This window comes from Consotaella aegiceratis (genome assembly GCF_036541425.1).
In the GTDB taxonomy this organism is placed as follows: Bacteria; Pseudomonadota; Alphaproteobacteria; order Rhizobiales; family Rhizobiaceae; genus Consotaella; species Consotaella aegiceratis.
In genome coordinates this window covers 1-57,671 of the sequence record NZ_JAZHFT010000010.1, presented here as the reverse complement: position 1 = coordinate 57,671, position 57,671 = coordinate 1, and the positions used below count along the sequence as shown (strand labels likewise).

Annotated in this window: 44 protein-coding genes and 1 tRNA gene (1 of these 45 running past the window's edge); 17 read left to right on the top strand and 28 right to left on the bottom strand. The window is 65.1% G+C overall.

Annotated elements, in window-relative coordinates:
- On the bottom strand, positions 1–401 hold the start of the coding sequence (locus SMD10_RS09255; RefSeq protein WP_331685398.1) for a transporter substrate-binding domain-containing protein. It extends 415 nt beyond the left edge of the window; the window shows 401 of its 816 coding nt (coding positions 1–401); the start codon lies at positions 399–401; its stop codon lies off the left edge, out of view.
- A 152-nt stretch (positions 402–553) separates the two neighbouring features.
- Between SMD10_RS09255 and SMD10_RS09250 the strand changes: the two genes are divergently transcribed.
- Both SMD10_RS09250 and SMD10_RS09245 read left to right on the top strand, forming a co-directional pair.
- Positions 554–2,503 (top strand): glycosyltransferase family 2 protein, encoded by a 1,950-nt coding sequence (locus SMD10_RS09250; protein WP_331685397.1) that lies wholly within the window; start codon positions 554–556, stop codon positions 2,501–2,503.
- A gap of 121 nt (positions 2,504–2,624) precedes the next feature.
- Positions 2,625–3,344, top strand: a complete 720-nt coding sequence (locus SMD10_RS09245; RefSeq protein WP_331685396.1) for a hypothetical protein — start codon at positions 2,625–2,627, stop codon at positions 3,342–3,344.
- 175 nt (positions 3,345–3,519) lie between these two features.
- Here the strand turns inward: SMD10_RS09245 and SMD10_RS09240 are convergent, their stop codons facing one another.
- On the bottom strand, positions 3,520–4,266 hold the full coding sequence (locus tag SMD10_RS09240) for a pyridoxine 5'-phosphate synthase (protein ID WP_331685395.1): 747 nt from the start codon (positions 4,264–4,266) through the stop codon (positions 3,520–3,522).
- A gap of 346 nt (positions 4,267–4,612) precedes the next feature.
- Positions 4,613–5,740: an ATP-dependent DNA helicase gene (locus SMD10_RS09235; protein ID WP_331685394.1), complete on the bottom strand. Its 1,128-nt coding sequence runs from the start codon at positions 5,738–5,740 to the stop codon at positions 4,613–4,615.
- A 174-nt stretch (positions 5,741–5,914) separates the two neighbouring features.
- Here SMD10_RS09235 and SMD10_RS09230 point away from each other — a divergent pair, with 174 nt between their 5' ends.
- Positions 5,915–6,283 carry a VanZ family protein gene (locus SMD10_RS09230; RefSeq protein ID WP_331685393.1) on the top strand — a complete coding sequence of 123 codons (369 nt, stop codon included), beginning with the start codon at positions 5,915–5,917 and terminating at the stop codon, positions 6,281–6,283.
- 9 nt (positions 6,284–6,292) lie between these two features.
- Here SMD10_RS09230 and SMD10_RS09225 read toward each other — a convergent pair whose 3' ends face one another.
- The 3 genes from SMD10_RS09225 to SMD10_RS09215 form a co-directional block, all read right to left on the bottom strand.
- Entirely contained in the window at positions 6,293–6,886 is a 594-nt protein-coding gene (locus tag SMD10_RS09225; RefSeq protein WP_331685392.1) for a LysE family translocator, read from the bottom strand.
- A gap of 99 nt (positions 6,887–6,985) precedes the next feature.
- Positions 6,986–7,558: an acetolactate synthase small subunit gene (gene ilvN, locus SMD10_RS09220; RefSeq protein ID WP_331685391.1), complete on the bottom strand. Its 573-nt coding sequence runs from the start codon at positions 7,556–7,558 to the stop codon at positions 6,986–6,988.
- 91 nt (positions 7,559–7,649) lie between these two features.
- Positions 7,650–9,407, bottom strand: coding sequence for an acetolactate synthase 3 large subunit (locus tag SMD10_RS09215; RefSeq protein WP_432757216.1), 1,758 nt, complete (start codon positions 9,405–9,407; stop codon positions 7,650–7,652).
- A gap of 296 nt (positions 9,408–9,703) precedes the next feature.
- Here SMD10_RS09215 and SMD10_RS09210 point away from each other — a divergent pair, with 296 nt between their 5' ends.
- Positions 9,704–10,330 carry a methylated-DNA--[protein]-cysteine S-methyltransferase gene (locus tag SMD10_RS09210; protein WP_331685389.1) on the top strand — a complete coding sequence of 209 codons (627 nt, stop codon included), beginning with the start codon at positions 9,704–9,706 and terminating at the stop codon, positions 10,328–10,330.
- Between the two features lie 17 nt (positions 10,331–10,347).
- Here the strand turns inward: SMD10_RS09210 and SMD10_RS09205 are convergent, their stop codons facing one another.
- Complete coding sequence (locus tag SMD10_RS09205; RefSeq protein ID WP_331685482.1) at positions 10,348–10,623, bottom strand: hypothetical protein; 276 nt, start codon at positions 10,621–10,623, stop codon at positions 10,348–10,350.
- Positions 10,624–10,804: 181 nt separating this feature from the next.
- Here SMD10_RS09205 and SMD10_RS09200 point away from each other — a divergent pair.
- Positions 10,805–10,879 (top strand) — tRNA-Asn (locus SMD10_RS09200).
- Positions 10,880–11,125: 246 nt separating this feature from the next.
- The gene (locus SMD10_RS09195; protein WP_331685388.1) at positions 11,126–12,181 is read left to right on the top strand and encodes a type I restriction endonuclease; all 1,056 of its coding nucleotides are present in this window, start codon (positions 11,126–11,128) and stop codon (positions 12,179–12,181) included.
- A gap of 61 nt (positions 12,182–12,242) precedes the next feature.
- Here the strand turns inward: SMD10_RS09195 and SMD10_RS09190 are convergent, their stop codons facing one another.
- On the bottom strand, positions 12,243–13,679 hold the full coding sequence (locus tag SMD10_RS09190; RefSeq protein WP_331685387.1) for a diguanylate cyclase domain-containing protein: 1,437 nt from the start codon (positions 13,677–13,679) through the stop codon (positions 12,243–12,245).
- Positions 13,680–13,907: 228 nt separating this feature from the next.
- Positions 13,908–14,891 carry a KpsF/GutQ family sugar-phosphate isomerase gene (locus tag SMD10_RS09185; RefSeq protein WP_331685386.1) on the bottom strand — a complete coding sequence of 328 codons (984 nt, stop codon included), beginning with the start codon at positions 14,889–14,891 and terminating at the stop codon, positions 13,908–13,910.
- A gap of 220 nt (positions 14,892–15,111) precedes the next feature.
- Here SMD10_RS09185 and SMD10_RS09180 point away from each other — a divergent pair, with 220 nt between their 5' ends.
- Positions 15,112–16,812, top strand: coding sequence for an outer membrane beta-barrel protein (locus SMD10_RS09180; RefSeq protein ID WP_331685385.1), 1,701 nt, complete (start codon positions 15,112–15,114; stop codon positions 16,810–16,812).
- A 52-nt stretch (positions 16,813–16,864) separates the two neighbouring features.
- Here SMD10_RS09180 and galU read toward each other — a convergent pair whose 3' ends face one another.
- Positions 16,865–17,773: a UTP--glucose-1-phosphate uridylyltransferase GalU gene (gene galU / locus SMD10_RS09175; RefSeq protein WP_331685384.1), complete on the bottom strand. Its 909-nt coding sequence runs from the start codon at positions 17,771–17,773 to the stop codon at positions 16,865–16,867.
- 226 nt (positions 17,774–17,999) lie between these two features.
- Between galU and SMD10_RS09170 the strand changes: the two genes are divergently transcribed.
- Together SMD10_RS09170 and SMD10_RS09165 are read left to right on the top strand one after the other, a co-directional pair.
- Entirely contained in the window at positions 18,000–19,232 is a 1,233-nt protein-coding gene (locus SMD10_RS09170) for a lytic murein transglycosylase (protein ID WP_331685383.1), read from the top strand.
- A gap of 3 nt (positions 19,233–19,235) precedes the next feature.
- A complete protein-coding gene (locus SMD10_RS09165; protein WP_331685382.1) occupies positions 19,236–20,633 on the top strand; it encodes an SGNH/GDSL hydrolase family protein in 1,398 nt (465 codons plus the stop codon).
- A gap of 65 nt (positions 20,634–20,698) precedes the next feature.
- On the opposite strand, the gene SMD10_RS09160 is transcribed toward SMD10_RS09165, so the two are convergent.
- Together SMD10_RS09160 and gltB are read right to left on the bottom strand one after the other, a co-directional pair.
- Positions 20,699–22,153, bottom strand: coding sequence for a glutamate synthase subunit beta (locus tag SMD10_RS09160; RefSeq protein ID WP_331685381.1), 1,455 nt, complete (start codon positions 22,151–22,153; stop codon positions 20,699–20,701).
- Between the two features lie 159 nt (positions 22,154–22,312).
- The gene (gene gltB / locus SMD10_RS09155; protein WP_432757215.1) at positions 22,313–26,998 is read right to left on the bottom strand and encodes a glutamate synthase large subunit; all 4,686 of its coding nucleotides are present in this window, start codon (positions 26,996–26,998) and stop codon (positions 22,313–22,315) included.
- Between the two features lie 570 nt (positions 26,999–27,568).
- On the opposite strand from gltB, the gene SMD10_RS09150 reads away from it, so the two are divergent.
- Complete coding sequence (locus tag SMD10_RS09150; protein WP_331685379.1) at positions 27,569–27,913, top strand: hypothetical protein; 345 nt, start codon at positions 27,569–27,571, stop codon at positions 27,911–27,913.
- Between the two features lie 342 nt (positions 27,914–28,255).
- Complete coding sequence (locus SMD10_RS09145) at positions 28,256–29,305, top strand: threonine aldolase family protein (RefSeq protein ID WP_331685378.1); 1,050 nt, start codon at positions 28,256–28,258, stop codon at positions 29,303–29,305.
- Positions 29,306–29,447: 142 nt separating this feature from the next.
- On the opposite strand, the gene SMD10_RS09140 is transcribed toward SMD10_RS09145, so the two are convergent.
- The gene (locus tag SMD10_RS09140; RefSeq protein ID WP_331685377.1) at positions 29,448–31,886 is read right to left on the bottom strand and encodes a putative bifunctional diguanylate cyclase/phosphodiesterase; all 2,439 of its coding nucleotides are present in this window, start codon (positions 31,884–31,886) and stop codon (positions 29,448–29,450) included.
- A 294-nt stretch (positions 31,887–32,180) separates the two neighbouring features.
- Between SMD10_RS09140 and SMD10_RS09135 the strand changes: the two genes are divergently transcribed.
- Positions 32,181–33,056, top strand: coding sequence for an aldo/keto reductase (locus tag SMD10_RS09135; RefSeq protein ID WP_331685376.1), 876 nt, complete (start codon positions 32,181–32,183; stop codon positions 33,054–33,056).
- A gap of 125 nt (positions 33,057–33,181) precedes the next feature.
- The gene (locus tag SMD10_RS09130) at positions 33,182–34,774 is read left to right on the top strand and encodes an alpha-amylase family glycosyl hydrolase (protein ID WP_331685375.1); all 1,593 of its coding nucleotides are present in this window, start codon (positions 33,182–33,184) and stop codon (positions 34,772–34,774) included.
- Between the two features lie 53 nt (positions 34,775–34,827).
- Here SMD10_RS09130 and SMD10_RS09125 read toward each other — a convergent pair whose 3' ends face one another.
- Complete coding sequence (locus SMD10_RS09125) at positions 34,828–36,519, bottom strand: methyl-accepting chemotaxis protein (protein ID WP_331685374.1); 1,692 nt, start codon at positions 36,517–36,519, stop codon at positions 34,828–34,830.
- Positions 36,520–36,873: 354 nt separating this feature from the next.
- On the opposite strand from SMD10_RS09125, the gene SMD10_RS09120 reads away from it, so the two are divergent.
- The gene (locus tag SMD10_RS09120) at positions 36,874–37,608 is read left to right on the top strand and encodes a DUF4396 domain-containing protein (RefSeq protein WP_331685373.1); all 735 of its coding nucleotides are present in this window, start codon (positions 36,874–36,876) and stop codon (positions 37,606–37,608) included.
- A 20-nt stretch (positions 37,609–37,628) separates the two neighbouring features.
- On the top strand, positions 37,629–38,318 hold the full coding sequence (locus tag SMD10_RS09115) for a cytochrome c oxidase assembly protein (protein WP_331685372.1): 690 nt from the start codon (positions 37,629–37,631) through the stop codon (positions 38,316–38,318).
- Between the two features lie 66 nt (positions 38,319–38,384).
- Here the strand turns inward: SMD10_RS09115 and SMD10_RS09110 are convergent, their stop codons facing one another.
- From SMD10_RS09110 to SMD10_RS09045, 14 genes are all read right to left on the bottom strand, one after another.
- The gene (locus SMD10_RS09110) at positions 38,385–38,888 is read right to left on the bottom strand and encodes a hydrogenase maturation protease (protein ID WP_331685371.1); all 504 of its coding nucleotides are present in this window, start codon (positions 38,886–38,888) and stop codon (positions 38,385–38,387) included.
- Between the two features lie 4 nt (positions 38,889–38,892).
- Positions 38,893–40,182, bottom strand: coding sequence for a Ni/Fe hydrogenase subunit alpha (locus SMD10_RS09105; protein WP_331685370.1), 1,290 nt, complete (start codon positions 40,180–40,182; stop codon positions 38,893–38,895).
- Positions 40,172–40,948, bottom strand: coding sequence for an NADH-quinone oxidoreductase subunit B family protein (locus SMD10_RS09100; RefSeq protein ID WP_331685369.1), 777 nt, complete (start codon positions 40,946–40,948; stop codon positions 40,172–40,174). Before SMD10_RS09100 ends, SMD10_RS09105 begins: the two co-directional genes overlap by 11 nt.
- A 1-nt stretch (position 40,949) precedes the next feature.
- Positions 40,950–41,789, bottom strand: a complete 840-nt coding sequence (locus SMD10_RS09095; RefSeq protein ID WP_331685368.1) for an FAD/NAD(P)-binding protein — start codon at positions 41,787–41,789, stop codon at positions 40,950–40,952.
- 1 nt (position 41,790) lies between these two features.
- Complete coding sequence (locus tag SMD10_RS09090) at positions 41,791–42,249, bottom strand: cyclic nucleotide-binding domain-containing protein (protein WP_331685367.1); 459 nt, start codon at positions 42,247–42,249, stop codon at positions 41,791–41,793.
- Positions 42,246–43,391 carry a 4Fe-4S dicluster domain-containing protein gene (locus SMD10_RS09085; protein ID WP_331685366.1) on the bottom strand — a complete coding sequence of 382 codons (1,146 nt, stop codon included), beginning with the start codon at positions 43,389–43,391 and terminating at the stop codon, positions 42,246–42,248. The genes SMD10_RS09090 and SMD10_RS09085 overlap by 4 nt, the downstream gene beginning before the upstream one ends.
- A 501-nt stretch (positions 43,392–43,892) precedes the next feature.
- The gene (tal, locus tag SMD10_RS09080; protein ID WP_331685365.1) at positions 43,893–44,858 is read right to left on the bottom strand and encodes a transaldolase; all 966 of its coding nucleotides are present in this window, start codon (positions 44,856–44,858) and stop codon (positions 43,893–43,895) included.
- Between the two features lie 709 nt (positions 44,859–45,567).
- Complete coding sequence (locus SMD10_RS09075; RefSeq protein ID WP_331685364.1) at positions 45,568–46,776, bottom strand: multidrug effflux MFS transporter; 1,209 nt, start codon at positions 46,774–46,776, stop codon at positions 45,568–45,570.
- 72 nt (positions 46,777–46,848) lie between these two features.
- Positions 46,849–47,454 (bottom strand): TetR/AcrR family transcriptional regulator, encoded by a 606-nt coding sequence (locus SMD10_RS09070; RefSeq protein WP_331685363.1) that lies wholly within the window; start codon positions 47,452–47,454, stop codon positions 46,849–46,851.
- Between the two features lie 303 nt (positions 47,455–47,757).
- Positions 47,758–50,280: a phosphoenolpyruvate--protein phosphotransferase gene (gene ptsP / locus SMD10_RS09065; protein ID WP_331685362.1), complete on the bottom strand. Its 2,523-nt coding sequence runs from the start codon at positions 50,278–50,280 to the stop codon at positions 47,758–47,760.
- Entirely contained in the window at positions 50,277–50,915 is a 639-nt protein-coding gene (gene dhaL, locus SMD10_RS09060; protein ID WP_331685361.1) for a dihydroxyacetone kinase subunit DhaL, read from the bottom strand. The genes ptsP and dhaL overlap by 4 nt, the downstream gene beginning before the upstream one ends.
- 184 nt (positions 50,916–51,099) lie before the next feature.
- Positions 51,100–52,164, bottom strand: a complete 1,065-nt coding sequence (gene dhaK / locus SMD10_RS09055; RefSeq protein WP_331685360.1) for a dihydroxyacetone kinase subunit DhaK — start codon at positions 52,162–52,164, stop codon at positions 51,100–51,102.
- Positions 52,165–52,610: 446 nt separating this feature from the next.
- Positions 52,611–53,297, bottom strand: a complete 687-nt coding sequence (locus SMD10_RS09050) for a D-lyxose/D-mannose family sugar isomerase (protein ID WP_331685359.1) — start codon at positions 53,295–53,297, stop codon at positions 52,611–52,613.
- Positions 53,298–53,416: 119 nt separating this feature from the next.
- Positions 53,417–54,454 carry a Gfo/Idh/MocA family protein gene (locus SMD10_RS09045; protein ID WP_331685358.1) on the bottom strand — a complete coding sequence of 346 codons (1,038 nt, stop codon included), beginning with the start codon at positions 54,452–54,454 and terminating at the stop codon, positions 53,417–53,419.
- Between the two features lie 241 nt (positions 54,455–54,695).
- On the opposite strand from SMD10_RS09045, the gene ilvD reads away from it, so the two are divergent.
- Both ilvD and SMD10_RS09035 read left to right on the top strand, forming a co-directional pair.
- Positions 54,696–56,528 carry a dihydroxy-acid dehydratase gene (gene ilvD, locus SMD10_RS09040; protein WP_331685357.1) on the top strand — a complete coding sequence of 611 codons (1,833 nt, stop codon included), beginning with the start codon at positions 54,696–54,698 and terminating at the stop codon, positions 56,526–56,528.
- Between the two features lie 74 nt (positions 56,529–56,602).
- The gene (locus tag SMD10_RS09035) at positions 56,603–57,562 is read left to right on the top strand and encodes a Gfo/Idh/MocA family protein (protein WP_331685356.1); all 960 of its coding nucleotides are present in this window, start codon (positions 56,603–56,605) and stop codon (positions 57,560–57,562) included.
- The last annotated feature ends 109 nt before the right edge of the window (positions 57,563–57,671 follow it).

Sequence of the window (57,671 nt, the reverse complement as noted above, 5' to 3'; positions counted from 1 at the left end):
TTTCGCGTTACGAAGCGCGCAGGAAACCGGAAATAGGGCTCGGTGAAAGCGAAGCTGCGGCGATTGTCAGGCGTGATCGCCAAGCCGGCGATGATCGCATCGCCTTCCCGCTCCTGGATCGACGGCACGAGATCACGAAACGGCATCGCCTCGATCTGGCACCGGTCGGCAATGTCCAGTTCGGCGCAGATCGCGCGCACCAGATCGACATGGAATCCCGCCAGCCGGCCCCGCTCGTCGAGGAAGTTGAACGGCGGAAAATCGACGCTGGTCAGGAAGCGCAGGCGCGTGCGATCAGCCAGCGAGGGCGCTACACGGCGCTGATGCTGATCCCAGAAATTCGGTATCGCCACGCTCTCCGCGATCGCGGGGGGCACGGCCAGCAAGACAGAAATCGCCAAAAGGATGCATCGATACAATCTCAACGCGAGAAATTCTCCCTTTGGTTAGTTTTCCTTACCATCATTCTACCCAACGATAGATTGAAACCGGCCGGCGGACCGGAAACACCGATTGTATTCATAGGGTGTCGTGGGTGTCCGTCGATTTCTCTTTGCCCCGGTCTGACCACGCCGCGCCGTCAGGTCAAGCGGTTATCATCTCCGTCGACTTTCCCGCGCCGCCGCGAAGCCGTTCACACACCCCGCCCGGCAATGCTCTGCCCGCCGGTCCGGCCCGCCGTCCGGTCTCCATCCATGACGTTCTGACGGCTGCCCGGATTCCCCAAGCCGCGTACGACATCGCCGTCACTCTTGCCCGGTTGCGGGGCACCGCTGCGACGCGCGAGTTGATCGGCGGCCGTGTGGTACGTGAGGCCGACCTGGCACGGGCGATGGCCGATTGCCTTGGTGTGAGGGTCGGCGGCATCGAACCCGTCGACCTGATCGTAGAAGACGGGCTGCGGCTGACGCGCCACGGACCGGTCAGGATCGTCCAGACCTGCAATGCGGCCATGGAAGCCAAGTTCGTGGTCCCGGCCGGACTGGAAAACCTTGCGGCGGTCGGCGCTTTCATCGAAGGAATGCCCAGTGCGGCGCGGCTGGTCAGGATCGGACAGGCTTCCGAGATCGACGCGTGCCTGGCGGAGCGAAGCGCCGCGACGCGAGCCGATCAAGCCCGCCTCAGCCTCGCCTTGGACCGGCCCGAGTGGTCCGCGCGCCAGGTGATGACCCCCTCGCAGGGCTTCTGTGCGGCAACCATCGTATGGGCGATGCTCGCCGCCGTGATTTTGGCGCCCTTCGCCCTGTTGCGGACTTTGCATACGGCTTCGGCACTCCTCTACTTCGGGTGCGTCCTGATCCGAGTGCTGGCGCTGATGCACCGCTCCCGTAGATCGGGCCGTGCGGAGGCCGACGCCGCTCGTGCTCCCGGCGGGACCCTGCCCGTTTATTCGGTGCTGGTGGCGCTGCACCGGGAACGCACCGTGGTGGGCCAGCTCGTCCAGGCGCTCGACCGGCTCGACTGGCCGCGCCCGAAGCTGGAGGTCATGCTCGTCTGCGAGGCCGACGACATCGCCACGATCGCGGCCGCCGAACGCGCCATCGCTGGCCGGCCGGGCTTCGTGATCGTGCGCGTACCGCCGTCGCAGCCCCGGACGAAGCCAAAGGCTCTGAATTTTGCTCTTCCCCTGTGCACCGGCGACTATGTGGTGCTTTACGATGCGGAAGACCGCCCCGATCCCTGCCAGTTGCGGCAGGCCCATGCCGCCTTCCTGCGCGGCGGCTCCGAACTCGCCTGCGTCCAGGCGCCGCTCGTCATTCGAAACGGCGAGAAGAACTGGCGCACGGGGCTGTTCGCGCTGGAATATGCGGCACTGTTTCGCGGCCTGCTGCCTTGGCTCGCCGACCACGGCCTGCCGATCACGCTGGGCGGCACGTCCAATCACTTCCGCCGCGACCGGCTGGTCGAAGTCGGCGCCTGGGACAGCCACAACGTGACCGAGGACGCCGATCTCGGCATGCGGCTGTGCCGTCACGGCTATCGCATCGGCATCATCGAGGCCGGCACGAGCGAAGAGGCGCCGGAGCGCTGGGTCGACTGGCGCAATCAGCGCACCCGCTGGATGAAGGGCTGGATGGTCACCTGGCTGGTGCACATGCGCAATCCCGCCCGATTGTTCCAGGACTTGGGCCCGATCGGCTTCCTCTGCTTCCAGGTGCTGTTCTTCGGCATGATCGCCTCGACGATCGCCCAGCCGTTCTTTTTCGCGTTTCTGGCGCTCACGGCCTGGTCGCTCACGCGCGATGCCGGGCTGCCGCCGTTCACGATCGTCCTGCTTACGGTCGACTCGATCAACATCGTTTTTGGGGTCGCGGCCTTCGCGGCCCTGGCGCTGAAGGCTCTCACCCCGGAGGAGCGCCGCATCCTGCCGAAATGGCTGTGGCTGGTCCACGCCTATTGGCTGGCGATCAGCTTCACCGCCTTCCGCGCCCTCGGCCAGCTCTTCCACGCCCCGCACCATTGGGAAAAGACGCCGCACGGGGCCGATGCGAAGGTGGAATGAGGACGACTAGGCCGCGCTAGCCTATTCGCGTTGACGTCGTTATTTGCACAGACCGAGTTGACGATGATGAATATGCTTGTGGAATAGGGAACTGGAAAAGGTCAAGCAAGGATCTACAGCAATGCTCGCCCGCATGTCGATCGCCGCCATTGCAGTCGGATTGAATGTCGTTGCAGCGATGTCGCAGGAAGGATCCGGTTCCTCTTCGGGGGAGGAAAGAGCAGATCAACATCAGCAGCAAGAGGTAATCCGCCCGAGGGAGACGTCAGCGCAACCACGGGGTCCTCAACCTCCACACATACCGGCTCGGCCTGTTCGCTTCGATCCCCTCAGTTGTACCGAAACGCCGACGCGGCGGGATGCCAGCCTTTGCGCTCAGTGGCGCGCCGCGGACGCAGCTAAGCAATCGGCTAAATATGCATGGTGGTCGGTGGTGAGCGCAGCACTCTTTGCGTTGGCTCTCGTACCTGCTTGGTGGGCCAATTGGATCGCCAAAAACAATGGTCACAAACAGCTACGAGCATATCTCGGTTGCGACGAAATTGAGCTCATAGCCGGTGGCCTGAATGGCCCCTACGTACGAATGCCGGTCAGGAATTTTGGGCAAACGCCCGCCTATTCGGTCACAGTCAGATCCCAACCTATCTTCGATGGCGAACCGATAACACCTAATTTCCACTCACATGGTTTCGGCATCATCGATCCCGGCGCTGCCCCGCCAGGTATAGTGGAGCTTCCTGACATCAGCTTGATAGATTTGAAAAAAGAAGACAAGCCTCACCTTAAAATCAAGACCGAAATATATTATCAGGATATATATCAAAAATACTGGATTCGATAGGCTATATACTTCTTTAGCTCCAGTATTTTATCGGAAGAAGAAAAATTGAGACTATACGTCGTACCAAATTCTGCTATTGAATACGCCAGTAACCGTCAAAGCATTTCTAAATTTGACTGACTATATCAGTCCTTGAGATTCCACTCAGCCGTCGGCAACGTGTGAACTCCCTTTCTCACACCGCCTGCCCGCACGCCCTTCTGAAGCGGCGCACCGTCTCGGCCATGCCGTATTCCAGCGCGTCGGCGGTCAGGCCGTGGCCGATCGAGACCTCGGCCAAGTCGGCAATGCGCGCGATCAGCGCCGGGAGATTGGCGACGGTCAGGTCGTGGCCGGCGTTGACGGCAAGGCCCGTTGCGCGCGCCGCGTCGGCTGCCGCCTGAAGCCGGACCAGTTCGCGTTGCGCGGCTGCCGGATCGTCGTGCGTGCCGCCATAGGGGCCGGTGTAGAATTCGACGCGGTCGGCGCCCGTCGCTGCGGCCGCCTCCATCGCCTCCGGTTCGGGATCGGCGAATAGCGAGACCCGCGCGCCTTGCTCGCGAAGGCGCTGAACGATCGGCTTCAAATCCTTCATCCGGCTTGCGAAATCCCATCCATGATCCGATGTGGGCTGGGATGGATCGTCGGGCACCAGCGTCACCTGCTCCGGCTTCGCCTCGGCGACCAGGGCGAGAAAATCCTCGGTCGGGTTGCCCTCGATGTTGAACTCCGCGTGCGGAAACTCCTCGTCGATCAGCCGGCGGAGATCGGCCAGGTCGGAAAAGCGGATGTGGCGCTGATCGGGCCGCGGATGCACGGTCAGGCCGTGGGCACCGGCGGCAAGAGCGATGCGCCCGAGGCCGACGACGCTCGGCCACGGCAAATCGCGGCGGTTGCGCAGCAACGCGACGGCGTTGAGATTGACCGAAAGCTGTGTCGGCATGGGACCCTCGGCGGCGAAAAGCGGAGTCGGTTCTGGGTAAGAGAGGCACGTCTTAGCAATCTGCTCGAAGCGGGGCCAGTCTGATCCGCCCACCGCTTCCGCTTCGTCATCCTCGGGCCCCGTCCCGAGGATCCAGATTTCGAGGCAGTCTGCTCCATGCTGCCCCGAAACAGCGGAGTCGCGCCTGGGGCTTATACCGCACTTCCAGTGCGCTGGATTCCCGGCACCGCGGCCGGGAATGACGCAGTTTCGACCGCAGCACCCGGAGCGTCAGGGCGGCATAAGGTGAAGCAGTGAAGCCCTTTGCCTGGGCCGCACCCGCCAGGACAATTCCGTCCTCGGATCTCTACCGCACGATGGTCAGCTGTTCGGCGGCGCGGGTGATCGCGGTATAGAGCCAGCGCTCGCGCATATCCTTGAACGCCCAGCTCTCGTCGAACAGCATGACGTTCGACCACTGGGAGCCCTGCGCCTTGTGCACCGTCAGCGCATAGCCGAAGTCGAAATCGTCGAAGCGCTTCTTGGTGGCCCAAGGGATTTCCGCGTCCGGGTCTTCGAACGCCGCCTTCAGCAGCCGCACCTTGGCCGCGCCTTGGTCGATGTCGTCGTCGTCCGGCGAGACGATCAGATTGACGCCCGGCTTGGTCGTCTCGCGCGAGGCGGTCATCACCTTCCACAGCGAGCCGTTGAGCAGGCCCTTGGCCGGATCGTTGCGCAAGCACACCAGCTTGTCGCCCGACTGCGGCAGGACGCTCTCAAAACCCTTCAGCTCGCGCAGCCGCGCGTTGTAGCGCCGCCGGGTGCGGTTGGTGCCGACCAGCACCTGGTCGGCGGCCACGACCTCTTCCGTCTCCACGTCGCGGCGGCCGATCACCCGCGCCCTGCCCCAGTCGCCGTAGCTCAGTTCGCCGCCCTCGCGCACCTGGCGCGCCAGTTCGACGATCGGATTGTCGAGCGCCTGACGATGAATCTCGGTGAGCAGGATGTCGGGCTCGGCATCGGTGAAGAAGCCTCCGCCGGAGACCGGCGGCAGCTGGCCGGGATCGCCCAGCACCAACACGGGGGTGCCGAAAGACAGCAGGTCGCGCCCCAGCGCCTCGTCGACCATCGAGCATTCGTCGACGATGATCAGGTCGGCTTTGGCCACCGGGCTCTGGCGGTTGAGCGAGAAGGTTGGAGAGACGCGCGAGGTGCCGGTCGTCTCGTCTTCCACCGTCTCCTCGCCACGCGGGCGGTAGATCAGCGAATGCAGCGTGCGGGCGTTCTTGGCGCCGCGCGACCGCAGCACTTGCGCCGCCTTGCCGGTGAAGGCGGCAAACTGCACCGGCCCGTCGAGATCCTCGGCGAAGTGCCGCGCCAATGTGGTCTTGCCGGTGCCGGCATAGCCGAACAGACGGAAGATCAACCGATCGCGGCGCTTCAGCCAGCCTGCGACGGCCTTCAACGCCTCGTCCTGTTGCGGAGAAAACTTCACTCGCTCTCGTCTCCAGACGGCACGGCCGCACGCCGCGACTCGGGGCAAAAGGTGAACATCTGTCCTGCCACGTCAGCGGCCAAAACGCCACCCACCGACGACCACCCAGGCGCCCGACGGAAGACGAAACACGGATGCAGTTGCACCACGAGAAAAGGCCGCTACCTTGCACCGATGCTCAATCGCCTACTGAAGCCCCTGGCCTGGACATCCCTTCTGGCCATCGTGTTCGTCACGATCTCGCCGATCGGCCTTCGGCCGCCCGATCCCCTGCCGGTCAACCTCGATCGCGCGGCGGCCTTCGCCGTCATGGCGGTGCTGTTCACCGTCGCCTATCCTCGCCACGTGGTCCGGTGCGCCATCGCGCTGATCCTCGGGGCGGGCTCGATCGAGCTCCTGCAGTTTCTGTCCCCGACACGCCATGCCCATCTCGACGATGCGGTCGTCAAGGCCTGCGGCGCGCTCGCGGGCGTCCTGGCGGGCTGGGCCTTCAACATCGTCAGAGCCCGGCGCCTGATCCCGCGCCAGCAGCATCTCCGCTAGGCGGATCGCTCAGCGCAGCATCGGCAGGATGGTGGCGACGAGCAGCAGCCCCATGACGGCGTTGAAGATCCTCAGGCGCCCGGGATTGCTGAGAAACCGCCGCACCGCCAGGCCGAAGCCGGTCCAGGTCGTGACGCTGAGGCAGGAGATCACGGCGAAGACGCCGGCGATCGAGACTGCCGAGGCCAGCGGATGAAGGACGTCGGCGTGGGCCGCCGTCACCGCCAGCCCGGCGCCGATCGCCTTCGGATTGATCCATTGGAACGCCGCGGCCTGCCAGAACGTCAGGGGTCGCGCCATCTGATCCGCTTCGCCGATGGCGCCCGAGAAGGCGATCCGCCAAGCGAGATAGAGCATATAGAGCCCGGCCGCGATCTTCAGCGCCAGCGCCAGCGTCGGCATCGTATGAAGGAGCGCGCCGAGGCCGAGCCCGACGGCCAGCATCATCATGGCAAAGCCGGCGACGATGCCCGCCATGTGGGGAACCGTGCGAACGAAGCCGAAATTGACGCCGGAGGTCATCAGCATGACGTTGTTGGGTCCGGGCGTCATCGACACCGCGAGCGCGAAGAGAAACACGCCGAGAAGGGCGTCGGCTGTCATCGGACTCCTTACTTGCCAAACCGGCAGCACTCCCGACCGGGCAGGCCGGGGCGTATCGGACCTCTTTTCAGGTCGGGAAAAGCGACGTCGTGGCGCCCTCTACATGCCGTCCTTGCCGCGAGTGAGCGCGGCGACGCCGGTGCGGCAGAGTTCGACCAGACCCAGCGGCGCCATGATGGCAATGAACTGGTCCACCTTCGAGACGCGCCCGGTGATCTGGAAGACGAAATGTTCGGTCGTCGCGTCGACCACCTCGGCCTTGAACGCATCGGCGAGACGCAGCGCCTCCAGCCGGTCGGCGCCGGCTCCCACCACCTTGATCAGCGCCAGTTCGCGCTCCAGCGAGGCCTCCTGGCCGAGGGCGCGCGCCGCGATGGTCAGGTCCACCACGCGATGCACCGGCACGATCCGCTCAAGCTGGCTCTTGATCTGCTCGATCACATGCGGCGTGCCGTTGGTGACCACGGTGATACGCGACAGATGCTTCTCGTGCTCGGTCTCGGTGACCGTCAGGCTTTCGATGTTGTAGCCGCGCCCCGAGAACAGGCCGATGACGCGGGCCAGGACGCCCGGCTCGTTGTCGACCAGCACCGCAAGCGTGCGCCGCTCGCTCTGCTCTTTCTCGTCGGTGATGAAATAGGCCGAGGCCGGCGGTTGAAGTTGGGTGTTCATAGGTGAATCCTAACAGGTAGCAAGAGGTCAGCACTGACGCTCGTCATCCCGGCCTTGAGCTGGGATGACGAAGCAGGGCGGGCGCTGGCCCCTACACCAACAGGCGGCCCTTGGCGTCGATGGCGTTGGCGACCGCCTCGTCCGTCGCCTCGTCGGGCAGCAGGATCTCGTTATGCGCCTTGCCGGACGGGATCATCGGGAAGCAGTTCGCCAGATTGGCCACGTGGCAGTCGAACAGCACCGGCTTGTCGACCGAGATCATCTCCTCGATCGCGTCGTCCAGTTTGTCGGGCTTGTGGGCGCGAATGCCGACGCCGCCGAAGGCCTCCGCCAGCTTCACGAAGTCCGGCAGCGCCTCGCAATAGGAATGCGACAGGCGGTTGCCGTGCAACAGCTGCTGCCACTGGCGCACCATACCCATATACTGGTTGTTCAGGATGAAGATCTTGATCGGCGCGTTGTGCTGCACCGCGGCCGACATCTCCTGGATCGTCATCTGCACGGAGGCATCCCCGGCGATATCGATGACCAGCGCGTCCGGATGCGCGATCTGCACGCCCAACGCTGCAGGCAGGCCGTAGCCCATCGTGCCGGCGCCGCCCGAGGTCATCCAGCGGTTCGGCTCCTCGAAGCCGAAGAACTGCGCCGCCCACATCTGATGCTGGCCCACCTCGGTGGTGATGTAGGTGTCGCGGCCCTTGGTCAGCGCATAGAGCCGCTGGATCGCGTATTGCGGCATGATGACGTCGCCGTTCGACCGATAGGCCAGACAGTTGCGCGCCCGCCAGCGCTCGATCTGCTCCCACCAGTCCTCCAGCGCCCGGCGGTCAGTTTGACGCTTCTCCTCCTTCCAGATCCGCACGAGGTCCGCCAGGACGTGTGCGACGTCGCCGATGATCGGCAGATCGACATGCACGGTCTTGTTGATCGACGAAGGGTCGATGTCGATGTGGATCTTGCGCGAGCCCGGCGAGAATGCGTCGAGCCGGCCGGTGATGCGGTCGTCGAAGCGGGCGCCGATGCAGATCATGACGTCGCACTGGTGCATCGCCATGTTCGCCTCGTAGGTTCCGTGCATGCCCAGCATGCCCAGCCAGGCGTCGCCGGAGGCCGGATAGGCGCCCAGCCCCATCAGGGTCGAGGTGATGGGCACGCCCGTCAAGCCGACCAGCTCGCGCAGCAGCCGGCTCGCCTCGGGGCCGGAATTGACGACGCCGCCGCCGGTATAGAAGATCGGCCGCTTGGCGCCCGCGATCATCTCGACGGCCGCGCGGACGCGCTCGATCTCAGGCGACAGGCGCGGCTGATAGCTTTGATGGCGGAGCGTGGGCGGCGGCGGCGTATAGACGCCGGTGGCGAACTGGATGTCCTTCGGAACGTCGACCAGCACCGGGCCGGGCCGACCGGAGGTCGCGACATAGAACGCCTCGTGCAGGATGCGCGGCAGCTCCTCGATCGATTTGACCAGCCAGTTGTGCTTGGTGCAGGGCCGGGTGATGCCGACCGTGTCGGCTTCCTGGAAGGCGTCCGTGCCGATCAGCGTGGTCGGAACCTGGCCCGAAATGCACACCAGCGGGATCGAATCCATCAGCGCGTCCTGCAGCGGCGTCACCGCATTGGTCGCGCCCGGACCGGAGGTCACCAGCATGACGCCGGCCCGGCCGGTCGAGCGGGCATAGCCTTCCGCGGCGTGGCCGGCGCCCTGTTCATGGCGCACCAGGATGTGCTGGACATCCTCCTGCTGGAACAGCGCGTCGTAAATCGGGAGCACCGCGCCGCCGGGATAGCCGAACAGATGCTCGACGCCGTTGTCCTTCAGCGCCCGAACCACCATCTCGGCGCCGGTCATCTCTTCCTGCAGCGTATCCGCCTTGGGCTGCGGCGCGATTGTCGAACTGGTGTCCATCGTGATGTTCCGATCTCGTTTCCTCTGCGGGTCCGCTTGCAGGCGGCTCTGGCATGGTCTTTCGGGTAAAAGCGGGCAATAAAAAAGGCCCTCGAGGGGCCTGGAATGCGCACACGTGGCTGTTCGCCGGGCGGTCGTTAAACCGCCACGCGTGTGCGCCACCGTACGAGAAGAATCTTGCTCATGAGCAAGAAGTAAACCGGAAACGAATCGGGGTCAACCCGCGATGAGGCGCGTCGATGGCTCGAAGTGGCGTCGGCGGCCTCTTCACTCCGGTGTCGATTCCCGGCAAGGATGATGCGATGAGCCACAGCCGACCGCACCGCTATGAGATGTTCGACACGGCCATCGGCCGGTGCGGGCTCGCATGGTCGCCGGCCGGCGTCTGCCGGGTTCAGCTTCCGGAGCGCACCGAGACGGCGACGCAGGAGCGGATCGCCCGGCTCGGGCAGCCATGGCACGACGACATCCTGCCTCAGGCGATCCGGCAAGCCGTCGACGCGGTGTCGGCCTTTCTGGCTGGTGAGCCCCAATCCTTCGAGGCCGTCGCGCTCGATCTCACCGGCGTTTCGGGCTTCGAGGCCGACGTCTACGCTGCGCTCCGCGAGGTTCGATGGGGGCAGACCACGACCTATGGCGCGTTGGCGGAGGCTGCGGGGCATGCCGGTCTGGCGCAGGCCGTCGGCAATGCGATGGGGCGCAATCCCTGCCCGCTGATCATCCCCTGCCACCGCGTGCTCGCGGCGGGCAACCGCATCGGCGGTTTCTCGGCCTACGGCGGCTGGCTGACGAAAACGAAACTGCTCGAACGCGAAGGCGTCCTGCTGCGCGCCGACAGGCGCGATCAGCTCGACCTGTTCACCTGAACAGGCGGCGCCGGCGCCTATGCCGGGTCGCGGCCGTTCGTGCGGACGACCCCGTTGCCGAAACGGCGCTGCCACCAGACGACGAATCGCCGGCGCCAGCGGCGCACCATCGGCAGGTCGATCGACAGGACCATCAGCCCGAGCGGCGCCATCCAGAAGCCGAGGATCGGCAGGAAGCCGAGGAAACCGAAAAAGACCAGCAAGCCGCCGATGATCAGCCGAAACAGCCGCGAGGCCGGCAGCGGCACGGAGCGCCCGAAGAGCTTCAGGCTGTGGCGCGTCGGTAGGGGCATCTTCAGCCCTTCGTCATCTGCCGTCATCGTTCGTTCACCGTTCGCGGTTTCCGCCAGCGCAAATGGGGTGGGCCGCGGCGAACCGAAAGCCCGATCAGCGGAATTCTGGATTTTGCATTCCGAGCCTTGGCAAGTGGCCATCGGCTTTGCTATAGGCTCGCTCGCGTTGCTGACGCGCCCTTCCCCGGTAGCTCAGCGGTAGAGCAACCGGCTGTTAACCGGTTGGTCGCTGGTTCGAATCCGGCCCGGGGAGCCAGTTAATAATGAGAGCCTGAAGCTTGCGCGGCTTCGGGCTCTTTTTCTGTCCAGCTCCTGACTTCGTTCCTCTGCCGCAAAATTCGAGTGTTGGCCATTGCTCCTGTCGGGGCAGTGACTTCACGATCGCCGCAGCAATTTGTCCATTGCGGCGGCCTCACTGAAGCAAACGCTTTTAAACTCGAAATTGCACTCGCGCGGCGCGTGCAATTGTGATCTTCTTTTGCCCGCCAAACAGGGGGAGATCATGGGAATCGATGATCAATTGCGCACGATTTCCGAGCGCGTTCGTAGCCATTCCAGTTCTATGATCACTGAAGAGGCGGTGAAGACAGCGGTCGTCTTACCCTTCCTCTCGGCGCTCGGATATGATGTGTTCAATCCGGCCGAGGTGATCCCGGAGTTTACGGCGGATGCTGTTGGTAAGAAAGGCGAGCGCGTCGACTACGCAATCCAGATCGACGGGGCGATCCGTATTCTCGTCGAATGCAAGCCGATAACCTGCGTTCTCGAAAAGCAACATCTGGCCCAGCTCTATCGTTACTTTTCGGTCACGGATGCGAAATTCGCGATCCTGACGAACGGTCGGACATTTCAGTTCCATACCGATCTCGAGGCCCCCAACAAGCTCGACGATCGCCCATTCCTGACGTTCGATCTCTCGGAATTGAATGCCAATCTGATGCCGGAACTGAAGAAGTTCGCCAAGGACGGCTTCGACGTCGTCGGTGTTCTCCAGTCCGCGAACCGACTGAAATACACCTCTGCGCTCAAGCGGAGGATCTCCGATTTGATGGAGGACCCTTCCGATGACTTCGTCCGCCTCGTCACGGCCGATCTACGCGACGGCCACTTTACCGCCGCTGTCCGCGACCAGTTCACTCCCCTGGTGAAAAGCGCCTTTCGTGAAATTGTCCGCGACATGGTACAGAACCGGATAACCTCAGCCCTGGAAACATCAAACGCCGAGGATCCTGCGCTCGAAGACCTCTCCACTCCGGAACCCGAAGTCGTCACCACGGACGAAGAGAAAGAAGGTTTCATGATCGTTCGTGCCATCGCCCGCGAGGTCATCCCCACGAAAAGGATCGTCATGCGCGACCAGAAAACCTATTGCGGCATTCTGATCGACAACAACAACCGAAAGCCCCTGGCGAGGCTGTGGTTCAACCGTGCAACCAAATATCTGAGTTTGTTCGATGGGGAGAAGGAGGATCGCATCAAGATTGAGACGCTGGATCACATCTATGAGTATACGGACCGAATTCGCGCGACTGCCCAGAGATACGCCGACGGCACGTGATCGCGTTTTGGTGGCGTAAGCCAAGCGATGCCGCTTGGTGGGCCGTGAGGCAGCTTGTTGCTCAGGCCGCGATGTGCCGTGCGACTTCGCTTGCGGAGGTGTCGCCCCCGGCGATTGACAGGCCGCCGCCCGATCGTTTCGCCCGGTAGAGGGCTTGATCGGCGCGATGGATCAGAGCTTCCGGAGTGGAATTTTCGTCTTCGGACGCGAGGCCGATGCTCACGCCGACCTCTGTCTGTGCGCCTTGGACCAGAAACGGCTCGTCGATCGCTCCGATGATCGCCTCGCACAGCCGCACGGCATCGGCTTGTCTCGTACTCGGCAGCAGGATGGCGAACTCGTCGCCGCCGAGGCGAGCGACGGTTGCGCCTTGCGGTGCCGCACGGTTCAACCTCGATCCGACGGCCCGGATCAGCTCGTCGCCTGCGGGGTGGCCCAGCGTGTCGTTCACCTGCTTGAACCGGTCGAGGTCGAGCAGAAGAAGGCTGGTGCCGCGATGGCCGGCCTTGCAGGTGGCTTCCAACCTTTCGTTGAAGTATGCGCGGTTCGGCAGGTCCGTAAGAACGTCGTGAAAAGCGAGATAGCGGGCTCGGGCCTCGCTGGCCCGCAAAGCGCGCGCTCCCCTCCTCAGCCCGGCGACCAGCACGGCCACGACGACCAGGATCGCGCACAGGGTGGCGAGCAGCGCCGGCGTCATGCGTTCGGCCAGCACCTGACCCGGCAAATGCACCGTCCAGATCAGATATCCGACCGGCCGACCCGAATTGTTTCGTAGAGCGAGCGACAATTCGTCGGGTCCCGGCCGGTCCTGCCAGGAGAACCGTGCCTTCTCGAACAGATAGTGCTGCTGCAGGTCCTTGAGAAAGCTGCCGTCCAGATAGTGCACCGCCAGATGAACGAAGGCATCCTCCGGCGCCTGCTCGATCTTGTCGGTCGACGGCACGATCGGTTTGACGCTCAGCATCGCAGGATGCCCGTCGACCACGACGATGTCTTCGGCGCCAGGACTCTTGGTCGCGGGATCCGGGTTGTGCCAAGTCCCGGCGATCAGCGCCCGGCGGACCTCGGCGACCATCGGGCGCGCGACCGAAGCGAATTTGCTGTAGGCGGAAGGGTCGACGCGGCGGGTCCCCATCGTCGCGTAGATGGGGCGATCCTGCGGATCGAGCACGACGATCCGCTCATGCCCGAAATACATGTTCATCCAGAGGCCGAAATTGTCGTCGATCCAATCCGGGTCGAGGGGCCCGCGAAGGTGAAGGACGGCTTCGTCCCAATAGGTCACGCTCTCCTGATCGCGGGCGATGCTTTGCACGGCCTGCCCAAGGACCGACGCCGCCAGACTGCGGTCTCTCTGGATAACGAGATCATCGGCCTCCCGCACGGCCACTGCCAGGAGCAGGCAGGCCAGCCCGCCGATCAACAGAATCGCCAAGCCGGCGGGAACGGCCACAGCCAGCCAGCGACCCGGATCGGGAAGATAGGTGCGGTTCGACATACCCGAGCGTCGCACGGATGAAGCTTACAAGACTTAAAGTCGCACCCACAAATATTATGTGGGGTCAATAAAAGGTTGCCACGACCCGATTTCGGAGCGACGGAACGGCCCGAGATGGCGCGCGCCGGCCGCCTCGTGGGCAACATCGTGCCATCGCGCGAGAATCTCGGCAGAGCTGATGACGGCCTTGGGGCGCGAGGTGGCCGAGCTTCGTCGACCGGGTAAAAATTACGCCACGCCGATCCGCAGCAGGTCGTGCATGTGCAGGAGGCCGACGGGACGATCGCCGACCACCACCATCAGCGTCGTGATGTTCGCGGAATTCAGCGCTTCCATCGCCTTGGCCGCCAGGGTGTCGGGACCGATGGTCTTCGGTTGGCGCGTCATCACCTGATCGACGGTCCGCACCAGAAGATTCTCGCCGAGATGGCGCCGCAAATCGCCGTCGGTGACGATCCCCACCAGCCGCTCGCCGTCTACCACCGCGACGCAGCCGAACCCCTTGCTCGACATCGTCACGACCGCCTCGGCCATCGGCGTGCCGCTGGCCACCAGCGGCAGGGCCTCTCCCGTGTGCATGATGTCGCCGACCCGCGTCAGGCTGGCGCCGAGCTGCCCGCCCGGATGGAAGATGCGGAAGTCGCCGGGCGTAAAGCCGCGCCGCTCGAGCAGCGCCACCGCCAGCGCATCGCCAAGCGCCAGCTGCAGCGTGGTCGAGGTGGTCGGCGCCAGTCCGTGCGGACAGGCCTCGGTGGCGCGGGGCAGCAGGAGCGCCTCGTCGGCGGCGCCGGCGAGCGCCGAGGTGGCGCCTGCTGTCATCGCGACCAACGGAATCTTGAAGCGCCTAGTATAGTCGACGATGCCGCGCAGCTCCGCCGACTCGCCCGACCAGGACAGAGCCAGCACAAGATCGCCGACGCCGATCATGCCGAGATCGCCGTGAATGGCTTCGACCGGATGCACGAAGAAGGCCGGCGTGCCGGTCGAGGCCAGGGTGGCCGCGATCTTGGCGGCGACGTGGCCGCTCTTGCCGATGCCCGTCACGATCACCCGGCCGGACACCTCGGATATCCACTGCACCGTTCGTTCGAACGACGCCCCGGTCTCTCCCGACAGGGCCTTGGCCAGGGATCGCAAGCCGGCCGCTTCCGTCTCGATCGTGCGGATCGCCGAAAGTGTGGCCGTCATAGTGGTGGGTGCAACTGCCGTCATTCCGCCATTCCAAACCGATGTCGCGCGGTCGCTTGAGGGGCTCGGCCGCCGCTGCCGACAAAAACCATGCTGGTTGGGCATCGGCGACCTTATGCAGGATCGCGCCCGGCGTTTCAACGGCGCCGGAGGCCGCTGCGGGCAAGCTTCGGTCAATCCTGCAGGGGTACTGATCATCGACTTAATGTCGGGCCGAATCGGATTCGTCAGGAGAGCCGAACCAATGCGACATCGGGCGAATGCCGCGGTGGGAAGAACGGCTGCGATCGCCCTCGGGGCGGCGTGGCTCGCCCCGTGCGGCCCGGCCCTCGCCCAAAGCCTCGACACGTCCGATCTCAGAATTTCCGAGCCGCTCGCCGCCTCCGGTGCGGATTTGCTTCGGATGCTGTCGGCCGGCTCTGACGCCGACGACCTCACCGATCCGGCGTTGAGCGATCTCCTCTCCTCCGACGATCCACAGACCTCCGACGCCAGCGACTTCCTGAGCGATCTCGACGGCGACGAGGCGGCAGAGCCCCCCTCACCCCAGGTCCAGAGCTTCGATCTCTTCACCGATGCCGAGGGCCGGTCCGCAACGCTGTTGCCGGCAACCCCGTCGTCCGACGGCAGTTCGTCGGGCGTTTCGACGACCGACAGCGCCGACGATGGCACGGACCCGGACAGCGGTGATGTCGCGGCAGCGGCGAACCTGGATGCGACGACCACCGGAACGGTCGGGCTACGCACCGGCACGTCGGAGCTCGACATCCGGCAGAACGAGCGGACCGAACGGCTCGACATCGACCCGGAACACAGGGCCAACGCCGAACGGCTGAAGGAGTGGACGGATCCCTTCGCACCGGTCGGATTGCGCGCCGGCAGTTTCGTCCTCTATCCGACACTCGAACAGGGCGTCGGCGTGTCGTCCAATCTCAGCAACAGTGCCGATGGCGAAAGCGGCGCCTTTTCCGAGACCTCGCTCGGGGTGCAACTCCTGTCGGACTGGCTGCTGCACGAGATGGAGATCAACGCCTCCACGTCCTATCGGCGCAATTTCGCCGGCGACACCGAGGATGATCCGACCTTCGACGCGGACGGACGCCTGCGCCTCGACATCGACCACGAAACGACCGCAACCCTGCGCGGATCGATCGCCTACAGCCAGGACGATCCCGAGGCATCGGATGCCGCCTCGGACGACCGCGCCGACGTTCTGGACATGGCGGCCTCGGCCACGTTGGAGCGCCTCTTCGGCCTTGCCAGCCTTTCGGCCACCGGTGGCGTGCAACGGCACGCCGAGACCGAGGACGAAAGCTTCAGCCAGGACTACAACACCTATACCGCCTCGCTCAGAGCCGGATATCAGATCTCGCCGGCCCTGCAGCCGTTCGTCGAGGGCAGCCTCGGCCTGCGCCGCTTCGACGAGCCGGTGGCGCAGTGTTGCAAGAGAGATTCGCAGATCGACTCGCTGAAGGGCGGCGTTGCCTTCGACCTCGGCGAAAAGCTGACCGGCGAAGTGGCGGCCGGCTATGCCTGGAACATCCCCGACGCGGACAGCATTCCCGTCGACAGCGCGCCGACCGTCGACGCGACGCTGGACTGGTCACCGCGCCGGGGCACCGACATCACGCTGACCGCCGCCACGACATTCGAACCCAACGACGATAATCTCTCGTCGTCGTCCCTCTACCAGGCGATCCTGTCCGCCCGCCACCGCGCCACCGAGCGCGTGGAACTGAATGCCCAACTCAGCGCCGGCCGCCGCGAAGGTGACCGGCCGGAGGATCAGGAGACGACCTATTCGGCCCAGGCCGGCTTCCTCTATTGGGTGAACCGGACGCTGGCCCTGACCGGCCTGGTTCGTCACGAAGGCGAGGATTCCGAAGCGCCTGACGACGACTACACCGCGACCTCGGCACGCCTCGGTATCAAGCTTCAGCGCTGAACGACGCCTTCGATGTCGAGCCGGTCATGTCCGGCTCGACAGGTCCTCCACCTCACGCCATGCCCTGACGGGGATGATGATGCGGCTCGACCGTCTCGATCAGTTCTTCCAGATCGTCCAGCACGCGATCGCGAATGTCCGGACGCCACAGCGCGAACGCCACGTTAGCCTGGATGAAGCCTTCCTTGGAGCCGCAGTCGAACGTCCGTCCGGTGAAGGGATAGGCGAAGAACTCCTGCTGCTGCGCGAGCTTCAGCATGGCGTCGGTGAGCTGGATCTCATTGCCCGCGCCGCGCTCCTGGGTCTCCAGAATGTCGAAGATCTCGGGCTGAAGGATGTAGCGCCCGGAGATGATGTAGTTGGACGGCGCGTCCTTCGGATCGGGCTTTTCGACCATGCCGTCGACGCGAAAGCCGTCGCCGACCTCTTCGCCGCGGCCGACGATGCCGTATTTGGCGGTGTCCTTCGGATCGCACTGCTCGACCGAGATGATGTTGCCGCCGGATTCCTTATAGAGATCGACCATGTGGGCCAGGCAGCTTCGCTTGTCCTGCATGATCATGTCCGGCAGCAGCAGCGCGAACGGCTCGTTGCCGACGAGGTCGCGCGCGCACCACACCGCATGGCCGAGGCCGAGCGGCGCCTGCTGGCGCGTGAAGCTCGCCGTACCGGGCTTCGGCTGCAGATCGTCGAGCAAAGAGAGCTCGGCCATCTTGCCGCGTTCGGCGAGCGTGTTCGACAGTTCGACCTGAAGGTCGAAATAATCCTCGATCACCGCCTTGTTGCGTCCGGTGACGAAAATGAGATGCTCGATACCGGCTTCGCGGGCTTCGTCGACCACGTACTGGATCACCGGACGATCGACGACCGTCAGCATCTCCTTGGGGATCGCCTTGGTTGCGGGCAGGAACCGGGTTCCCAATCCCGCCACCGGAAACACCGCTTTGCGGACTCTTTTCATATCTCGAGCACTCCTTCGAACGTTTGCTACCCTGCCTATCGATCCGCGCCGACAAAATTACGGCAGACGCGCTTCGGCGCCCCGCTTTCGCCGTGAAATAGCGAGAGAATTACCATCGGCCAAGGTGGTCATCGTTAATGCGATGGTTACCGCGGTGAAGAAAGTTTAAACTTCCGGTCGCTATCGTCGAACGCTCAGCACGACCTATCCTGCCAGGAGTAGATCCATGCATCGAGCCCTCTTCGCACGTTTACCCGTCGCTTTGTCGATGGTCCTTTTCGTCGCGTCCATCGCCATCGCGACGGGACCGGCTAGAGCCGACGCCGGCTTTCGCAAATGGATATCCGATTTCGAAAGCGTCGCCGTCAGCCAAGGCATCAACCGCAGCGTCTATCGCGCCGCCTTTGCCGGCGTCGACGAGCCCGACCCGGATGTCGTGCGCAAGGCGCGCTTCCAGCCCGAGTTCCAGGACAAGGTCTGGGAGTACCTCGACAATCGCGTGAACGAGGAGTCCATCGCCAAGGGCCAGATGATGCGCAAGCAGTGGGCCTCCTGGCTCGACCGCATCGAGAAGCGGTTCGGCGTGGATCGCGACATCCTGCTCGCCATCTGGTCGATGGAATCGAACTACGGTGCGATCCTGGAGCGCGACGACGTGATGAAGAGCGTGCCGCGCTCGCTCGCCACGCTGGCCTACATGGACTCGCGGCGGGCGAAGTTCGCGCGCCAGCAGCTCATCGCGGCGCTGAAGATCGTCCAGGCCGGCCATGTGACGCCGAGCGCGCTGACCGGCTCCTGGGCAGGCGCGATGGGCCACACCCAATTCATTCCGACCAGCTATCAGGCGTTTGCCGTCGACATGGACGGCGACGGGCACCCCAACATCTGGACATCGGTGCCCGACGCACTGGCCTCCGCCGCCAGCCTGCTGCACAAAAACGGTTGGCAGTCCGGCAAGACCTGGGGCTATGAGGTGTTCGTGCCGTCGACCTCGACGGCAGCGAAACTTGAGCGCGCCAACAAGACGATCGCCGAGTGGGCGAACCTCGGCTTCAAGCGGGCCAACGGCAAGGCTTTCCCCTTCCCGTCCGATCGCGCCAACCTCGTCATGCCGGCCGGCCCGAGCGGACCTGCCTTCCTGATGACGAAGAACTTCTTCGTCCTGAAGCGCTATAACAACGCCGACAAATACGCCCTCGCGGTCGGCCACCTCGCCGATCAGATCGGCGGTTATGGCCCGCTCTACGCGGATTGGCCGCGCGGCTACAAGCCGTTGTCGGTCGGCGAGCGCTACGAGCTGCAGGAACGTTTGTCGGCGCAGGGCCATTACGAGGGCAAGATCGACGGCAAGATCGGCTCGGGCTCGAAGGCGGCGATCATGGCATATCAGCGACAGAACGGTCTGGCCGCCGACGGCAATGCCTCGAAGGCCCTGCTGGACGCGCTGCGGGGAGAGTAAGGCATGGCAGTCGCCGGGTCGAAGCGAGGCAGATGCGGGCGAATCCTGGCGACCGCCTGCCTGAGCCTCATCGCCTTCGCCATGGTGGCCACCCTCGGTCACTCGTCCGCGGCGGCGCAGGAGCGGCCGCGGACGATCATCGAGATGCTGTTCGGCGGCCAGTCGCGCCAGCCCGAGCGGCAGATCAGCCGACCGGCGCCTGCGAAAAAGAAGAAGACCACCGTTCGGCGTTCGGCGCCCGCCCGCGCGGCCCCGAGCCCGGCCCGCCCGCAAGCCGCCGCGGCCAGCGCGCCGACGGAAAAGGCCGGTGATGCCCGCACCGTCCTGGTCGTCGGCGATTTCATGGCCGATTCTCTGGCCGATGGCCTGGAAGAGACGTTTGCGGACAATCCCCGGATCAAGGTCGTCGGCCACGTCAACGGCTCTTCGGGCCTCGTTCGCGACGACCATTACGACTGGCTTCAGAACATCGGCCCGATTCTCGACGAGGCAAAGCCGGCCGTGGTCGTCGTCATGCTCGGATCGAACGATCGGCAGGCCATCGCCGCTCCCTCCGGCTCGCTGGCGCTGCGTAGCGAGCAGTGGACCGCCGAATACGAACGGCGCGCCACGGCGCTCGCCCAAGCCATCGCTCAAAAGAACGTCCCGCTGGTCTGGGTGGGTGTGCCCGCCTTCAAGTTCGAGCGGATGAGCGAGGACATGGTCTTCTTCAACGGCATCTACGGCAAGGCCGCGGCGTCCGTCAGCGGCGACTTCGTCGACATCTGGGACGGTTTCGTCGATGCCCAGGGCGCCTTCGTCTACAACGGGCCGGACATTTCCGGACAATCGGTCCGGCTGCGCAATTCCGACGGCATCACCATGACCGGCGCGGGTAGAGAAAAGCTGGCGTTCTTTGCCGAGAGGCCGATCCTCAAGCGGCTGGACATGGACGCGTCGATCGCCTCGTCGGATGCATCGATCACGCTTTCTCCCGAAACGCTGCCGTCGCTGCGGCTGCCGCCGCTCGGCAGCGCCGCGAACGCCACGTCGAAGCCGTCGATCGCGCTGAACGATCCGGCGCTCGACGGCGGCGACGAACTTCTCGGCGGCCAGGCCACGCCGACGCTGTCGATCGAACCGTCACCGCGCGAGCGTCTGGTCGTTCTGGGTGCAACCATCGACAGCGTCGAAGGCCGCGCCGATGATTTCGCCTGGAACGAAAAGGACGATGCCGTCTCCCCCCGCCTGAGCGAGGAAGCGGTCGTGGCGCGCGGCAGCGTCGACCTGGGCGACCTGAACCGCAAGACCGCGCTGCCGCCCATGCCGTCGCTTCAGGACGCGATCATCGAGGATTGGGCCAAGCAATCGGAAAGCGACGCCGAAACCGCCGAGCCCAACGCGGCGGGGCCGGCCAACTGACAAAAAAGGACGCCCGGCCTGCGGCAGAGCGCCCTTTAACTTTTACGAAGCCGGTTTTCGACCGCCTATAGCGGCAAAGTGGTGCGGCCCATCAGGTCGAGATCGATGGAGCGCGCGGCCTGCCGGCCCTCGCGGATCGCCCAGACCACCAGCGACTGGCCGCGCCGCGCATCGCCCGCCGCGTAGAGCTTGGAGACCGAGGTGCGGTAGTTGCGATCGTCGGCGGAGATCGAGACCGCGCCGCGCGCGTTCGTCTTGATCGTCAGGCCGTCGCCCAGTTCGGACATCACGCCGTCGGCGAGCGGCCCGGAAAAGCCGATCGCGATGAAGGCGAGATCGGCCTTGATGATGAATTCCGTGCCCTCGACCGGCTCGCGCTTCGCGTTCACCTCGGCGCAACGCACGCCGACGAGCTGCCCGTCTTCCTCGACGAAGCCCAGGGTGGCGATCTGGAACTCGCGGATCGCGCCCTCTGCCTGGCTCGACGAGGTGCGCATCTTGGTCGCCCAGTAGGGCCACACCAGCAGCTTGTTCTCCATGGCCGGCGGCTGCGGCCGGATGTCGAGCTGCGTCACCTTCACCGCGCCCTGGCGAAAAGCCGTGCCGACGCAGTCCGACGCGGTGTCGCCGCCGCCGACGACGACCACGTGCTTGCCGCCGGCCCAGATTTCTTCCGACACCCAGGCGACGCTCTGGATGTTGTCTTGCGCCACGCGGCGGTTCTGCTGGACCAGATAGGGCATGGCGTCATAGACGCCCTTGATTCCCTCGTGCGGGATGCCGGCCTCGCGCGGACGCTCCGATCCGCCGCAGTAGAGCACGGCGTCGTACTCGGCCAGGAGCTCGGCCGCCGGCTTGTCCTTGCCGATATTGACGCCGCAGTGGAAGGTCACCCCCTCCCCCTGCATCTGCTCGACGCGCCGGTCGATCCAGTGCTTTTCCATCTTGAAGTCGGGGATGCCGTAGCGCAGCAGCCCGCCGGGCTTCGACTCGCGCTCGTAGACGTCGACGTCGTGGCCGGCGCGGCCGAGCTGCTGTGCGGCGGCCATGCCGGCCGGACCCGAGCCGATGATGGCGACGCGCTTGCCGGTCTTGCTGGACGGCGGCTGCGGCTTGATCAGGCCGAGCTTGTAGGCCTTTTCGGCGAGCGCCTCCTCGACCGTCTTGATCGCCACCGGCGTGTCTTCGAGGTTCAGCGTACAGGCTTCCTCGCAGGGCGCCGGACAGATCTTGCCGGTGAACTCCGGGAAGTTGTTGGTCGAATGCAGGTTGCGGATCGCCGTTTCCCAGTCGCCGGAATAGACGAGGTCGTTCCAGTCCGGGATCTGGTTGTGCACCGGGCAGCCCGTGGGTCCGTGGCAATAGGGAATGCCGCAGTCCATGCAGCGGGCCGCCTGTTTGCCGACCTCCTCGTCCGACATCGGCAGCGTGAATTCGCGGAAATGCCGAATGCGGTCGGACGCCGGCTGATACTTCGGCGTCTGGCGGTCGATCTCGAGAAAGCCTGTGACCTTACCCATACTTGTTCCAACTTCATTCGTGCCCGGCCGTGCCGACCGTTTATCATCTCGGCACTCGAAAGCAATTCTGCCGGTGCGAGTGAGATCACGACGAGCGCGCGGAGCGCTCGTCGCCTAGGTTGCCGCCACCGGATTGGGGTGGATTGACCAGCCGCCGGATTATTCGGCCGCCACGCCCATGCGCATCCGCTCCATCTCCAGAAGCGCGCGGCGATACTCGACCGGCATGACCTTGAGGAATTTCGGGCGATAGCTGTCCCAGTCCGCAAGGATGGTGCGAGCCCGTGCCGAGCCCGTGTAGTCGAGATGGCTGGAGATCAGCTTGTAGAGTCGCTCCTCGTCATGGCCCGTCATCGAGGCGGTCACGTCGACGCGTCCCTTGTACTGAAGATCGCCGCCATGGTGGTGCAGCTTCTCCAGGAGGTCGTCCTCTTCCGGAACCGGCTCCAGCTCGACCATCGCCATGTTGCAGCGCTCGGCGAAGTTGCCCTCTTCGTCGAGCACATAGGCGATGCCGCCCGACATGCCGGCCGCGAAGTTGCGCCCGGTCTTGCCGAGGATGACGACCACGCCGCCGGTCATGTATTCGCAGCCGTGGTCGCCCACGCCCTCGACGACGGCGATGGCGCCCGAGTTGCGCACGGCGAAGCGCTCGCCGGCGACGCCCCGGAAGTAGCACTCGCCCGAAATCGCGCCGTAGAGCACGGTGTTGCCGACGATGATCGACTCTTCCGGCACGATCCGCGTCTCGTCGCGCGGCCGCACGATCAGCCGTCCGCCGGAGAGGCCTTTGCCGACATAGTCGTTGGCGTCGCCGACGAGGTCGAAGGTGATGCCGCGCGCCAGGAACGCGCCGAACGACTGGCCCGCCGTGCCGGTCAGCTTGACCGAGACGGTGTCGTCGGCCAGGCCCTTCATGCCGAAGCGCTTGGCGAGTTCACCCGACAGCATCGCGCCGGCCGAGCGGTCGACGTTGGAGATCGGCGTCTCGATGCGCACCTGCTGGCGCGCCTCCAAAGCGGGGGACGCCTGTTCGATCAGCTTGAGGTCGAGCACGTCGTCGATCGGATGCACCTGACGCGTCGTCCAGGACAGCGCCTCCACCGGCGCTCTCGGCTTGAAGAACACCTTGGAGAAGTCGAGACCCCGGGCCTTCCAGTGGTTGATCATCTCCTTCTTGTCGAGATGTTCGCTGGCGCCGATCAGCTCCTCGAAGTGGCGGATGCCCAGCGACGCCATCAGCTCGCGGACCTCTTCGGCCACGTAGAAGAAGAAGTTGATCACATGCTCCGGCAGGCCCTTGAAGCGCTTGCGCAGCACCGGGTCCTGGGTGGCGATGCCGACCGGGCAGGTGTTGAGGTGGCACTTCCTCATCATCAGGCATCCGGCGGCGATCAGCGGCGCGGTCGAGAAGCCGAACTCGTCGGCGCCGAGCAGCGCGCCGACGATGACGTCGCGGCCGGTCCGAAGGCCCCCGTCCACCTGCAGGCAGACGCGCGAGCGCAGGCCGTTGACCACCAGCGTCTGCTGGGTCTCGGCGAGGCCCATTTCCCACGGGCTGCCGGCGTGCTTGATCGAGGTCAGCGGCGAGGCGCCGGTGCCGCCGTCGTAGCCGGCCACGATGATGTGGTCGGCGCGCGCCTTGGCGACGCCCGCCGCGACCGTACCGACGCCCACCTCGGAGACGAGCTTGACCGAGATGTCGGCCGCCGGGTTGACGTTCTTCAGATCGAAGATCAGCTGAGCCAGATCCTCGATCGAATAGATGTCATGATGCGGCGGCGGCGAGATCAGCGCCACGCCCGGCGTCGAATGCCGGGTCTTGGCGATGGTCGCGTCGACCTTGTGGCCGGGAAGCTGACCGCCCTCGCCGGGCTTGGCCCCCTGCGCCACCTTGATCTGCAGCATGTCGGCGTTGACGAGATACTCCGTCGTCACGCCGAAGCGGCCAGACGCCACCTGCTTGATCGCGGAGCGCTCGGGGTTTGGCGAACCATCCGGCAGTGGCATGAAGCGGTCCGGCTCCTCGCCGCCCTCGCCGGTGTTCGACTTGCCGCCGATGCGGTTCATGGCCACGGCCAGCGTCGAATGCGCCTCGCGGCTGATCGAGCCGAAGCTCATCGCGCCGGTGGCAAACCGCTTGACGATCTCGCGCGCCGGCTCGACCTCTTCCAGCGGAACCGGCGAGCGGCCCATCTCTTCGGCCGTCTTGATGCGGAACAGGCCCCGGATGGTCGAGCGCGAGGTGGCGTTCTCGTTCACCATCCGCGCGTAGTCCTGGTACTTCTCCCAGGATTCGCCGCGAACCGCGTGCTGGAGCGTGGCGATCGCGTCTGGCGACCAGATGTGCGCCTCGCCGCGCATGCGGAAGGCGTATTCGCCGCCGACTTCCAGCGAGCGTGCCAGCACCGGATCGTCGGAGAAGGCCAGCATGTGACGAACCGTCGTCTCGTGCGCGATCTCTTCCAGCCCGACGCCCTCGATGGTGGTCGCGGTGCCGGAGAAATAGCGGTCGACGAATTCGCTCTTCAGGCCGACGGCATCGAAGATCTGCGCGCCGCAATAAGACTGGTAGGTCGAGATGCCCATCTTGGACATGACCTTGAGCATGCCCTTGCCGATCGACTTGATGTAGCGGGTGACCACCTCGGTCTCGTCGACCTCGGGCGGGAACTGGCCCTGCCGGTGCATGTCGATCAGCGTGTCGAAGGCGAGATACGGGTTGATCGCCTCGGCGCCGAAGCCGGCCAGACAGGCGAAATGGTGCACTTCGCGCGGCTCGCCGGATTCGACCACCAGGCCGGCGGCGGTGCGCAGGCCCTTGCGGATCAAGTGATGGTGCACGGCCGCGCAGGCGAGCAGCGCCGGGATCGGAATCCGGTCGGGCCCCACCTGCCGGTCGGACAGGATGATGATGTTGTAGCCACCGACGACCGCTGCCTCGGCGCGCTCGCACAGACGCTCCAGCGCGCCGGACATGCCGGCCGCGCCGGCCTCGACCGCATAGGTCATGTCGAGCGTCTTGGTGTCGAAACGGTCTTCGGTGTGGCCGATGTTGCGGATCTTCTCCAGATCCGCATTGGTCAGGATCGGCTGGCGCACCTCCAGCCGCTTGCGGCGCGAGGTGCCCTCCAGGTCGAAGATGTTCGGCCGCGGCCCGATGAAGGAGACGAGGCTCATCACCATCTCCTCGCGGATCGGGTCGATCGGCGGGTTCGTCACCTGCGCGAAGTTCTGCTTGAAGTAGGTGTAGAGCAGCTTCGGCTTTTCCGACATCGCCGAGATCGGGGTGTCGGTGCCCATCGAGCCGATCGCCTCCTGGCCGGTCGTGGCCATCGGCGCCATCAGCATGCGCGTGTCCTCGATGGTGTAGCCGAAGGTCTGCTGACGATCGAGCAGCGCCACGTCGGACCGCGTGGCGCGCGGCGCCACCGGCTTCAGATCCTCCAGGATGAGCTGACTGTTCTTCAGCCACTCCTGATAGGGGTTGGCGGACGATATCTCGCGCTTGATCTCCTCGTCGGCGACGATGCGCCCCTTTTCGAGGTCGATCAGCAGCATGCGTCCGGGCTGCAGCCGCCACTTCTGGACGATGCGCTCCTCGGGGATATCGAGAGTGCCGGCTTCCGAAGCCATCACCACCAGATCGTCGTCGGTCACGACATAGCGCGCCGGCCGCAATCCGTTGCGGTCGAGCGTCGCGCCGATCTGCTTGCCGTCGGTGAAGGCGACCGCCGCCGGGCCGTCCCACGGCTCCATCAGCGCGGCGTGATATTCGTAGAAGGCGCGCGCCTCCTTCGACATCTGCTTGTTGCCGGCCCAAGCCTCGGGAATCAGCATCATCATGGCGTGGGCGAGCGAGTAGCCCCCCTGCGCCAGGAACTCGAGCGCATTGTCGAAGCAGGCGGTGTCCGACTGGCCCTCGTAGGAGATCGGCCAGAGCTTGGAAATGTCGTTGCCGAACAATTCGGAATCGACCGAAGCCTGGCGCGCAGCCATCCAGTTGACGTTGCCGCGCAGCGTGTTGATCTCGCCGTTGTGGGCGATCATCCGATAGGGGTGCGCCAGCTTCCAGGACGGGAAGGTGTTGGTCGAGAACCGCTGGTGCACGAGTGCCAGCGCGCTTTCGAAGCGCGGGTCGCTCAGATCATGATAGTAGGCGCCCAGCTGATAGGCCAGGAACATACCCTTGTAGACGACGGTGCGCGCCGAAAACGAGACGGCATAGAAGCCGATGTCGCGGCCGCCGCTTTCCACCTGGACGCGGTTCGAGATCACCTTGCGGATGATGTAGAGCTTGCGCTCGAACTCCTCCTCGCTGGCGATCGAGGGCGAACGCGCGACGAAGACCTGCCGGTGCACCGGCTCGGTGGCCACGATCTCCGGAGCCTTGGACAGGGAGTCGTTGGTGACGGGCACCGAGCGCCAGCCGATGACCGCCTGCCCCTCTTCGGCGACCGCGGCTTCGACGATGGTCTCCAGGTGACGCCGCCGGTCCTCGTCCTGCGGCATGAACAGGAAGCCGACGCCGTACTGGCCCGGTTCGGGCAGCGTGACACCCTGAGCCGCCATCTCTTCGGCGAAAAAGCGATGCGGGATCTGGACGAGCATGCCCGCGCCGTCGCCCATCAGCGGATCGGCGCCGACGGCACCGCGATGGGTGAGGTTCTGGAGAATCGTCAGGCCCTTCGCGACGATGTCGTGCGACTTGACGTTCTTCATGTTGGCGATGAAGCCAACACCACAAGCGTCGTGCTCGTTTTTCGGGTCGTAGAGGCCCATGCGGCCCGGGGCGCGGAACATCTCGATGGCGTCCGCCGCGGCCGTTTTGGCATCACGGCTCATGGCCACAGGGGCGGATGGCGTCAGCTCGGTCATCGCTTCGTCTCCCGTCTCGTCCCGCTCCCGTTACCGGGAAAGGCGACTGTTGTCATTGGCCGGCATGAAAAACCGCGCGGCGGGTCATAGAAGGCCACATCGCGCTCTGCCGATCAAATATCGTTATGGTGTACTCGGCGCGGCGCCGTTGCCGCAGATGGAACAAGACTCGGCCGCGGGTCAACGGTCTCGAGTTTAACCCCATCATCGGGCGGCTCGCCCGTTACCGAAGATACGACAGCAATGCTGTCCTATCTGTCGCAACATGACAGATTATGATTGCGGCGGCAAGAGCTCAGCCGGCGGCGCCCGCGGAGCCCTCACAGCGCCTGTCTCTAGCCCAAGCGGCCAACCGAACTCAAATCCAACCGCACAACCGATCGCGATCAGCGTCTTGATGAGGCCTCGCCGGCCCCCACGGGAAAAGATTTTTTACCCGATTGACGCGAATATCGGACGGCGATATTGCAACCTATGGGTTAGTAACAATACTACTTTTACGAGAATATTCTTTTAACGCCTGGGAGGTGTTTTGCCATGACATACCATTTGCGTTTCGCGCTTGTCGCGCTGTCGATCGTTGCGGGCGCTGGTACGGCTTCGGCGGACTCGGTTCGCGCGGTCGTCAACCTGAATGTCGATACCGGCGGCGGCCAGAAGGTGCCACTTTCGGTTGAAAAAGAGGTTGGGTTTGGTCCGGGCGGCGACACGATCACGGTCGATGTCAGCGGCTACCGCTGCACCATGGGATCGTCGACCCAGGGCTCGGTCCCGGCGGGCTGCAACTACTCCGTCGACGTGACGGGCGCGGAACCGAAGATCACGCCGCGCGAGGCCGACGGGACCTGCATGAAGGTCCAGCCCCAGTGCGTCAAACAGTAGCGACCACGAGACTCGGATCATGACGCAGGCAGGCTCGGGGAGACCATCCTGCCCGAGCCTGCCGAAGCTTGCCCGGGCGCATAAAGCGGGTTGCCGCAGTGCCATCGGCGCAGATCGGGCTCGGAGCCGCCTGACCTGATCGACGCCTGATTGAACAACAGCCTTGTGGCGAAGGTCTCGGCTTCGATCCCACCACGACTCCACCGAGCTGCCCCGCGTGACGGCTGCCGTGAGACGGAGGCAGCGCTCGCCTCCGACGGCGAACCGGCGGTTTCGCCGGAATCGTGGCCGAAAGGATCGCGCCCACTTGCCGGCCTTTGTGCCCGGGTGTAACTCGCCGCGATGATTTTCGCTTCCGACAACTTCTCCGGCGCCCATCCCGCCGTCAACGAATCGCTTGCCCGCAATGCCGGCGGCATGGCCGTCGCTTATGGCGGCAGCGACCTCGATAAGGCGATCGAGCGTCGTTTCAACGAGATCTTCGAGCGCGAGGTGGCCGTCTTCTTCGTCGGCACCGGAACCGCGGCGAACTCCCTGTCGCTCGCGGCGATGAACCGGCCGGGCGGCGTGGTCCTGTGCCACCGCGAGGCGCACATCATCGAGGACGAGTGCGGGGCGCCCGAGTTCTTCACCCATGGCGCGCGGCTTGCCGCGGTCGAGGGCGACAACGGCAAGATCAGCGTCGCCGGACTGGCCAAGGAGCTGGAACGCTTCAAACCAAACTTCGTCCATGCCGGCCAGCCGATGGCGATCTCGATCAGCCAGCCCACGGAGACCGGAACGATCTATTCGCCCGAGGAAGTCGAGGCGATCTGCGCGCTCGCCCACGAGCGCAAGCTGTCGGTCCACATGGATGGCGCCCGCTTTGCCAATGCGCTGGTCGCCACCGGATCGACGCCCGCCGAGATGACCTGGAAGCGCGGGATCGACGTGATGTCCTTCGGCGCGACCAAGAACGGCTGCTGGTGCGCAGAAGCGGTTGTCTTCTTCGATCCGGAGAAGGCCAAGCAGTTTCCCTATATCCGCAAGCGCGGCGCTCAGCTCTTCTCCAAGACGCGCTTCGTGGCCGCGCAGTTCGAGGCGTATTTCGCCGACGGCCTGTGGATGAAGCTCGCCGCCCATGCCAACGCCATGGCCGACCGCATGCGCATGTCGCTGGAGGCGAGCGAGCATACCCGCCTGGCCTGGGTCACCGCCACCAACGAGATCTTCGCCATCATCGAGGATGAAACGGCCGCGCGTCTGCGCCAAGCCGGCGCGGTGTTCTACGAATGGAACCCGCCGCACACCGGCGGCTCGCTGCTCGGCGACAACGAGCAGCTCGTGCGCCTGGTGACCAGTTGGTCGACCAGTGAAGAGGACGTCGACCGGTTCTGCCAGCTGGTGCGCTGACCTCCTCCAAGGCGGCACCCCTCACAAGGCGACGACGACAATCGGCAGCGGTTCGGGCCTCGGCCCGGGCCGCTGTTTTGTTTACGGGGCGGATTTTCCGACCGTCCGGCCGTGGGAGGTCCACCGAGGATGTGACGAGCATTCAGCCGGCGATTGCTCGCGTCGTCTCCGCCGCCGTATGCGCGCCGCGCGGTATCGGGCGGAATTTCATAAGCAGCGGAGGGATCTCGCTGGCAGGCACCGGCCGGCTAAATAGATAACCCTGCATCTCCTTGCAGCCTTCGCGCTCCAGGACGTCGTAGTGCTCGAAGGTTTCCACGCCTTCGGCGATCACCGAGAGCCCCATGGAACGACTGAGCCCGATCACCGCCCGCACCACGGCGATATTCTGACTTTCCGTCAGATTGCGGATGAAGGACTGGTCGATCTTGACCTTATCGAATGGGAACCGCGTCAGATAGCCGAGCGACGAATAGCCGGTTCCGAAATCATCCATCGAGATGCGGATGCCCATCGCGCGGAACGCTTCGAGCACGGACAGTGTCGTTTCGGTCTCCTGCAGCATCAGCGATTCCGTAACTTCGAGCTGAAGCCGGTTCGGCGCGAGACCCGTGGTCTTCAAGATGGCCCAAACGTTGTCGAACAGTGCTGGATCCTTGAACTGGATCGGCGACAAGTTGACCGAGACACTGAGTTGAGAAGGCCATTCCCTGGCCTGAAGGCAAGCCGCCTTCAGGGCCCAGAGACCGACACTGTCGATCAGTCCAATTTCCTCGGCCAGCGGAATGAATTCGCCCGGCGAGACCATGCCACGCTCGGGGTGGCGCCAGCGGATCAGCGCCTCAAAGCCTGAGATCGTCTTCCGTTCGACATCGAAGAACGGCTGATAGTAGAGTTCGAGTTCCTCATCGTCCATCGCCTTGCGCAGATCGATCTCGGTCTGTCGGCGGTGCTGGAGCGCCTCTCCCATTTCGGGCTCGAAGAAGCGATAGACCCCGCGTCCGCGCGCTTTGGCGCTATAGAGGGCCAGATCCACGTCCTTGAGAATAGCGTCGGCACCGGTTGGGCCATCACGTCCTTTGCCGACGACCGCGATGCCGATGCTCACGCCGATCGAAATACGCTGATGCTCGATCTCAAAAGGCTTCGCCAGGGTCTGGATGAAACGCTGAGCCAGTTCCTCCGCCGCCGCCGGTTGAGAGCCAGCGACCTGGATGACGGCGAACTCGTCCCCGCCGGTGCGGGCGATAAGGTCCTTCTTGCCGGTGCATTCTTTCAGCCGCTCGGCGACCAACTTCAAAAGATGATCACCGATCGGGTGACCGAGGGTATCGTTGACCGACTTGAAGCCGTCGAGGTCGAGGCTGAGGATCGCCGCGCCGGGCGTGGCGATCGCACGTTCGAGCTTTTCCCGAAACCACAGCCGGTTCGGCAGATCGGTCAGCGCGTCGTGCCGAGCGAGATGCTTGAGCTTCTGGTCCGCGATGTGCCGTTCGGTGATGTCTTCGAGCGTGACGACCAGGCCACCGCCCTCGATCCATTGCCGCGAAATCGCGATGACGCGTCCATCGGGCATTTCGGCATTGAAGAAGGCGCCCTCGCGATGAGCGAGCACGTGGCACAGGAAGGGGTCCTCATGCACCTCCCGCGAGGTCATGCCGAAGCGCCGCGGCCCGAACATCTGCTCGAAGCGCTTGTTGTGGACCACGAGCTTCAGGTCCTGATCGAACAGGCAGAGCCCCTGGGACATGTTGTTGAGCGCAGCCTCCCAGCGTGCGCTCTGGATGGCGATGGTGCCGCTGAGGCTGCTCGCCTGCGTCTTGCTGCGCTTCTCGAGGCTGGCGATCTTCCCTGCAATGGTGGCCTGCATGGCATCGAGGGCTCGCATCAGCCGCGCCGTCTCGCCCCATCCCCGGGCCACAATGGCGGTGGACATGTTGCCGTCGGCGATCGACCGGACGACAGCGGTGGCGCGGCGCAGAGGCCCGACGATGGTGCGCGTCAGAACGATGAAGACGAGCAAAACGATCAGGCTGCCGATCCCCGCCGCCTGCCAGGTCTTGAGCCGGAAATGATCGAGGAAACGATGGATGCCGCGAGCGGTCGCCGCCGTGTTCTCGAGCAACATCGATGCGAGGGACGACATCGTCGCGTCGGCGGCGTCGAGATCGCTGAGCAGCTTGCGCATGCTCACCACGCCGTCGGCGGCACGAAGTCGGCTCAACGAACGCCGCGCCTGGTCGACGAGACGCGTTGCCTCGGTCGACGTGGATGACGCGTCAATGGCCGCGAGGTCGGAATCGATGCTGGCGAGACCGCCGAGCAGCGTGGCGATCCGATCCTGCGGCAGCGGTGCGGCTTCGTCCGATTTCAGCGCCTCGTCCTCGCCGAACGCCGAACGCAGCTCCGCCAGCGTCACCTGCGCCGAGCGCAGGCGGTCCAGCGGCAAGGCTCCCTCAGCGTAGACGCGATCGGCGATCTGTCCGATCGTGTCCTGCGAGCTCACGGCAAAGTTGGCGATGAGGAGATTGACGAAGACCAGCGCCAGGCAGGCCAGCATCAGTTTCCATTTGACAGGCAAACGCCGCTCTCCTGCGCAATGGATCGCCTTCGGACACGTCTCGGCGATCCTACGGCGATTTCGTTTATAAACTTCATGCGTTAGACGAAACGATTGTGGTCTCACCTAAGGATCGGCCGGGATTTTCTGGCCGAGAGGGTCAGCGGCGTGGGCCCTGCCCCTGGCAACGCCCGCTCGCATGCCCCACATTGCTGGCTGTCGGCGAATCTCTTCGGTCTGGTTCATGCGAGCTTGCGATCGGACGGGGACGCGGCGCCCATGCCGTTTCGCCGGCTGGATGGGGAGTTTCACACCATGACCACAGCAAATGTAGCCGCCAGCGGCACCTTCCGCCTTGGTGCGTCCGAGATCCACCGTCTCGGCTTCGGCGCCATGCGGATCACCGGCCAAGGCATATGGGGTCCGCCCAAGGACCACGACGAGGCGATCCGGGTTCTGAAGCGCCTGCCGGACCTTGGCATCGATTTCATCGACACCGCCGACTCCTACGGGCCGGACGTCTCGGAAATGCTGATCCGCGAGGCGCTTCATCCCTATGGCGCCGCCCTGATCGCCACCAAGGGTGGCCTCACCCGCGTCGGGCCCAATCAATGGCTGCCGGTCGGCCGGCCGGAATATCTGCGCCAGCAGGCATTGAAGAGCTGCCGCAATCTCGGGGTGGACAAGATCGCTCTGTGGCAGCTCCACAGGATCGACTCCAAAGTGCCGCGCGATGAGCAGTTCGACGCCATGAAGAGCCTGCAGGACGACGGCATCGTTGGCGAACTGGGCCTGAGCGAGGTCTCCGTCGAGGAGATCGAAGCCGCCTCGAAGGTGTTCAAGGTGGCGACCGTGCAGAACCGCTACAATCTCGTCGACCGCAAGAGCGAGGACGTGCTCGCCCATTGCGAGGCCAACGGCATCGGCTTCATTCCCTGGGCGCCGATCGCCGCCGGCAACCTCGCCAAGCCGGGCACCATCCTCGACCAGGTGGCCAAAAAGCACGGCGCGGCGCCAAGCCAAGTCGCTCTCGCCTGGGTGCTGAAGCGCAGCCCGGTGATGCTGCCGATCCCCGGCACGTCGAGCGTGGCGCATCTGGAAGAAAACGTCGCGGCGGCCGGCATCGATCTGTCGGACGAGGATTTCGCGGCTCTCGACCGCGAAGGCCGCCAGCAGTTCGCCGCGTCCTAGCCGAAGACAAAGGAGGTGTCGCGCGGGGTGGCCCGCCCATGCTGCGCGACACCCATTTCCCCTTAAGACAGCGGTGATCGGCCGAGCCACCCATGTGGTGGACCGAGGACACGAGGAGAATACCAATGCCCGAAGCCGTCTGGTGGAAGCGCGGCATCGTCTATCAGATCTATCCCCGCTCGTTTCAGGACTGCAACGGCGATGGAGTGGGCGATCTGAAAGGCATTCACAGCCGCCTCGACTATCTCCGGTGGCTCGGCGTCGACGCCGTCTGGCTGTCGCCGATCTACCCATCGCCGATGGCCGATTTCGGCTACGACGTCGCCGACTATTGCGGCATCCATCCGCTGTTCGGCACGCTCGACGACTTCGACGCGCTGATCGCCGACCTGCACGCGCGGGGTCTCAAGCTGATCCTCGACTTCGTACCGAATCACAGCTCCGACCAGCATCCGTGGTTTCTCGAAAGCCGCTCGTCGCGCAGCAATCCAAAACGCGACTGGTATATCTGGCGCGACCCGAAGCCGGACGGCAGCCCGCCCAACAACTGGCTCAGCCAGTTCGGCGGCAGCGCCTGGGAGTATGACGAGGCCTCCGGCCAGTACTATTACCACGCCTTCCTGAAGGAGCAGCCGGACCTCAACTGGCGCAATCCGGAGGTGCGGGCGGCCATGCACGACGTGCTGCGCTTCTGGCTGCGGCGTGGGGTCGACGGCTTTCGGGTCGACGTGATCTGGCACATGATCAAGGATGCGGAATTCCGCGACAACCCGCCCAATCCGGCCTGGCACGAAGGCATGCCGGAAACGGCGCGGCTGTTGCAGACCCATTCGACCGACCAGCCGCACGTACACGACGTGATCCGCGGCCTGCGGCGGGTGCTGGAAGAGTTCGACGATCGCGTCCTGATCGGTGAGATCTACCTGCCCATCGAGCGGCTCGTGACCTATTACGGCGAGAATCTCGAGGGTGCCCAGCTGCCGTTCAACTTCCAGCTGATCCTGGCGAGCTGGCGCGCCGACGTCATCGCCGGCCTGATCACCGAATACGAGGCGGCGCTGCCCGACGGAGGCTGGCCGAACTGGGTGCTCGGCAATCACGACAATCCGCGGATCGCGAGCCGCGTCGGCGTCGAGCAGGCCCGCGTCGCGGCGATGCTGCTGCTGACGCTGCGCGGCACGCCGACGCTCTATTACGGTGACGAGATCGGCCTGAGGAATGTCGAGATCCCGCCGGATGCGGTCCAGGATCCGGCCGAGAAGAACGAGCCGGGCATCGGCGCGGGCCGCGATCCCGAGCGCACTCCGATGCAGTGGAACGCAGAGCCGAACGCCGACTTCACCACCGGACGGCCATGGCTGCCGCTCTCGCCAGACTTTGCGATCCACAACGTGGACGCGCTGCGCCAAGACGAAACCTCGATCCTGATGCTGCACCGATCGCTGATCGAATTGCGCGGCCGGTTCCGCGCGCTCAGCATCGGCTCGTTCCGGCTTCTCGACCAGAAGCGCAACGTTCTCGCCTACGAGCGCGCCCACGGGAACGAGCGGATCGTCGTCGTCCTCAATATGGGCCATGAAGCCGAGCAGGCGGATCTCGCCGAGCTCGGAAGCGGCGGCACGCTCCTGCTGTCGACCACCGGCCAGGGAGCCGGACGGGTTCTGTCCGGCCCTCTATCGCTGGCGCCCGACGAAGGCGTGATCGTCAAGCTCGGCTGACCGGCAAGCGCTCCGTCGACGGCCGGCGGCTGCCGGGCCGTTCGGGCAATCGGCTAACCGAAGGCCCGGACGACGCGAGCCGTGAGGCCGTGAACGGGAGAGCCGTTTTCCTCGACCTTGAACCTGCCGAGAAGTGCCATGAGATGCTGTGCCTCGGAGGCGAGCTCGGTGCTGGCCGCGGTCGATTCCTCGACCATTGCGGCGTTCTGCTGAGTCGCCTGGTTCAGCATCTCGACAGCGGTGCTGATCTCGCTGAGGCCGACCGCCTGGCTCTTGGCGGAGTCGACGATCGCTCCGACGTGGTTATTGATTTCGGCCACTTCGGTGACGATCATTTCCAGCGACCGCCCGGTTTCGTTGACAAGTTCGACACCGGTCGCCACGTGCTGGCCCGAGGTGGAAATCAGCCCCTTGATCTCTTTTGCGGCCTCGGCCGAGCGCTGGGCGAGCGCGCGCACTTCCTGCGCGACGACGGCAAACCCCTTGCCGGCCTCGCCGGCGCGGGCCGCCTCGACGCCGGCGTTCAGCGCCAAAAGGTTGGTCTGGAAGGCGATCTCGTCGATGACGCCGATGATCTTGTTGATCTCATCCGACGACTTTTCGATCTGGGCCATGGCTTGCACCGCGCGGGCGACGATGGCGCCGGACTGCTCGGCGCCGCTCTTGGCTTGCCTGACCAGATGACCGGCTTCGTCGGCCCGCTGGCTCGATGTCCGGACACTCGAATTCAACTCGGCCAATGCACCGGAGGTCTGCTCCAGGGCGGCCGCCTGCTGTTCGGTCCGCTGGGCCAGATCGTCCGCCGCAACGCGCACCTGCGAAGCACCCGACTCGATCCCGTTGCCGATGCCGCCGATCTCGGCCATCGCCTCCTGCAGCTGCCCGAGCGATGCGTTGAGGTTCACCCGCAACGGATCCATCACGGCGATGAAGGCATTCTTGATTCTCTGCTGGAGATCGCCTCCGGCCAGGCGTTCCAGCGCCATGCCCACTTCGTTGACGGCGTTGACCCGTCCGGTCACGTCCGTGGCGAACTTGACGACCTTCACCACCCGGCCCTTCGGGTCGAAAATCGGATTGTAGGTGGCCTGGATCCATACGACCCGTCCACCCTTGCCAATGCGCTTGAACTCGTCGGAGAAGTACTCGCCGGCCTTGAGCTTCGACCAGAAGGTGGAATAGTCGCCCGACGACGCATAGGAGGGCTCGACGAACAGACGGTGGTGTTTGCCGACGATCTCCTCGCGCCGGTACCCCATGGCAGTCAGGAAATTGTCGTTGGCGTCCAGAATCTCGCCATCGGGGGTGAACTCGATCACCGCCTGCGCGCGCATGATCGCATCGATCTTACCCCGGTTGGAGATGTACTCCAGTCGATCCTCGGTGATGTCGCTGGCAAACTTCACCACCTTGTAAACCTTGCCGCCCTTCATCACCGGGTTGTAGGTCGCCCGGATCCAGATTTCTCGGCCGCCTTTGCCCAGACGCCGAAAGACCCGCGACTGGAACTCGCCCTTGGCCAGGCTCTGCCAGAACTGGGCGTATTCGGGGCCATGGACCTCATCCGGATCGACGAACATGCGGTGGTGCTGGCCGACAATCTCCGACGGCTGATAGCCCATGGCGCTGCAGAAATTCTCGTTGGCACGCAGAATCTTACCCGCCGGATCGAATTCGATGATGGCCAGCGAGTTGTCGAGCGCGGCCAGCACATTGTCGGCGTCGGAACGGAAGAACGAACCCATCTGAACTCCTTCGCGTGCTGCCGTTGTCCTGACCGCAACGACATACTGAGCACGACAACCAGGGTTATGAGCGAAACATCTTGAAAAAAAGAAAATACGGGCGAAGATTCAGAGTATGTACTGCTCCCTGTATATTTTACTTAGAATTGTTTATTGCTTCGATATCCGGTGGCCGCGTCGAGGCCTCAGCCATGCCGTGGACCAGACCCATCGGCCATGGAACTCTTGCCGGAACTTGGGATTGGCACTCGGGGGCTCGTCGCCTCGCCCATGCCTCTAATCCGGCTTTTCAGCGCGAAATCCACACCGCTGCGGGCCGTGCCACGCACCGTTAACTCGTCGCTCATTGAGATCATGATACCCGACTGGCTCCACACCCTATCCCTGCTCTGCCTCGCCCTCGGCTTCATCTGTGCAGCGCTCGTCGCCGCGCACGAGATCCGCAATCCCCAGCACATGTGGATCATGAATGTCGTCTGGCCGGCGACCGCGCTCTTTGCCGGCCCGCTGGCGTTGGGGGGCTATTTCACCTACGGCACGCTTGCAACCCGCCGCCGAATGCACGAGGCGATGGAAAAGGGCGAAGAGATGCCGAACAAGGCGCTGACGCCCTTCCCTGCCATGGTCGCCAAAGGCGCCGCCCATTGCGGCAGCGGTTGCGCACTGGGAGATATCTGCGCCGAGTGGCTGGCCTTCGCCTTCCCGGCCATCGCGGTCTGGTTCGGCTGGCACAGCCTGCTTTCGGAAAAGATGTTCGCCGTATGGGTGCTCGACTTCGTCCTGGCTTTCCTGTTCGGCGTCGCGTTCCAGTATTTCACCATCACGCCGATGCGCGGCCTGTCGCCGATCCAAGGCCTGATCCAGGCGGTCAAGGCCGACGCGTTGTCGCTGACGGCCTGGCAGGTCGGCATGTATGGATTCATGGCGATCGCCCAATTCTGGATCTTCGGCACCATGCTCGGCACCAGACTGGAGGTGAACAGCGTCGAGTTCTGGTTCATGATGCAGATCGCCATGCTCTGCGGCTTCGCGACATCCTACCCGGTCAACTGGTGGCTGATCCGCAGCGGCATCAAGGAAAAGATGTAGGCGAACGAGCGGGCCGAAGCATGCCAGTGCAAACCAGAGGCGGAGCGTCGGCTTCGCCCTCTACCGGCACCCACCGACAGCGGCTCGTACACACCTGGCCGCTCTGGCTTGGCGTGATCACGCTTTTCGGCCTGTGGCTCAGTCCGCTGGTGGCCCTGTCGCGCAGCGCGTTCTCGGCCCACATGATCCTGCACCTGGGGATCGTCACGGTGGCCTCGCCCTTAATCGCCATCGGGCTCATGCGCAGTCGCCTCGACATCGGCTTTCTGTCGCCCGGCTTGAAGTCGGCGCTGGCCGCCTCCGCCTTCGACATGTTCGTGGTCTGGGCCTGGCACGCGCCGAGCCTGCATGAGGCTGCGGCTCGTCATACGCCGGTGTTCATCCTGCAGCAGGCGAGTTTCCTGGCGGCCGGGCTTCTGGTCTGGACTATCAGCTTCGCCGGTCGCTCCAAGGCCAATGCGGCGCTCGGCGCGTTCGCCATGCTGACGACCTTCATGCACATGACGATGCTCGGTGTGCTTCTGTCGGTCGCGCCCGATCTCATCTATGCGCCAGACGTCTGCGTCGGCGCCTTCGGCTTCGCGCGGCTCGACGACCAGCGCTTCGGCGGCGTGCTGATGGCGGTGTTCGGCGGCCTGCCCTACATGATCGGCGGTCTCGCCCTGGTGGCCCGCGTGCTGAGCGAAGAAACCGCCGGAGAGCGTCCATAATCGACCGTTCGCTCCGCGATCGGCGGCGCCGTTCATGTTTTCGCCGTGCTGCCGCGCTCGTGCCGTTTATTCGACGGGATGCCTCGCCAACAGCCGTTCGACATCGGCCAGAACGTGCTCGGCGACTGCCTTGGCTGCCGAAACCGCCTCCGGCGACATTGCCGCGCCGGGCTCGAACGACGCGCCTTCCACCGCATAGACGATGAGGCGGCCCGGCGTCCGCCCCAATACGCGCGCCAGTTCGACCGCTTCGGGCAGGCCAAAGCCATGGCTGGAGGTCTGCGCCAGCGCCTGCAGATCGGCTCGCCCCCCATGCGTCAGGTCGAAGCGATGGATGTGGCCGGTTCCGCTCTCGCCGCTTGCGGCGTCGATGCAGATGACGGCTTCGAACCCCTGCCAGTCGTCGATCAACGCCAGCATATCGCCTTGACGCGCTCGAACGACGACTCCCGAAGGCGCCCTGCCTTGAAGCATTTGGGCGACGGCGGGCCCCACCCCGTCGTCGCCCGCCCCCGGATTTCCGATCCCGAGAACGAGGACGGCACGCAGTCCCGTGGCGGCCTCGTCCATCCCCTCACCTCCGGTGAATCGACAGCTTGAGGAAATGCGTCGAGCACGAGATGCAGGGATCGTAGTTGCGGATCGTCTGTTCGCACAAATGCCGGATCACCTCGTCCGGCTGATCCAGGACGGTGCCGGCGGCGGCGGCGAGATCGGCCTCGACGCTCGGCTGGTTCTGCGATGTCGGCGGCACGATGCGCGCCCGCTCGACCGTGCCCTCGGCATCGAAATCGTAGCGATGCCAGCAGATGCCCCGGGGCGCCTCGGAACAGCCGAAACCGGTGCCGGCGCGCGGCTCGACCGGCTCGAAAGCCCGCTCCGGCGGCCGATAGGCTGCGATCAGGCGCAACGCCTCGTCGCAGGCGTAGACCGTCTCGATGGCGCGCACGACGATGCTGCGATACGGGTTGCGGCAGACCGGCTCCAGGCCGACGTCGCGCGCCAGCGCCTGGATCCAGTCGGGCAGCCGGTCGAAGTTGAGCGAATAGCGGGCGAGCGGTCCGACCAGGTAGGCACCCCGCGCCTTGATCATCGAATGCAGCGCGGTCGACTGCGGCATGTGCCGCTCCTCGAACGCGCTCTCGTAATCGGCGATGTCGATGTCCACGCCCTGGCTGGACACCAGCCGGCCCTCGCCGATCGCATAAACGTCCGGATGACGCATCGCGACGAATTCGTAGTCCTGCTTCAGATCGGGAAACTCGAAGCCCGCGACCCAGCGCACGATCTTGACGGCGACGTCCCGCCCGCGCTTCAGCTTCTCTTCGAAGGGCCGCAGTTCGGCGCGTCCCGGCACCCGGTAGAACCCGCCCGGGCGCATGCTGACAGGGTGGATCTCGCGGCCGCCGATGAGCGACATCAGTTCGTTGCCGGTCTTCTTGAGCTCCAGGCCGGCGGTCACCAGCGCGCCGTGGTCGCGCGCCATCTGAATGCCGTCCGGATAGCCGAGAAAGTCCGGCGCATGCAGCATCAGCACGTGCAGCGCATGGCTTTCGATCCATTCGCCACAATAGATCAGCCGCCGTAGTGCCTTGATCTGGCCGTCGACCTGCACACCGAAGGCGAACTCGGCGGCCTGGACCGCGCCCGTCTGGTAGGCGATGGGGCAGATGCCGCAGATGCGCGCGACGATGTCCGGCAGCTCCATATAGGAGCGCCCGCGCAGGAAGGCCTCGAAGAACCGCGGCGGCTCGAAGATCCGCAGTTGCGCGGTGGTCACCTTGCCGCCCTCGACCTCCAGATCGAGCGCCCCCTCGCCTTCGACGCGCGCCAGATAGTCGACCGTGATCCGCTTACTGGACATGGACTTCGGCCTCCTTCCGGAAGGGCTCGGCCGCCGCGTTGAAGGTTTGCAGGGCCCGGTAGATCTCCCTCTGGCTGGCGCCGAGCGCCCGCCATTGCTCCGTCAGCGCCGCCATGTTCGGCGTCTCCATCGGGCCGAAGCAGCCGTAGCAGCCGCGCCGATAGGCCGGGCACAGGGCGCCGCAGCCGGCATGGGTCACCGGGCCGAGGCAGGGCGTGCCCTGTACCATCACGCAGACGGTGCCGCGCTGCTTGCACTCGATGCACACGCTGTGCGCCGGCGTGGCGGGACGCCGCCCGGCCAGGAAAGCCAGCACGACCTCGACCAGCTGGGTCTTGTTGACAGGACAGCCGCGCAACTCCCAGTCGACCTTCACATGCGCCGAGATCGGCGTCGAGGTGGCCAGCGTCGAGATGTAGTCGGGATGGGCATAGACGGCGGCGACATAGTCGTCGGCATCGGCGAAGTTCTTCAGCGCCTGGATCCCGCCCGCCGTGGCGCAGGCGCCGATGGTGACGAGCGCGCGCGACTGCGCCCGCACGGCGTGGATGCGCTCGGCATCATGGGCGTTGGTGATCGATCCTTCGACCAGCGACAGGTCGTAAGGCCCATCCGAGATCGCGCTGGAGGCTTCCGGAAAGTTGGCGATGTCGATCGCCGCGGCGAGCGCCAGCAGTTCGTCCTCGCAGTCGAGCAGCGAGAGCTGGCAGCCGTCGCAGGAGGCAAACTTCCACACGGCCAGCCTGGGGCGTTGCTGGTTGCTCATCTCACACCTCCAGCACCGTGAAGATGCCCGCCACCTTGTCGTAGCGCAGCACCGCGCCGTCCTTGCACAGGAAGTGCGGTCCGAACTGGCAGTGGCCGCACAGGCCGATGGCGCACTTCATGTTGCGCTCCATCGAGACATAGATCCGCTCGCTGGGAAAACCGGCCTGCAGCAGGCCGGTCACCGAAAAGCGCATCATCACCTCCGGTCCGCAGACCAGCGCGATGGAGCGAGCCGGATCGAGATCGAGGCCGGGGATCAGCGCCGGGACGACGCCGACATGGCCGTGCCAGGCGACGTCGGCATGGTCGACCGTCAGCGCCACCTCGACGTCGTATTTGCGGCTCCAGGACTCCACCTCCTCGCGATAGAGGATGCCGGAAGGGCTGCGGCTGCCGAACAGGATGACCACCCGGCCGTAGCGCGTGCGGTTGTGCAGCGCGTGGTAGATCGCCGGGCGCAGCGGCGCGATCCCGAGACCGCCGGCGATCACGACGAGGTCGCCGCCTTCGGCCGCCTCGACCGGCCAGCCGGTTCCGAACGGCCCGCGCACGCCGACGGCCGCGCCGGGTTCGAGCCGCGCCAGGGCGTTGCTGACGGCACCGACGTCGCGAACGGTGTGCGTGAAGGTCGATTCGTTCTCGCAGGAGCCGCTCATGCTGACGGCGACTTCGCCGACGCCGAAGGCGTAGAGCATGTTGAACTGGCCGGGCTCGAAGGATAGCCGCCGGCCGTGTTCCGGCATGAGCTCCAGCGTCACCGTGTCGGGCAGCTCGCGATGCATGCGGCCGACGCGATAGAGCTGCGGAACGAAGGGATCGGCAACGAATTCACCGGCCATCTCAATGCGTCCCGTAGACGTCCATGATCTGCAGTCGGGTCGCGTGCAGACGGTTGACGAAGATCGGCAGGAAGCGCGTCATGATCTCGTAGCCGAGATCGTGATCTCTGTCGCACTTGGCGCGCAGGCATTCGGCATCAACGCCGATCGCCCGCGTCGGCTCGACCGCGCGCGCATCGAAGATCTTGCGATAGGGCGCCACCAGCCAGGATGCGCCGACCACCTGGCCGGGACCGAGTGTCTGGAACACGATCGGGCTCTGTCCCGGCGGCACGATTTCGAGCGCCACGACGCCATCGCGGATCAGATAGAACTCGTTGGCGGGATCGCCCTCACGGAACAGATACTCGCCTTCCTTGCTGTAGTGGTTGCGGGCGCAGCCCGCGAGGAAGCCGATCTGCTCGGCGTTCAGTCCGTCAAAGAAGGGATGCTCCCTGATGATCTCCTCAAGACCTTTCATGCTGCTTCTCCCTTTGCAACATGCGGGGCGGCGCGGATGGCGGCAGCCTCCTCGGTGATGTCGATGCCGACCGGGCACCAGGTGATGCAGCGGCCGCAGCCGACGCAGCCGAAGGTGCCGAACTGGTCGATCCAGTTGGCCAGCTTGTGGGTCATCCACTGGCGATAGCGCGACCGCGTCGAATGGCGGACGCCGTGGCCGCCCTGCATGAAGGAATAGTCGAGCGTAAAGCACGAATCCCACCGGCTGCGCCGCTCGGCCCGCTCGCCGGTCAGGTCGGTATGATCCTCCACCGTGGTGCAGAAGCAGGTCGGACAGACCATCGTACAGTTGCCGCAGGCCAGGCACCGCCCGGCGATGTCGTCCCAGCGCGCGTGCTCCAGATTGAGCTGCAGAAGCTCCTTGAGGCCCTCCGTCTTCAACGCGCGGCCCATCTCTTCGACCGCGTTCTGGACGGCGGCCTTGGCGGCGGCGAGATCGCCGTCGGAGGTCGGGCGGGTCGGAATCTCGTGCAGGACATCGGCGCCGATGCCGCTGCCGACCTCGACCAGGAAGTCGTGGCGCATGGGATCGACCAGTTCGGTCAGGCAGAGGTCGTAGCCCGCATCCGCCCGCGGACCGGTCTTCATCGAGGTGCAGAAGCAGGTCGCGCGCGCCTCGCCGCAATTGATCGCCACCAGAAAGGCGTCGCGACGGCGCGCCTCGTAGGCCGTATAGAGCGCGTGCGCGCCGCGAAAGATGCGGTCCTGGATGGCGATGGCGTGGAGGTCGCAGGATCGCACCCCCAGGAAGGCGTATTTGTACGGCCGGTCCTCGCGCGGGATGACGGTCATGCCATCATCGCCCCGGTGCGTGGCCCACAGGGTCTCCACCGGCGGATGCAGGATGCGCTTCCAGGAATGCGGACCGACGGTGAAGCCGAACAGGGCTTCGTCGTCGCGGCGTTCCAGCCGATAGCCGCCGGGCTGCTGATGCTCGGTCCAGCCGCGCGGCAGCGCCCCGACATCATCGATTTCGTCATAGACGATCGCTCCGTCGCGAACGGTCGGTCCCATCACCTGATAGGCACGACGGACGAGAGCGTTGATCAGCGCCTGAAGGCCGTCACGATCGATGACGACAGGCATACCTCCGCTTGCCACGGGCTCCCTCCCTTTTGCGAGCACACGGCTGATCGATTGGCTGTCGTCGGGGCCATTCCGTTTCCTCCCGGCGCCCCGACTCCAGCAGTTTTCATATTTGATCCGCAATCGTCAGCGGCTTTGACGCAGATCAATTCCAGTTGTCCGCAACGCTTAAGGCCAATTGTTGTGCGGGATGATCAGATTTCATCGAAAAAAATCGGCTTCCTTAGCAAGGCGCGCGCACGTCTTTACTTTTCCATGCGGCAAATCGAACCGTCACGAACAGAGCGTTTCTTGCAGGGTGACGCATCCGAACAGCCGTCGCGGCGCTTTCGGACGGCGGGAAATCGCGTGTGTTGCGTGGGTCGACGCCGCATCCCGAAGCGAATCGGCTCGGCCAGCCGACTCCGCAAAAAACGCCGGCCAGGGGCTCTCCCCGACCGGCGTTGGCTGTTTCCGGCAACGGCTTTACGGCCGCCGCACCACCCCGTGCGAGGGGGTGAAAGACGAGGCCAGCGGTTAGGCTGCGGCCTTGGCCTTGGCGTTGATCATGCCCAGCAGCGTCTCTGTGTCGCGGGTGAAGAGACGGATGCCGTCGGCGAACTTCTCGGTCGCCATGGCGTTCTCGTTCATCTCCCAGCGCCAGGACGCCTCGGTGTAGCTCCGACGCGACAGGCTTGGGTCCTTCACTTCCGCCGCGAGGACGCGCTCGACCTCACCCTCGGTCTGCTGAAGCTGCTGGAGCAGCGTCGGGGAGACGGTCAGGCGGTCGATGCCGGCGAGGCCGAGCACCTGCTCGACATTGCGGAACGAGGCGCCCATGACGATCGTCTCGTAGCCGAAGTTCTTCATGTAGTTGTGGATGTTGCGCACGCCGACGACGCCCGGATCGTTGTCCACGCTGTCGATCTTGGTGCCGTGGCCCTGATACCACTCGGTGATGCGGCCGCAATAAGGCGAGATCATCACCGCGCCGGCGTCGGCGCAGGCGATCGCCTGGGTCAGGCTGAAAATCAGCGTCGAGTTGACGCCGATGCCGAGCTTGGTGAGTTCCTCGGCGGCCTTGATGCCTTCCCAGGTCGAGGCGACCTTGATCAGCACCCGCGAGGTGTCGATGCCCTCTTGCTTGTACATGTCGATGATGCGCTTGGTGCGCTCGACGGTGGCCTCGGTGTCGAAGGACAGACGAATGTCGACTTCGGTCGAGACATAGCCCGGGACCACCTCGAGAGCCGCCATGCCGAAAATGATCGACAGGCGATCGAGGGCCAGATCGGCCATCTTGACCGGATCGCTCTCGCGCTTGGAGGCCCAAGCAACGGCATCATCGATCGTATGGGCATACTGCGGCTGGCTAGCGGCGCGATAGATGAGCGTCGGATTGGTCGTCGAATCCTGCGCGTTCAGCGCCTTCATCACCGAAAAGTCGCCGGTATCGGCAACGATGACGGTATGTTTCGCAAGACCAGAAAGTTTATCGGCCATTTTGGTTCTCCACCTCTTGATTTATAACTCTGTTCCAGGCGGCCATCAGCCGTTCCTGGCGTAAATCTGCTTCGAGTATTCTTACGTTACGGTGACTATTTGCGTCCCAGGCAAAGTTCTCCGCAGCCGTACAAGGCCTGTCCGACAAATGCCATGCGGATCGCGAGTGGTGCTCGCCAGATAGGTCATCACAGACGACAACGGCTGGGCGCCACCTCCCGCAAACGGGCAAACATGGATCTCAAATCGACTCATAAGCCTTCTCGAGCAGTTTCACGAAGCAGGTCGAAACTGCATTTGAGGGCCTTTTAAACCGATTTGGTTCGCGAGAAAAGTGACATACATCAAATTGTGCCGCTTTTCGCGTCGTCTGGTGGACAAGACGTCAAGGCGGCGCGCCGATCCGAACCGATCGTCATCCCGACCCGTGCGGTGCACCATGCAAGCCGACGGATTTCGCCACCGAATGGTATCGCGGCGACTCCGATAGATATTGCATGTATTTAAATAACGCAGCGCCCACCGAAAAGCACTGATCCATCGTCCATAGTAGCATCGGCCGTCGGCGACGACCTCTCGCATCCAGCGTTCTCGAGAGACTGCAATTTTGCGCGAGCACCCGGACCAGGCCGGATGGGTGTGTCGCTCTGACACACACATTCCGCCACGCGCCAAGGATGTCGTGCGAGGCGCGACACCCGCCTTCCGCTTATGCGACTCGCGCGGCGGCGATCCTACGGCCGGCCAAGAGATAGCCGTACCAGGCGAGCGCCAACAGGGCGAAGGCGACCATCGTGACCGCCATGGCGTGGCCGCCGACGGCAGTGGACAGCGCCGCGCAGATGACGCCGGCAAAAGCTCCCGACACCATCTGCGAGAAGCCCAGCAGCCCGGACGCGAACCCCGTCAGATTGGGCAGCGGCTCCAGTGCCCGGCTGGCGATGGTCGGCATGATCAAACCGAAACCGAAGCTGGAGCACGCCAGCAACGCAATGCCGATCGCCGCCGCATGGTCGAGATCCGGCCCGACGAAGAGCAAAGCGCAGTCGGCGGCCACCATCGCAACAATGCCGACGCCGATCAGGCGGTCCTGGAGACGCGTGCGGGCAGCCAGTCGGCTGTTGATCGAGGTGCCGATCATTGCGCCGATCGTCGGAATCGCGAATAGCGCGCCATAGATGCGCGGCGAGACATCGAGCGTCTGTATAAACAGCAGCGGCGAGCCGGTGACGAAGCTGAACAGCACGCCCGCGCAGATGCTCGCCAGCAGGATATGGCGTCCGGCGATCGGATGCCGAGCCACCGTGCGATAGTTCTGCCAAAGCCGCATTGGCCGCAATGCATCCGGCGTCTTCTGCCTTATCGTCTCGTCCAGGCACCAGACGCACAGCAACAGCGCCACCCCGACTGTCAGCATCACTCCATAGATGCCGCGCCATCCGGTCAGCGACAGCACGAAACCGCCGATGGTCGGCGCGATCATCGGCATCACGCTTTGAATGAGCATGATGAGCGAGATCTTACGCTGCGCGGCCGCACCTTCGAAGAGATCGCGCACCATCGCGATGGTCAGCGCCATGCCGCTGGATGCGGCGAAGCCCTGGACAAGTCGGGCGCTCAGCAGCAGGTGCGCCGATGGCGTCACAAGACAGGCGAGCGACGTGGCGGAGTAGAGCGCCAGGGAACAGAGGACGACAATGCGGCGCCCGAACCGCTCAGAAAGCGGGCCGTAGACGAGCGGCCCGGCCGCAAAGCCAATCATGAAAAGGCTGACGGTCAACGAGATCGTGGCCTGCGATGTGCCGAGCGACCGGGCAGTCGCCTCGTAGGCCGGCAATCCCATATCGATCGACAGCGGCGGCATGGCGCATAGCCCCGCCAGAAGCAGAGTGAAGGAAATGGAATTGGGTTTGAACATGAAGGGACAGCCTTATCCGCGCTGAACCGGTATCGCCTCCCAAAAGTGAGTTATCAATCGAAACATCACTTTTCAAGCGCGAAGAGCGGTGATCACGAAATCGAGCAGGCGTTCGGCGCGGACCGTTCGATCGATCGCCGGATCACGCTTCAGCAGACGGAGAACCGAAATCGGATCGAGCACGGCCATCAAGGTCTCCGTCACACTGAAGCTCGTCGCCACCGGATCGCCATCGGCGAATTCACCGGCGGCGATGCCGTCACGAATGACGCTCTCGAACCGGCCGCGAAGATCCTCGCCGAAACGGTCCGCACTTGGCGGATTGTTGAACAGCGTGGCCATGAAGATCTCGAAGATGAAGGGATTCTCACGGATCATCCGATCTTGCCGCGTGGTGACCAGCCGCACGATCGCCTTCAGGCGATCGGATGCCCTGCCCTCGACCGGCAGGGCATCCAGGGCCTCGGTGGTTTCTTGGAGATTGCGCCCGGTGATCCCGTCGACCAGACCGAGCTTGCTGGTGAAATGCTTGTAGATGTTGGCTGGCGACATACCCGTCGCGGCAGCGACGTCGGCGATCGTCGTCTTGTTGAAGCCGCGTTCGCGAAACTGCCGCTCGGCCTCATTCAGAATCTCACGGCGGGTATCGGCGCTCGGATGCCAGCGGCGGCGGGTCATGACACTCCCGATCGGACAGACTTGGGTGATGTCGCGATACCGCTTCGGAAGCGTCGCGAACAAGAGCAGTCGGCCACTCGACCGGCGGCACTGGCCGTCCGAAGCCGCGGGCGCGGGCTGAATTGCAAGCCTCCGCCAATCAGCGGAGCCTTTTCAAGGCGACACGGCGGGAGGCTGCTCGACGCCGCGTCTGGCCGAGGATCCGACGCGAATCCTACAGCCGCCAAAAGAACGGGGACGCATGTCGATACATACGTCCCCATCGATATCATCGCGGAGCACCATGCCCCGGATCGACGCGGCCTATGCGCCGGAGGCCGCCAGGGCCGCGTTCACCTGCTCCAGCGTCTCGGCAGCGATGACCGTGTCGGCGATCGCGCGGGCCTTGGCGCGGTCGGTCTTGCGCACGGCCGCCTTCACGGCCGCCACCTGGCCGGCGTTCATCGAGAACTCCGACAGGCCCAGCCCCAGCAGCAGTTCCGTCAGCGCCGGATTGCCCGCCATCTCGCCGCACATGGCGGCCGGAATTCCGGCCTCCTCGGCGGCGCGGCACGTGGCGGCAATGGCTCTCAGAACCGCCGGCTGGTGATAGTCGACGAGATTGGCGACCGCGCCGTTGCCCCGGTCCGCCGCCATGACGTACTGGGTCAGATCGTTGGTGCCGATCGAGAAGAAGTCGACGTGCTTGGCGAGATCGGCCGCGCTCATCACCGCCGCCGGCACCTCGATCATGATGCCGACCTGCAGGTCGCTCACCGTGACGCCGTCCTTGGCGAGCGCCTCGCGCTGCGCCGTCAGCCGCGCCTTGGCTGCCTGAAATTCCTCGACGGTCGAGACCATCGGGAACATCACGCGGATCGCGCCGTCATGCTCGGCTGCTGCCCGCAGGATCGCGCGCAGTTGGGTGTCGAGCACACCCGGATGCGCCAGGCACAGCCGCAACCCCCGAAGCCCCAGGAAAGGATTTTCCTCCGCCTCCTGCTGCAGCGCCGGCAGCGGCTTGTCGCCGCCGATGTCGAGCGTGCGGATGACCAGCGGCCCACCCGCGAGAGCGGCAGCGATGCGGCTGTAGACGCCCGTCTGCTCGTCCTCGTCGGGCAGCGTCTCGCGGTCCATGAACAGGAACTCGGTCCTCAGCAGACCAACGCCCTGGGCGCCCTTTTCCAGAAGTGGCTGGGCGTCCGCCTCACCGGCGATGTTGGCGAGGATCTCGGGCTCGTAGCCGTCCACCGTCACCGCCGGCGCCTTGGCCTCGGCCGCGAGCTTCGCCTGCTCCTCGCGCCAACGATCGCGATCAGCCGCATAGCGCGTCACCGTCTCGTCGTCGGGCGCGGTCAGCACCTTGCCGGCGAAACCGTCGAGCACCACTGTCGTGCCGTCGGAAAGGTCCTTGAGCGCGTCGCCCAGGCGCACCACGGCCGGGATCCCCAGCGCGCGTGCCAGAATGGCGCTGTGCGAGGTGCGCCCGCCGCGCCCCAGACAGAGGCCCAGCACCTCGGCCGGGTCGAGCGCAGCGGTGTCGGAGGGGACCAGATCGTCGGCCGCCAGGATGACCGGCTCGCCGAACTTGAGCGACTTCGACTGCACACAGCCCATTTCGGTGAGGACGCGGGCGGCGATGTCGCGGGCATCGGCCGCGCGAGCCTGGGCGTATTCCTCTTCCATCGCCTGAAAGGCGTCCGCCAAGTCCTTCATCTCGTCGGCGAAAGCCTGTTCGGCGATAGCGCCGTCGCGGATCCGCCGCTCGACATTTTCGAGCAGGCCTGGATCGCCAAGAAGCTGCAGATGCGCCTCGAAAATATCCGCATGCTGACGCCCGATGCGGGCACGCGTCTCCTCCATCAGGGCGTTGAGGGCCTCCTTCGAACGCGACAGCGCATCGGTCAGCTTGGCGCGCTCGGCCTCCAAGCCCTGATGGTCGTGGTTTGGAATCTCCGGCAGCGCGGCCACGAGATGGCGCAGCGGCCCGATCGCAATGCCGTCGGCGGCGGCAATGCCGGCGAGCACGCCGTCGCTGCTTTCGGAGGGCGCGGCTTCGGGCGTTTCGGCCGGCTTCTCCGCCTGGGCCTTCACCGCGGCGGCATCGGCAGCGACGTCGTCGCCGAAATCCTCCGCGCAGAGCGCCTTGAAGTTCTCAACGGCAGCAGCGGCGTCCGGACCCTGCGCCTCGAAGCGAATCGCCTGATCGTGACGGATGCCGAGCCGCGCGATCTGGTTGAGGCTGATCGCATTGGCGCTTTGCTCGCCGCGCTTCAGCGTAAAGCGGCCCTGCAGGCCAGCCAGCGACGACACGATGCGCGCCGCCGGGCGGGCATGAATGCCGTGCGGGTTGCGCACCGTCCAATCGGCGCCCAGCACCTCGCCATCCATGGCTGGCTCGGCCCCGGCCGCCGGCGCAGCCGCGCCCTCGTCCACCGTCTCGCCGATCTGCTCCTGCTTGGCGACCAGCGAGCCCCGCGCCTCGTCCAGCATCTGCGCCATCGGCAGACCGGCTGCGGCGGCTGCGGCGGCCGCCACGACGCCTTCGACCAACGGAGCGGCGGATAGCGTCACCTTCTCGGCCTGCTCGGGTCCGATCAGTTCCAGCGCCATTTCGGCAGACAGCAGCGCGCTGCCCTGATCCATGAAGACCAGCGCATCGCCGTCCGCCAAGGCCTGCTCCAGCGCCTCCATGACCAGGACGGCGTCGGTGCCGAGCGCCTCCTCGTCCTCGGAGACGCCGGCCGCCGTATAGATCGGCACCTTGCCCTGCGTCATCAGCCCGGCAAGTTCCTTGACGCCCGCCGCCAACTGCCGACTGTGCGAGACGATGACGATGGAGGTCATGCCGCCTCCGACTTCAACGTCTCCGCAAGCGACTGGACGATGATCAGCGTGGAGGCCGCGCCCGGGTCGACATGACCGGCACTGCGTTCGCCGAGGTAGCTCGCCCGCCCCTTGCGCGCGACCATCGGTGCCGTAGCCTCGACCGCCTCGACACCACGCTCGGCCATCTCGGCCACCGCGTCGGCTTCGCCCTTGCCGGCCTCGACCGCCGCCTTCAGGGTCTCCAGCATCGGCCACCAGGCGTCGCACATGGTCTTGTCACCGGGATTGGCCTTGCCGCGCTCGACCACGCCGGCGACGCCCTTTTCGAAGACCTCGATGAGATCCGCGCCGGACAGTTCGGTCTTGGCTCCGGCCGCCGTCGCGGCACGCAGGAACAGGGTACCGTAGAGAGGGCCGCTCGCGCCGCCGACGCTGGACAACAGTGTCATGCCGGTGGTCTTCAGGATCGTGCCGACGTCCTTGTCTTCCACCGTCGGCAGCTTTTCGACGACCTTGTCGAAGCCGCGCCGCATGTTGAGGCCATGGTCGGCATCGCCGATCGCCTGGTCGAGCCCGGTCAACCGGTCCTGGTTCTTGACGAACTCTTCACGGCAACGACGCAGCCAGGCGGCGGTCATCCCATTGGTCAACATGCTGCTCTCCTTGTTCCAAGACACCGCTGCAGTGGCGAGGACCGAGGTTCAATCCGGGATCGGTGCGCGAGCACGCCCATCGATCGTGGTCCGTTCAGCGGTTGTGGGGTTGGCTTTTCCGCTTACTCAAGACGGCCGGTGCGGCGTCGGTTCACGCCACACCAGCACGCCAAACCGTTGTCACCTACCAGTGCATGGCCGGGGTCGCGACCGGCGCATCCCACAGCTTCACCAGTTCGTCGTCGAGTTTCAGAACGGTGATCGAGAACCCTTCCATGTCGAGCGACGTGCAGTAGTCGCCGACCAGGTTGCGCTCCACCTTCAGCCCGGCCTTCTCGCACTCCTTCACGGCCGCCCGATAGACGCCGAAGAGTTCCGAGGACGGCGTGCCGCCCAAACCGTTGACGAACAGGAGCACCCGGTCGCCGGAGTTGAGGTCGGCGACCTTGGCCTCGGCTTCGTCCCAGGCGCCGCTGTCGCGGTTCCAGGTGCGGCGCGTGCGGCTGTAACCGCCGTTCGACAGAAGCTCCTCGAACACCTTGGCGACCAGCGGGTCGACGCTGGAATATTCGGCGCGGCCGATGCCCGGCTCGCCATGGATTCCGACGCCGAACTCGACCTCGTTCTCGGCCAGTTCGAAGGACGGCTTGCCGGCCGCCGGCACGGTGCAGGCCGACAGCGCCACGCCGAACGAGCGCATCTGATCGACGATGGTGTTGCCGAGCGTCGCGCAGGCATCGAGATCGCGCCCTTCCGCCGCCGCCGCGCCGACCAGCTTCTCCACCAGCACGGTGCCCGCGACGCCGCGCCGGCCGGCCGTATAGAGGCTATCCTTCACCGCCACGTCCTCGTCGACGAGCACCGAGGCCACCTGCGTGCCCGCGTCGTGGGCGAGCTCCAGCGCCGTCTCGAAGTTCAAGACGTCGCCGGTGTAATTCTTGATGATCAGAAGCACGCCCTTGCCGCCGTCTGCGGCCATGGCGCATTCGAGCACCTGATCGGGCGTCGGAGAGGTGAACATCTCACCGGGCACCGCGCCGTCGAGCATGCCCGGCCCGACCAGGCCGGCGTGCATCGGCTCGTGGCCGGAACCGCCGCCGGAGACCAGGGCCACCTTGTCGCTCACCGGACCGTCGGAGCGCACCACGAACTTGGGATCGTAGTTGACGCGCAGGCTCGGATAGGCCGCGGCCAGTCCTTCGAGCTGCTCGGTCACCACCGCGTCGACTTCGTTGATCAGCTTCTTCATGGCTATGCTCTCCCATACCGCGGTCGAGCCGTTTGCGACCGCTGCCTTTTGTCATGGACCCGGGAGACGCCCGGCCGGCGGCCGGACCTCCCATTCGATTCGATCATATCAACCGCGTCCGGCCGCCCGGAATACGCCACCCGCCCTTCCGAACAGCCGCACCAGCACGGTCGCTTCGACCGCCACGCCGATTGGCCGGACGGACGCTGCAGCGATCCTCGCTCCGGCCATCTACACCCTTCCCATCGACTTTTAAATCGATTTGCGTCAAGGCGACCTATCGTCTCGCGGCCTCTGTCGCCACGATCTATCTCAATGCGCGACGAGATAACGCACCGGCTCGGCACTGTCGAGCGACGGACCGCCAGGCTCGGCTGCCGAACGGCGTCAGCCGGCATTCTCGGGCCGCGTGAGCGGCCAAGGGTTGAATCGACCTGCCCGCGCCCTCAGCCGAGCACGCGGTCATAGTCCGAGACCAGCAGATGCAGCGGCGCCTCGTCTTCCTCGATGTTGGAAAACCGGCCGATCGGATCGCGGAACACGTTGTCGGTCATGTCGTCGTTGACCGTCGAGACCTCGCCGATCAGCACATCGGCACCCTCGCCCCAGAACGCGTGCCACACGCCGGGCAACAGCGTCACGCTCTCGCCCGGCGCGAGCTTCAGATGGCTGCCCGCCTTCATCCGCCGCACGACGCCGTCCGTCGGCACCGACACCTCGGCCGTCTCGTCGACGCTGCCGTCGGGGTTCGACATGAAGAGTTCGAGCACCAGCGTGCCGCCGCCGCGATTGATGATGTCCTCTGCCTTGATCACGTGCCGGTGCATCGGCGAGAGCTGGTCCTGCCGGCTGATCATGATCTTTTCGGCATAAAGCATGCCGCTCCCGCGGGTCAGATCCTCGGCCCGGCCGTTGCGCACGGTGAACAGGAAGAGGCCGAGTTCGTCGAACTTGCCCTGGCCGTAATCGGTGATGTCCCAGCCGAGACGCGCGTCGACGATGCCGCCGATGTCGCCGCGCCGCGCCTTCATCTCCTCGGGCGACAGATAGGCAAAGGGTGGCATGACGTAGCCGAACGAGCGGATGAAGGCATCACCCTCGCGGATGATGTCGTTGATACGCGAACGTTTCATGGGATCAGTGACCTCCGACCTGAATCGTTACCGCTGTCGCGCGCGGCGCGTCCGCCGTCAAGGGAAACGTCGCGCAAGCGGTGAAGCGGCCGTCGCCTCCTCCAGCCGCCGACGGCCGCTCAGTCGCCGGCCACCGCCACACCGCCGCCAGCCGAACCGGCCTCGATCAATGCATCGATCAGACGATGGGCCCTGAGCGCCTCGCGGCCGGTGACGCGGGGCGCCCGCCCCTCGTCCAGCGCATCGAAGAAATCCGCAAGCACGGCACGGTGCCACCGATAGGGAAAATCCATGGGGTTCGCGCCCGTCCCCTTGGTCGCCGCATCGGGCGCCACGGTCTCGGTCGATCCGTCGTGATAGGCGAGCGTCAGCGACGTGCCGGAGATGACGGCACTGCCCTTCTCGCCGATCATCTCGATGCGCTCGGGATAGCCCGGATAGGCGGCCGTGGTCGCGTCGATGACGCCCAGCGCGCCATTGGCGTAGCGGACGGCCGCCGTCACCATGTCTTCCGTCTCCATGCGATGCAGCGGGCTGGTGGTGGCAAAGCCGCGCACTTCGGCAACCGGCCCCGTGAGGCTCAGCATCATGTCGAGGGTATGAATGCCCTGGGTGAGCAGTACGCCGCCGCCGTCGCGCGCGAACGAGCCGCGCCCCGGCTCGTCGTAATATCTCTGCGGCCGCCACAGCCGGATGCCGGTCGAGCAGCCGGCGATCGCGCCGAGACGACCCTCGCGCAGCCGTTCAGCCAGCACCTCGCCCGCCGGCCGGAAGCGATGCTGGAGCACGATGCCGAGCGCCACGCCGGCGCGTTCGCAAATCTCGACCAGCTCAGTCGCCCGCGCCGTCGTGATCTCCAGCGGCTTTTCCAGGAGAACGTGCTTTCCCGCCTCGGCGCAGCGCCGCACGATGTCGAGATGCGTGTTGGGCGGGGTCAGTACGATGACGCTGTCGACGCTGTCGTCGGCCAGGATCGTCTCGAGGCTGTCGCAGGTCGGAAAGGCAAACCGTTCGGCAAAGGCCTCGCGCCGCGCCGCCGTCGGGCTGAACGCATAGGCGACCTCGACGCGGTCGGAAAGGTCGCGAAGGCTCGCCGCGTGGCTGTCGACCACCATGCCGAGCCCGATGAGCGCCGTCCTTCGTTTGCCTGTCGACATGATCCGTCCTTCGCTTGTCGCCTGCCGGCATCGCGGCCGCGTCCTTTGCGCCACGATCCGGCCGGTGTATATCGATTGCACGTCGGCCTTATGGCCGCAAAAACCCGGCCGGCTCAAGCCGATCGAAGCCAGGTTGCCCCTTGCATCCGCGCCTGCGAGCGACGATAGACGGAAGAAAACGCTTCCGCGTCATCGATTTGTTCGAGCGGAGCATAAACGACCCGTCAGCGAGGACAGCTCCATGCCCCCCTATCGCTCACGCACGACCACCCATGGCCGCAACATGGCCGGCGCCCGTGGTCTGTGGCGCGCCACAGGCGTCAAGGACGGCGACTTCGGCAAGCCGATCATCGCCGTCGTGAACTCGTTCACCCAGTTTGTGCCGGGCCATGTGCACCTGAAGGATCTCGGCCAGCTGGTGGCCCGCGAGATCGAGCAGGCCGGCGGCATCGCCAAGGAGTTCAACACCATCGCGGTCGACGACGGCATCGCGATGGGTCATGACGGCATGCTCTATTCGCTGCCCTCGCGCGAACTGATCGCCGACAGCGTCGAATACATGGTCAACGCGCATTGCGCCGACGCGATGGTCTGCATCTCCAATTGCGACAAGATCACGCCCGGCATGCTGATGGCCTCCATGCGCCTCAACATTCCGGTGGTCTTCGTCTCGGGCGGCCCGATGGAGGCCGGCAAGGTCAAGCTGTCGGACGGCAAGATCCACGCCGTCGACCTGATCGACGCCATGGTCGCGGCCGGCGACGACGCGGTCGCCGAGGCCGACGTGCTCGCCTACGAGCAGAATGCCTGCCCGACCTGCGGCTCGTGCTCGGGCATGTTCACCGCCAATTCGATGAACTGCCTGACCGAAGCGCTCGGCCTGTCGCTGCCCGGCAACGGCACGACGCTCGCCACCCATGCCGACCGCAAGCGCCTGTTCGTCGAGGCCGGCCATCTGATCGTCGATCTCGCCCGGCGCTATTACGAAGAGGACGACGAGAGCGTTCTGCCCCGCTCGATCGCCGACAAGCCTGCCTTCGAGAACGCCATGTCGCTCGACATCGCCATGGGCGGCTCGACCAACACCGTGCTGCACATCCTCGCCGCCGCGCAGGAAGGCGGCGTCGACTTCACCATGGACGACATCGACCGCCTGTCGCGGCAGGTGCCGTGCCTGTGCAAGGTCGCGCCGGCGGTGGCCAACGTGCACGTCGAGGACGTGCATCGGGCCGGCGGCATCATGTCGATCCTGGGAGAGCTCGACCGCGGCGGCCTGATCGCTCGCGAGCAGCCGACCGTCCACGCTACCACGATGGGCGACGCGATCGACCGCAACGACATCACCCGCACCAATTCCGAAAGCGTCGCCACCTTCTACAAGGCGGCGCCGGGCGGGGTGCGCACCCAGATCGCCTTCAGCCAGGAATCGCGCTGGAAGGAGCTCGACCGCGATCGCCAGACCGGCGTCATCCGCTCGGTCGAGCATCCCTTCTCCAAGGATGGCGGCCTGGCCGTGCTGAAGGGCAACATCGCGCTCGACGGCTGCATCGTGAAGACCGCCGGTGTCGACGAGTCGATCCTGAAATTCTCCGGCCCGGCGCGCGTCTTCGAAAGTCAGGACGCCACGGTGAAAGCGATCCTGTCGAACGAGATCAAGCCGGGCGACGTCGTCGTCATCCGCTACGAGGGTCCGCGCGGCGGCCCCGGCATGCAGGAGATGCTCTACCCGACGAGCTACCTGAAGTCGAAGGGTCTCGGAAAGGCGTGCGCGCTGATCACCGACGGTCGTTTTTCCGGCGGCACCTCGGGGCTTTCCATCGGTCACGTCTCGCCCGAGGCGGCCGAGGGCGGAGCCATCGGCCTGGTGCGCGAAGACGACACGATCGAGATCGACATCCCGAACCGGACCATCCATCTCGCCGTCGACGAGGCAGAGCTGGCGCGCCGACTGGCCGAGCAGGACGAGAAGGGCTGGCATCCGGCGGAGCCCCGCAAGCGGCAGATCTCGGCCGCTCTGCGGGCCTATGCGGCGATGACCACCAGCGCCGCCAAGGGCGCCGTGCGCAAGGTGTGACGACCGGCCGCCTTGCGCATCGGCTCCGTTCTTGCCGATGAAAGGCAAAACGGTTTTGACAAGGAGGTGACGTCATGAGTCCACGCATCGCCGTCATCGGCTGCGGCAACTGGGGCCGCAACCATATCCGCACGCTCAAGGAGATCGGCGCGCTCGCAGCCGTCGCCGATCAGGACGCCGAGCGGGTCAAGGCCTTCGGCGAGCAGTTCAACGTCTCCGCCCTGTCGCCCGACGAGGCGATTGCGGCCAAGGACATCGACGCGCTGGTGCTGGCCCTGCCAGCCCAGGCGCACGGGCCGACCGCCCGCAAGGCGATCGCCGCCGGCAAGGACGTGCTGATCGAAAAGCCGATCGCGCTCGATCCGGCCGATGCCGAGGCGACGGCCAAGGCGGCAGCCGACCACGGCCAGCTGATGATGGTCGGCCACGTGCTGCGCTATCATCCGGTCTATCAGCGCTTGGCCGAGGCGATCCGCGAGGACCGCATCGGCCCGGTGCGCCACATCATCGCCAACCGGCTCGGCCTCGGCCGCTTCTTCACCATGGATGCGGTCTGGGATCTCGCGCCGCACGACCTGTCGCTGGTGCTGCCGATCGCCGACGCCATGCCTTCCAAGGTCGAGACGCTGCGCCGCACGGTGCTGGGCGACGATACCGACGCCGCCGACATCGCGCTGGAATTTCCGAACGGCATCACCGCCGAGATCCACGTGTCGCGCGTCTCGCCCTATCGCGATCGTCGCTTCTCGGTGATCGGCGAGGATGGCATGATCGTCTTCGACGATCTCGCGCCAGAGGGGCAGAAGCTGGCGCTCTATGCCCATCGCGTCTGGCGCACCGGCGACCACTTCTCCTTCGAGAACGCCAATCCGGTCTATCTGCCGGTCGAGCCGGGCCTGCCGCTCGACCGCGAACTCCGGCACTTCATCGATTGCGTGGCCCACCGCCGCCAGCCGGACACCGGCCCGGCTGAGGCGGTGGAGACGGTGCGCATCTTGAGCCAGGCGTCGCCAGTAATACCGCTGAGCCTATGAAGTGACCGCCTTGATCCAGGGATAGTTGCAGAGCGAGATGATGCGCTCAAGATTTTCGGTGGCGCGGTTCCAGGCTTGGCAGCAGGCGTCGATGATGGCGGCCTGATCG

Bases quoted from the DNA above. Each gene is read 5' to 3' on its own strand.
- SMD10_RS09090 (WP_331685367.1), bottom strand. From the start codon at position 42,249: ATGAAAGGTCTTGAGGAGATCATCAGGGAGCATCCCTTCTTTGACGGA.
- SMD10_RS09180 (WP_331685385.1), top strand. From the start codon at position 15,112: ATGCGACATCGGGCGAATGCCGCGGTGGGAAGAACGGCTGCGATCGCC.
- galU (WP_331685384.1), bottom strand. From the start codon at position 17,773: ATGAAAAGAGTCCGCAAAGCGGTGTTTCCGGTGGCGGGATTGGGAACC.
- SMD10_RS09075 (WP_331685364.1), bottom strand. From the start codon at position 46,776: ATGTTCAAACCCAATTCCATTTCCTTCACTCTGCTTCTGGCGGGGCTA.
- SMD10_RS09105 (WP_331685370.1), bottom strand. From the start codon at position 40,182: ATGTCCAGTAAGCGGATCACGGTCGACTATCTGGCGCGCGTCGAAGGC.
- SMD10_RS09095 (WP_331685368.1), bottom strand. From the start codon at position 41,789: ATGGCCGGTGAATTCGTTGCCGATCCCTTCGTTCCGCAGCTCTATCGC.
- SMD10_RS09045 (WP_331685358.1), bottom strand. From the start codon at position 54,454: ATGTCGACAGGCAAACGAAGGACGGCGCTCATCGGGCTCGGCATGGTG.
- ptsP (WP_331685362.1), bottom strand. From the start codon at position 50,280: ATGACCTCCATCGTCATCGTCTCGCACAGTCGGCAGTTGGCGGCGGGC.
- tal (WP_331685365.1), bottom strand. From the start codon at position 44,858: ATGGCCGATAAACTTTCTGGTCTTGCGAAACATACCGTCATCGTTGCC.
- SMD10_RS09185 (WP_331685386.1), bottom strand. From the start codon at position 14,891: ATGACGGCAGTTGCACCCACCACTATGACGGCCACACTTTCGGCGATC.
- SMD10_RS09170 (WP_331685383.1), top strand. From the start codon at position 18,000: ATGCATCGAGCCCTCTTCGCACGTTTACCCGTCGCTTTGTCGATGGTC.
- gltB (WP_432757215.1), bottom strand. From the start codon at position 26,998: ATGAGCCGTGATGCCAAAACGGCCGCGGCGGACGCCATCGAGATGTTC.
- SMD10_RS09195 (WP_331685388.1), top strand. From the start codon at position 11,126: ATGGGAATCGATGATCAATTGCGCACGATTTCCGAGCGCGTTCGTAGC.
- SMD10_RS09230 (WP_331685393.1), top strand. From the start codon at position 5,915: ATGCTCAATCGCCTACTGAAGCCCCTGGCCTGGACATCCCTTCTGGCC.
- SMD10_RS09070 (WP_331685363.1), bottom strand. From the start codon at position 47,454: ATGACCCGCCGCCGCTGGCATCCGAGCGCCGATACCCGCCGTGAGATT.
- SMD10_RS09115 (WP_331685372.1), top strand. From the start codon at position 37,629: ATGCCAGTGCAAACCAGAGGCGGAGCGTCGGCTTCGCCCTCTACCGGC.
- SMD10_RS09160 (WP_331685381.1), bottom strand. From the start codon at position 22,153: ATGGGTAAGGTCACAGGCTTTCTCGAGATCGACCGCCAGACGCCGAAG.
- SMD10_RS09120 (WP_331685373.1), top strand. From the start codon at position 36,874: ATGATACCCGACTGGCTCCACACCCTATCCCTGCTCTGCCTCGCCCTC.
- SMD10_RS09135 (WP_331685376.1), top strand. From the start codon at position 32,181: ATGACCACAGCAAATGTAGCCGCCAGCGGCACCTTCCGCCTTGGTGCG.
- SMD10_RS09130 (WP_331685375.1), top strand. From the start codon at position 33,182: ATGCCCGAAGCCGTCTGGTGGAAGCGCGGCATCGTCTATCAGATCTAT.
- SMD10_RS09150 (WP_331685379.1), top strand. From the start codon at position 27,569: ATGACATACCATTTGCGTTTCGCGCTTGTCGCGCTGTCGATCGTTGCG.
- ilvD (WP_331685357.1), top strand. From the start codon at position 54,696: ATGCCCCCCTATCGCTCACGCACGACCACCCATGGCCGCAACATGGCC.
- dhaK (WP_331685360.1), bottom strand. From the start codon at position 52,164: ATGAAGAAGCTGATCAACGAAGTCGACGCGGTGGTGACCGAGCAGCTC.
- SMD10_RS09100 (WP_331685369.1), bottom strand. From the start codon at position 40,948: ATGAGCAACCAGCAACGCCCCAGGCTGGCCGTGTGGAAGTTTGCCTCC.
- SMD10_RS09145 (WP_331685378.1), top strand. From the start codon at position 28,256: ATGATTTTCGCTTCCGACAACTTCTCCGGCGCCCATCCCGCCGTCAAC.
- SMD10_RS09050 (WP_331685359.1), bottom strand. From the start codon at position 53,297: ATGAAACGTTCGCGTATCAACGACATCATCCGCGAGGGTGATGCCTTC.
- SMD10_RS09240 (WP_331685395.1), bottom strand. From the start codon at position 4,266: ATGCCGACACAGCTTTCGGTCAATCTCAACGCCGTCGCGTTGCTGCGC.
- SMD10_RS09125 (WP_331685374.1), bottom strand. From the start codon at position 36,519: ATGGGTTCGTTCTTCCGTTCCGACGCCGACAATGTGCTGGCCGCGCTC.
- SMD10_RS09190 (WP_331685387.1), bottom strand. From the start codon at position 13,679: ATGTCGAACCGCACCTATCTTCCCGATCCGGGTCGCTGGCTGGCTGTG.
- SMD10_RS09110 (WP_331685371.1), bottom strand. From the start codon at position 38,888: ATGGACGAGGCCGCCACGGGACTGCGTGCCGTCCTCGTTCTCGGGATC.
- SMD10_RS09165 (WP_331685382.1), top strand. From the start codon at position 19,236: ATGGCAGTCGCCGGGTCGAAGCGAGGCAGATGCGGGCGAATCCTGGCG.
- SMD10_RS09035 (WP_331685356.1), top strand. From the start codon at position 56,603: ATGAGTCCACGCATCGCCGTCATCGGCTGCGGCAACTGGGGCCGCAAC.
- SMD10_RS09225 (WP_331685392.1), bottom strand. From the start codon at position 6,886: ATGACAGCCGACGCCCTTCTCGGCGTGTTTCTCTTCGCGCTCGCGGTG.
- SMD10_RS09245 (WP_331685396.1), top strand. From the start codon at position 2,625: ATGCTCGCCCGCATGTCGATCGCCGCCATTGCAGTCGGATTGAATGTC.
- SMD10_RS09210 (WP_331685389.1), top strand. From the start codon at position 9,704: ATGGCTCGAAGTGGCGTCGGCGGCCTCTTCACTCCGGTGTCGATTCCC.
- SMD10_RS09215 (WP_432757216.1), bottom strand. From the start codon at position 9,407: ATGACCGGCGCCGAGATGGTGGTTCGGGCGCTGAAGGACAACGGCGTC.
- dhaL (WP_331685361.1), bottom strand. From the start codon at position 50,915: ATGTTGACCAATGGGATGACCGCCGCCTGGCTGCGTCGTTGCCGTGAA.
- SMD10_RS09205 (WP_331685482.1), bottom strand. From the start codon at position 10,623: ATGCCCCTACCGACGCGCCACAGCCTGAAGCTCTTCGGGCGCTCCGTG.
- ilvN (WP_331685391.1), bottom strand. From the start codon at position 7,558: ATGAACACCCAACTTCAACCGCCGGCCTCGGCCTATTTCATCACCGAC.